This is a genomic window from Paenibacillus polymyxa (genome assembly GCF_018614975.1).
Classification (GTDB): domain Bacteria; phylum Bacillota; class Bacilli; order Paenibacillales; family Paenibacillaceae; genus Paenibacillus; species Paenibacillus polymyxa_E.
The window spans coordinates 115,343-173,013 of sequence record NZ_JAGGNR010000018.1 but is presented as its reverse complement, the minus strand read 5'-3'; the positions used below and the strand labels follow the sequence as shown (position 1 = coordinate 173,013).

Genomic DNA, 57,671 nt, shown 5'->3' with positions numbered 1-57,671 from the left:
CAATCGAGCGGGTTCCATGCTAAAAAGGGGATTTCAATATGGATTGGCTCCATTTCTGCCTTATATTAAGGAAAAAATGTACTACAAACTGTTATGGTCAGATACGGAATACGACTTGCCCGAATTTTTTACAAACGAGCATCTCCAGAGAGAACGGCAGATGAATGCGGAGGAGGTTCACCGATATCGCAAAAGCAGGCCACTAAACTATTGGGGAAAGCGTTATCATTACGACTTTCTGTGGCCTCGTGCAAGATACATGGACTCTGTAGGCATTACCTTGCCTGCGTATCATCCGTTTCTGGACCGGCGCATGATCGAGTTTTCGTTCTCGGTTCCGCCGGAGCAGCATTTTGATCTCTTGAAGGGGGAGCAAGACAGCTATGCCGGTTCCAAGCTGCTGCTTCGAAAAGCATTCACGGATATCTTGCCTTCGTATGTCTATAACAGGTCTTCCAAAACAACCTATGCCCATATGGCCAGGAAAAGCTTTTTGAATGACCGCCAGCATATTTTGCAATTGTTTGCGAGCGGAAAGCGTGTGCTTGTTACGGAACTGGGGATTATTGACCAGAGATCGTGGTGGAAACATCTAGTCGCTATGGCGATCCGTTCGGAGGACCCGAATAATGATTTGGGTATGGGTTACCAATATATGCGCTCTGTTATCGACTTGGAGATCTGGCTGCAGGAGATGAGTCGTGGCAAAGAACATGTGCTCAACCGCTCCAGACCTTCTCCGGCAAGGATGCTCGGAGACATCGAGGAGGTCAATATGAATGAGAAGAAACCCATGTATTTTCATGCCTGATTCAGGGCCATTTCAATCATAAAGGTGCAGACCAATGGAGAAACACATGCTTGATCATGAAGAACGGTGCAGCAGAGCACAACGAACACGGCAAACGACCCATTTGCTCGTGCGAATGTTATGGCAATCCGGTCCGGTGTTAACCTTGCTAATCATTTTGTTCATATTCATTGAGGGGGCTGTTCCAGCACTTCAGCTCTATGCCTCCAAACAAATCATTGATGGAATTGCGCCAAACGGATTAGAATCATACGCGGCACGGTGGTCTATTGTCTATGCTTGTAGCCTGGTCTTGCTTAGCATCGTGAACGCCGCGCAAACCTGGCTTAAAATGCTGCTATCGGAGCGATCCATTATTACTGTGAACAGCGTTTTGCTGGACGCCTTCGAACGTATTCCCGGCATGCGCTTTTTTGAAGAGGAGGAACACCGAAACCGACTGGAAGCGCTGCGAGATCGATCCAATTGGCTGCCAGCACAACTCCTGAACTTCAGCGCGAATTTGTGCACGTCTGTATTTTCGGCTATTGGTATTATTATGCTGATTGCCGTGCTCTCTCCGATGCTGTCCATCATTCTGGTGCTGTCAACAGCTCCTTTTGCGTTTATGCAAAACCGTTACAACGAGATGGAATGGCAGTATGCCAAAGAATATGCAGTTACAAGAAGAAGATTGGATTACACTCGAAGCCTAATGATTAACCGACGTGCCGCCAAGGAAATTCGCTTGTTTGGTCTGGGCAGCCATTTTCACAATATCTATCAACATACGTTTGCCCGGCTGTATGAACAGTTTCGAATGATCCAGGTCAAAAGCGCCAGAGGAACGGTTTTTACCGGTCTTTTTTCGGGTATGGTGGCAGGCGGAGGATATTTTTGGGTGGTTAGTCAATCCGGATCGGGCTCGATTTCGCTGGGGGATATTGCTCTGTATCTAGGGGCTGTGTTTCAATTGTCTGTTTCCTTAAGAGAGATTGCCAAGGAAGGGGCCGACACGATTGACATCTGGAGAATGGGAAATGATTTCGTCATATTTATAAATGCAGAGGAAGATATCCGAACGCCTTCACATCCCGTTCCAATGAATGCTGGCCCCCTATCTATAGAATTCAAGGGAGTAAGCTTCAAGTATCCCTACCAGGAACAGGAGAGTGCTGCTTCCGAGGAAGCAGCTGATGATTTCGATCTGGACCTGGACAGTGAGGAAGCCGATGACGAAAATGAGGACGAAGTCCTCGACCATGCTGAGGATTTTAATGAGAATGAAGACAGACGTTCCCCCTGGGTTCTTGACCAAATCAGTTTCAGCATATCGCCCGGGGAGCGCATCGCGATTGTTGGCGCCAATGGCTCAGGCAAAACGACACTTGTCAAGCTGCTGTGCCGCTTCTATGAGTTTTACGAAGGCGAGATTAAGATCAACGGTGTGGATATTCGCTCGTTTGATGTCAGGGAGCTGAGAGAGCATATCTCGGTTGTTTTTCAGGAATTCGGAAAATACGAGTTATCCTTGCGCGAGAACATTATGATAGGTAGCCTGAACACAAAACTGAGCGACAGGGAGATGAATCAGGCACTTCAAGGATCAAGGCTGGACCAGATCGTTTCGGCGCTGCCTCATGGAACCGAGACCCTCTTGGGTCCCGAATGGGGAGGTACTGATTTCTCGGGTGGACAATGGCAACGTGTGGCGTTAGCCAGAGCGATGGTTCGTGAGGCTGGTCTGGTGATTCTGGATGAACCGGCGGCGTCTCTTGACATTCGGGCTGAATATGAGATTTTCAATCAGTTTCAAAAAATGACAAAAGGTAAAACGGTGATCATGATCTCTCATCGATTCAGCACGGTTAAATTAGCGGATCGAATCCTTGTCCTGAAGAATGGCTGCATTGTGGAAGAAGGCAGCCACGAGGCCTTGATGCGCAAAAATGGGGAGTATGCCACCATGTTCCGGTTACAGGGAAAATCTTTTCAAGAGGAGGAGCATATCCAGTGATAGCATTGCAACGAATCACAGCCAGGCGGCGACAGATGGCTTCCTCCGTTTTGTTTGGACTGTCCTTGCTATGGACATGCTCGCCGGTAAAAGTGTGTACCGTTTTTGTAATCAAAGTGCTTGAGGCATTGCTTGGTCCGCTGCTTGTGTGGCTGAGTGCCCAGATCATTGACAGATTGGCAGAGCAGCCGTTTGTTCTTGCATCATGGGATGCGCTGGCTTGGATGGTGCTGTTGTATATTGGGCTAACATTAGCTGTGGATGCCCTCCAACCTGTATCCGAGATGCACAAACGTCTGTTGACTGCAAAACTTCAAGCGCATATTGATGAGTTGTTGATCACCAAAGCAATGTCGATTCCGGATATTGCTCCTTTTGAAAAGGCAGGCTTCCATACAAAAACTCGAGTTATTCAATATAACGAATACTTCGTTACAATGTGGTTAACGATTATTTCTCAGACCATCGGAGGACTGGTCGTGATTGCAGCCGGGAGTATAATGATCGGAACGATCGCTCCCTGGGCCCCGATCGTCTTGCTGGCGTTGGTCGTTCCCAAGCTGTATTGGGAAGCGAAGCTCAACAACGCCACCTTTGAAGGGCGTGAGGAGGTCCAGGAATTAAGGCGGCGGGCTGAATATTACGCTGGTACACCGCTCAGGCCTGAAACAGCAGGAGAGTTGAAGGTATTTGGTCTTGTTCCTTTTTTTAAGGAGAGATACCTGAGCACTTCACGAGAGCTTCTGCTTACACTTTCAGCTGACCAACGGAAACTGGCTCTCCATCAATTATTGTGGTCTGTGCTCCAGTCGTTGGCCGCCGGCCTCATCATTATTTATCTAGTTGGACAGGCATTTTCCGGTCATTTCACAGCAGGGGACATCTTTTTATTTATAGGTGCCACTATTCAGTTGAATGAGGGAATGAATGAATTGTTTGCAGCCTTTGCGATCGGTCCCAGGGAAGCCAGGCATCTGGAGAAGATTCGTTCTTTTCTCTATAGCGAGAATGAAATGAAATCAGGCTCATGTCCTGCGGCGGTATCCGTCAAAGAGGGCTTCCGGCTGGAAGGAGTCCGTTTCCGGTATGATGAAACCCAAGTTGTGCTGGATATCCCTGAGCTTATTATCCCTGCTGGAAAAGTGACCGTGCTGGTCGGTGAAAACGGGTCAGGCAAAAGTACGCTTGTCAAACTGCTCTTGCGCTTCTTTGATCCGAATGAAGGAGCGGTGTTTTACAACGGCATTCCGCTGGGAGAGTATGATATCGCTGCCTATCGGACACAGGCCACAGCGGTATTCCAGGATTTTGTGCGCTATGAAATGAATCTTCGGGACAACATTGGGCTAGGCAATCTTGCGGCTGTTAACGAGCAAAGGATAATTGAAAGAGCTGCCAAGCTGGGTGGAGTGGACGAATATCTCCACAAGCTGGGGCACAAATATGATACACAGCTAGGCAGGCTATTCGGAGGCAGAAGCCTTTCCGGAGGAGAATGGCAGCGGATTGCATTATCCCGTGCTTTTATGAGAGAAGATATTGCTGGATTACTGATCATGGACGAACCTTCTTCTGCGCTTGATGTGTTCATGGAGGAAGACGTGTTCCAGCGAATGCGGGATTTAATGAAAAACAAGACGGTGGTCATTGTCTCGCATCGGTTAAGCACTGCACGACACGCAGATTATGTAGTCTATATGGAACAGGGCAGAATCATGGAGACGGGAACCCACGACCAGTTGCAGGCGAATGGGGCAGGGTATGCCGAACTGTACAACATGCAGGCTGAAAAATACAGATAAGAGGTGAGATGAAATGAGCGTGGTATTGATTGACAACCTGCGTCCGTTTACTGAACGCGATCTGGCGATGCTGGAGGATTGGTTTAAGGATGCGGAGGTTCATCGGCGATTGGAGGGAATGCTTCCTTTAGGCGATTGGTACCGGCATGTCGAGCAGCATCCCGGTTATGACGTGTGGGTCGCGTTCTCGGAGGGTGAAGCCGTAGGTGTAATTATGATTGAGCGGGAGGGGCAGAATACGGGAAGTATCGCCATCGTTGTCAATCCGTCGATTCGGGGTAAGGGCTACGGCAGAGCAGTGGTTGGAAAAGCCATGCAACTGCCTGAGCTGGGAACGATCTATAAATGGTACGCCGGAATTGAAGCTGACAACGCTGCTTGTTTGAAGTGTTTTCAGTCTGCTGGTTTTGTACTGGAGAATGAAGCTCCAGATGAAGACGGTTATTTCTCGTTATGGCATATCGCTAATATCAATGTGTAGAGCGGAAATAAGGAGGGAAGGCAATGAAAAGAACAATATGGCTGCTTGTGTTCATTCTGCTTGTCTCGTTTCTTCCTGTAGCTGAACTAAAAGCATCCGCTCGGCAGGCCGATTACACCTTTCTCATCTATATGATTGGTTCAGATATGGAAAGTGATTTTCATATGGCAAGTGATGACTTGAAGGAAATGATGAGTATCGGCTCTTCCAGCAATGTAAATGTTGTCGTTCAGACAGGAGGGGCCCGAAGCTGGGACCATTCGCCCATCGAACCCGGTCTGAATCAACGATGGCGTGTTGAAAAGGAGAGGTTGGTCCTTCTGGATAACGCAGGCTCACAAAATATGGATACATCCGATTCCCTTACAGATTTCATTCGCTGGGGAACCCGCGAATATCCGGCCCGGAAGCATGTGCTTATGTTCTGGGGGCACGGTCTTGGACCGATCGATGGATACGGGGGCGACGAGCATTACGGAAACAAAAAAATGAGCTTGACCGAGCTTCAAAAAGGAATTGGGCATGCTTATAACGAAACGGGAATTAAATTTGAACTCATCGGCTTCGATAATTGCAAAATGGCAAGTGTGGAGGTGGCCTATGCACTTAGGGACTACAGTAAATATATGCTTGCATCTGTCGATTACACGAATCAGAATGGGTGGGATTATACGAAAATGCTGAAGGCAGTTCAAGACAAGCCCGGGATTTCCACCCTTGAGTTGGGCAGAACTATTGCTCAGGGATATCTGGAACAGTCGAAGGAAAACGGCGAAGAGGAGGACCTTCAGCAATCGATCATTCGACTGGATCGGATGGAGGAGGTTGTGATGGCAGTCGAGGCATTCAGCAAAAGGTTGTTAAAGCCCCAAGCTATGACAAAGGGAATGAGTCATTTGAGAAAAGCACGGGATCAAGCCGAGGATTATGCGGACGAAGCCGATTTGGTGGATCTTGCTGATTTGTTTACCTTGATCAGCAAAAGAATGAAAGCTGAGAACGAGGCGGACCGCGTCAAAAAAGCAATTCAAAAAGCGGTTGTTTATAACATGAAGTCTCCTGAGCATCCCAAGGGAGAAGGAATGAGCGTTTATTTTCCAAGTAAGGATGTCCATCGCTTTACTGAAAAGGCCAGTGTGTACCAAAAAACGGAATTTAGTTCAAGCTATAAGGCCTTTATTACTGAATACTCGGCATTGTTATCACGTCAAACTCAAAATACGTATCGGAGATATGGCCGAGGGTGTCATTGGTCTGCCAGGGCAGTTAAGGCAGTTATCCTCCATTATCAGCAAAGGCAAGCTGTGGGATATTCCGGTTGTTGAGATTGGCTTCCTGGTGGCGATTCTGATGGTGGCTTTCCTGCTCTATTCGATCTTTAAATCAGGAAGATTCTAGCATGACAACAAGACCCGCAAAGAAACCTTTTTAAAGGATCTTTGCGGGTTATTTTTTGTATATGAAAGGGGAGTTTGTTGATCCTCCGGTTACATATTCGAACTTCGTGGCTGATGTGTCCCATAATGTATAATAATTACGTCAATTGTGGATTATTAAGGTTACCAATTAGTTCTCCAGATAACGGTACAACGTCGTTTTGCTGATTCCCGTTTGATCCTTGATCTCGGCAAGACTATATTTTTTGCTCTCATACATCATGATCGCCTTTTTTATATTTTCGTCCGTTTTTCGTGGTCTCCCAGGATTATTCCCTTTTTGCTTGGCTTCAAAAAGTCCTCGTTTTGTTTTTTCACTTATAACATCACTTTGAAAATCAACTAAATGTCTCACGACGGAACTGAATAAATACCCTTCCGATTGGCTGGTATTAATACCTTCCATTATGGAATAAATCGCTGCCTTTTTTGCATCCACCATTTCCAAAAGTTCGACGAGGTGGCGTGTGGAATCTGCTAATGCAAACAGCTTGGATACAATAATGGTGTCTCCGGGTTTAAGATTTTCCATCATATGGGTAAGATTCGTTCTACGCTTGGCCAAAGCGTGATCTTCCACAATAATGGTGTCACACGGAATGGATTGGAGCAGACTCGTTTGTTGTTTATAGTCCAGGTCATCCTGATAAGGTCTCATATATCCTATACGCATACGGTACTCTCCTTATTTTACAATGCTTTCTTTATCATAACATATTTTTTTGTGTCGAAAAGGTTCCATTAAGGGAAGATAGATGATAAACTGTTTTTAGAAAAAATCGGCTGAATGTTCTGATTTGTGAATTGCCGAAAAAATACGAGGTGGACTAAAGTGGTGGAGAAGCTAAAACGAAACTGGTTGTTTAATGTGAAAGGAGATGTTCTTGCAGGGATAGTTGTGGCGCTGGCGCTTATTCCCGAGGCAATTGCTTTCTCGATCATTGCAGGAGTTGATCCCATGGTCGGTCTGTATGCTTCCTTTTGCGTTGCTGTAATTATTTCTTTTGTAGGTGGTCGCCCGGGTATGATTTCGGCTGCTACAGGTGCTATGGCTTTGCTGATGGTTCCGCTTGTCAAGGATCATGGACTTAATTACTTGCTTGCAGCAACGATACTGACAGGTGTAATACAGATCTTATTCGGTGTGTTCAAGATAGCAAAAGTGATGAAGTTCATACCGAGAGCCGTCATGATTGGTTTCGTTAATGCGTTGGCGATCCTGATTTTCATGGCTCAAGTTCCGCATTTTGTGGGAATCTCTACGATGACGTATGTGTTTGTTGCCATTACATTACTCATTGTATATGTAGTTCCTTTGTTCTTTAAAGCGATCCCGGCACCACTTATTGCTATTGTTGTATTAACGACAATTGCGATTTTTTCAGGGTTTCACTTAAATACTGTTGGCGATTTGGGGAATATTAAACAATCTTTGCCTTCATTCTTCATACCGGACGTTCCCTTTAATTTTGAAACGCTGCAGATTATATTCCCGTATTCTCTTGCGCTGGCGATCGTGGGACTGCTGGAATCATTGCTTACTGCATCGATTGTCGATGATATGACAGGTACAGATAGTAACAAGAACAAAGAAGCAAGAGGCCAGGGCATTGCCAATTTCATCACCGGCTTTTTTGGCGGGATGGCAAGTTGTGCCATGATCGGGCAATCTGTAATTAATGTGAAGTCCGGCGGTAAAGGCAGATTATCAGCTCTTGTAGCAGGTACTTTTCTGATGTTCCTGATTCTCGTGCTGGGTGACCTAGTTGTACAGATCCCTATGCCTGTTCTTGTGGGGATCATGATTATGGTGTCGATTGGTACATTTGACTGGTCTTCGTTTGCATATTTGCGGAAGGCACCCAAAACAGATGCTGCTGTGATGCTTGTGACGGTTATTATTGTCGTTGCTACACATGACTTGTCCAAGGGAGTTATCGCGGGGGTCATCCTTAGCGCAATCTTCTTTGTAGCCAAGATATCACATATCGAAGTTCGCAAGCGGCAAGATAAAGCTAAAACCGTATTCGAGGTGGAGGGTCAACTGTTTTTTGCGTCTGTGGATGGTTTTGTAGATGCTTTTGATTTCTCCGTTCGTGATACGGATATCGTTGTGGATTTCTCGAACGCCCATATATGGGATGATTCAGCGGTGGGTGCTATTGACAAGGTAGTTATTAAGTACCGTGAGAACGACAATAAAGTTATGATCAAGGGTTTGAATTCTTCCAGCAAAAAAATTGTAGACAAATTGGCAATTTACAACGATGTTAATGCAACATTGAGTGCACATTAAACTAAGGTTAGGAGTGAATAAATATGTATAATCGGATTCTGTTAGCTGTGGATGGATCAGAAAATTCATTGCGTGCTACGAGGGAAGCAGCCAAGCTTGTAGCCTTCTCCCCTGATTGTAACGTAGAAGTCATTAGTGTAGCTGACTTCTCTCGATCCAAAAGTGATATTTTGCACGCACAGGGCAAAGAGGAGCTTGAATTAAAAAGACGTCAAAAACTTGCGCCAGTGGAAGAAATACTGAAGACAAGTCAAGTCTCGTATAAGCTCAAAATTATGCATGGAGAACCTGGCCCGACCATCATTGAATATGCTAATCATGAAAAGGTTGATCTGGTTGTGATCGGCAGTCGTGGACTGAACGCTCTTCAAGAGATGGTACTTGGCAGCGTAAGCCATAAAGTTGTAAAACGGGTTCATTGCCCAGTCATGATTGTGAAGTAATCCAAACAACGACTGATGCATTGAACAAATAGAACAGTAGAAATACCCCTTTGTCATTGACGGTGAGAAGGAATTCATGTACGGAGTGAATTCAGCACCTGTCAAACGAAGGGGTTTTTTGCGTAGACTCAGCAGCTACCAAGAGTTCTCAAAAAAAGAACCGCTCCCTTTAGAGCACAGGGAAACGGTAGAGGGATCGATTTGCGGATGTATCAAATGATGATTCTACACAGAACGGACCGTTGGATTAACCAATTCCTTGGCAATCAGTTCCAGGACGATGGTCTCACGTTCCACAGAGAAACCCATGGAGGATTCCCGGTTGGCAATGACCTGTCGATTATGGCGAATCGCTTCATGAATATCAATCCAGACTGCGGTCATTCCATTCGAAATTTCATAGTCCTCAAGCCTGGATTCACCAAGAGATTCACCGATGGTGCACACATAGTAATACGACAACATATGGATCAGATCGTACTCCGGTTTATAATGGGGTCTGTACTCGTCAATATAGCCCAATTCACGAATAACCTGTACTTGTGTGGCTCCGGTTTCTTCAGCGAGTTCCCGGTGTAGTCCTGCAATTAAGTCCTCGTCCAGCTCAACCCCGCCACCTGGAAAGCTGTAGTCATTATACCTTTTAGTGTACAGGAGCAAAATTTCCGAACCTCTCATAATAATGCCTCTGGCAGCTTTTCGTTCATATATGGTACCTTCAAGGCTCTGTACATCCTGATGAATCATGTTTTGGATCAGTTTCATTGGTTTATTATCCTTTGCAATTAGATTAAATTTCATGAATGGAGGGCAGGATCAAGGGCACACGTCCCAACTCCTTGTAAAACAAGTCATTCAGCATTTTAACGGTATGATCCTTCCACACGGGAAGATCGAACTTGTTTTGTTCATTCATGTTTTGTAGTGAACTTTTCAATTTCATCTCAGCATTTTTAAGTAACGCTCTGGAATCGTTCATATAGACAAATCCGCGACTGATTAAATCGGGTCCACTTACAAGCTCGCGTGTTTTCTTCCGTATGGTCATCGCTGCCACGACAACTCCGTCCACGGCAAGTCGACTTCGCTCCTCCATCAGATATTTTTCATGGTAGCGCAACTCGTTGCGACCAACAAATATGGAGCCGGAGGGGATCTTCCTCCCATTATAGGCTTTCTGTGGAGTTATTTCGACGGTCTCACCGTTCTCCAGAAGGAAGATGTGATCGGAAGGAATACCGACCTGTTCCGCTAATCGTTGGTGACTCACCAGCATCCGGTATTCACCATGGATTGGAATGAGATATTGTGGACGGATCGTTCGTAACATGAGTTTCAAGTCCTCGCGCGAACCATGCCCGGAGCTGTGGATATCGAACCCTCGCCCGTAGATGACATCGGCGCCCGAGCGCATCAACATATCAATACTTCGATTGACATTTCGAACGTTACCTGGAATAGGAGATGAAGAGAAGATTACAGTGTCTCCTGGTTGAATCTGAACATTTCTGTGAGATCCAGAAGCAATTCGGGTCAAAGCCGCGTTGACTTCTCCCTGACTGCCTGTACAGATGATGAGGATTTCATGATCTGCCAGTGTATGAACTTTGCGGATATCAATCAATGTTCCCTCAGGCATGTCAATATAGCTCAACTCCTGAGCGATATTGAAAATTTTGTCCATACTGCGTCCAATGATTGCAATCTTGCGATTACACGCCAATGCTGCCTGCACGGCTTGTTGAAGACGATATACATTGGAAGCAAATGTGGCAAACAAAATGCGTCCGCTGCATTGTTGAAATGAATGTAGTATAGATTGTCCTACAGTCTCATCCGAAGTTGTTTGCTCCATACGTTCACTGTTCGTACTGTCAGAGAGGAGAGCAAGAGCCCCTTTCTCACCAATCTTCATCATCTTGTGAATGTCAGCAGGTGTGCCCTCTGGTGTGAAATCGAATTTAAAATCACCCGTGTGTACGACAGAGCCATGAGGAGTATTCACTACGATGCCAAATGAATCCGGGATGCTGTGCATGGTACGGAAAAAATCCACATGAAGATGATGGAATGAAATGGTCTCATCGCCTTGTATAACATGGAGTTCGGCTCTGTGTAATTGCTGATGTTCATCCAGTTTGGCTGTTAACAAACCGATCGTTAGAGCGCCGCCGTAAATGGGTACAGAAATTTGCTTTAGCAGATAAGGGATTGCTCCGATATGATCTTCATGTCCATGAGTCAAAAACAAACCCTTGATGTTGTTTGCTTTTTGCACCAGATAACGAATATCCGGAATGATGTAATCAACGCCAGCCATATCAGCATCGGGAAATTTAAGTCCGGCATCAATAAGCACAATTTCATTCTTGTACTCTATGCCGTACATGTTTTTACCTATCTCTCCAAGTCCCCCTAAAGAAAATATACGGACAGGCTCATTGCTCTTATGAGGAAGATCCCTGTTGTGTGTGTTGGATGATTCTATGGGTTTATTCATGTGTAGATGTTGTCCTCTCTGTATTAAAGTTTATGAGCTGCTTGGTCATTGCAGAGAGGGCAGACCAGTGAAACATTCTGAATATATATTTAAATTCGCTCCCCCTTCTTCAAACGTTCAATTAATTCAGAAAGATCACTTTTCTGTACTCTCCAGTGTCTACCAATTTTAAAAGCAGGAATAACGCCTTCATTAACAAGCTTATATGTGGTTATTTCACTTAACTGCAAATATTTAGCAACCTGAGCGATAGTCAAAATTTCATGCTGTTCTTCCAAATGGATTACTCCCCTTTGTAATTCTTCAATAGATTATACTTAATTATACTGGATATAACCCAATTATATCAAACCATTCTTAATTTTAATCTATTAATGTGTATTATAGTGTATATGAACGAAAAATACAGATATTTCGTCATGATAGCGTTTACTTATTGGATTATTTACTTTGTTTATTGATGTACAGAAAGCTATAATTTTGCAGTCAGGCTGGTAACGGACATGATTCAACAAGAGTGAGGGGAAAGGGAAATTGGAGTAATTAAACTGAAAAGTTCTGAATTGGAGGGATCACAGACATATGAGCAAAGCTGCACAGACAAAAATTCCGTTTACTCCTCCATTCTTTTACGGATGGATTATTGTAGTCATTTCTGGAATGGGGTTGTTTTTTTCCGGACCGGGACAGACCTATTCGATCTCCACTTTTATTAATGCTTACATTGAAGAGTTTGACTGGAGCAGGTCACTGATCTCCAGCTTGTATTCTGTAGCAACGTTTCTTGCCGGAATGTGCCTGTTTATCGTTGGACGTGCCGTGAACCGATGGGGGCAGCGTAAAGTCATGTTCATTGTGGCCGTCATCCTCGGTGCGTCATGTCTGTGGAACAGCATGGCAGTTACTCCCGTTATGCTGTTTATGGGATTTTTTATGACACGTCTCTTCGGTCAAGGGGCGATGACCTTGGTTCCTGTAACTTTGGTATCCCAATGGTTTGTAACTTATCGTGGACGGGCATTTAGCTTAATGACAGTTGGAACCTTTGCGGGCTCGGCCTTCATTCCGATGATCAATACCTGGCTTATTACGAACTGGGGAATACAGGAGGCATGGCTCTTCTGGGGTTTTCTGCTATGTTTGTTTTTTGCACCTTTGGCGTATTATATTACTCGGAACACACCGGAGAGTGTAAGCTTATTACCAGATAACCGTGTTAGACAGCCGCTCGCGACGGAGTCAACAGAAGTGTATGAGGAGAATTGGACGTTGAAAGAAGCAATGCGAACAAGGGCTTTTTGGCTGTTATTAATCTGTGCTAGCATTCCTGCAATGGTAAATACAGGCCTTGTATTCCACTTAATATCTATCTTCGGATCTAAAGGTATAGATGCAACCTTCTCCGCTTTTGTCCTAAGTTTAATGGCGTTAACTTCCTTTCCTGTAACGTTTATTTCCGGATTCATTAATGAGAGATATAAGACCAATCATATTCTTGCGGTTGTATTTATGGGGCAGGCGTTAACGATGCTAATCCTTGTTTTTACCGGAAATACGGGTGGGGCAATTGCATTTGGGATTATTCGCGGAATTGTAGCAGGATTTGAGTCCATCACCCTGAACACGATTTGGCCCAATTATTTTGGCAGGGCAAGTATTGCGAATATTCAGGGTGTAACCATGACATCAACGGTAATTGGCTCCGCTTTTGGTCCATTGCCCTTCGGTTTTGCATTTGATTTTTTTGGCGGCTATACAGAAATTATCTGGATCATGCTCTTGTTCCCGGTAATAGGTTGTTTTTTTGCTTTGATTAGCCCGAAGCCAGTAAAAAAAGCAATTCAAAATTAAAATTATATTCCCATAATGGTTCCATTTTGGGAAGGATCGTGATAAACTCATGTATAGTAATGGCGGATCAGTTGAACAGAATTGAATTCCAAATCTACAAGACATGAGAGGTGTAAGCAGAAATGATTGAAAAGTTAAAACAAAACTGGTTCTCCAACGTGAGGGGAGATGTCCTGGCGGGCATTGTGGTGGCCTTGGCGTTAATTCCGGAGGCAATTGCCTTCTCGATCATTGCCGGGGTAGACCCGATGGTGGGATTATATGCCTCCTTCTGTATTGCTGTAGTCACAGCATTTGTGGGTGGACGACCCGGAATGATATCAGGAGCGACAGGCGCTATGGCTCTTCTAATGGTTCCGCTGGTGAAGGACCATGGTCTTGACTATCTGTTAGCTGCAACGATACTGACAGGAGTTATACAGTTACTGTTTGGCGTCTTTAAGGTTGCACGATTGATGAAGTTTATCCCTAGAGCGGTAATGATCGGTTTTGTGAATGCATTGGCCATTTTGATCTTTATGGCTCAAGTTCCCCACTTTATTGGTATTTCCACTATGACATACATTTTTGTTGGTATAACTTTAGTTATCGTATATCTGTTACCAAGGTTTTTCAAAGCAATTCCTGCACCTTTAGTAGCTATTGTTGTGCTAACGGCGGTAGCCATCTTATCTGGCGTTAAGCTGGGTACCGTGGGCGATTTGGGTAACATTACGCAGTCCTTACCGTCCTTTTTGATTCCGAATGTTCCATTTAATCTGGAAACATTACAGATCATTTTCCCGTACTCCATCGCGCTGGCTATTGTGGGACTCCTTGAGTCTTTGCTGACGGCATCGATTGTTGATGATATGACGGCAACCGATAGTAACAAGAACAAGGAGGCCAGAGGTCAGGGCATTGCCAATGTGATTACCGGATGTTTTGGAGGTATGGCTGGCTGTGCGATGCTCGGGCAAGCAGTAATCAATGTGAAGTCAGGTGGCCGTGGCAGATTATCAACACTGGTTTCCGGGGTGTTCCTCATGTTCCTGATTATTGTTCTGGGTGGTCTGGTTGTACAGATTCCGATGGCCGTCCTGGTTGGAATTATGATTATGGTATCGATTGGTACATTTGATTGGTCATCATTCTCGTATCTTCGGAAAGCACCGAAAAGTGATGCGGTAGTTATGCTTGCGACGGTTATTCTTGTAGTAGCCACTCACGATTTATCTAAAGGTGTACTTATTGGCGTAATTCTGAGCGCAATCTTTTTTGTAGCTAAAATCTCAAAGGTCAACGTTCAATATCGTGAAATGAATAATCAAAGCCGGTTTCAAGTGGAGGGACAACTATTTTTCGCCTCAGTGGAGAGTTTTGTGGACTCATTCAATTTCTCTGTCCAACAGTCAGAGATTGTGATCGATTTCTCGAATGCTCATATCTGGGATGACTCTGCTGTTGGAGCGATTGATAAAGTGGTCATCAAATATCGTGAAAATGATAATCAGGTGATCGTTAAAGGGCTGAATTCAGCAAGTAAAAAAATCGTTGATAAGCTCGCCATTTATAATGATCCAAATGCAAAGTTAAGTGCACACTAAATGTTTTCAAATAGGAGCGATTGAGATGTATAAACGCATATTGTTGGCAGTCGACGGATCTGAACATTCGTTACGTGCTGCTGAAGAAGCGATGAAATTGGGCGGATCGACTACAAACTGCATCATAGACGCAGTTCATGTTGTGGAATTCTCCAAATCTAAAACAGAAATTTTACATGCACAGAGTCAAGAAGAACTTGAATTGAAAAGACGGGAGCAACTACAACCTGTAGAAAAATTGCTGACGCAAGGTAAAATTATGTGCAGACTTGAGATTATACATGGAGAAGCAGCTTCGGCAATTATTGAATATGCTGATAAAGAAAACGTGGATCTCATCATATTGGGGAGTCGAGGGCTGAACGTTGTTCAGGAAATGGTGCTTGGCAGTGTGAGTCATAAGGTTTTGAAGCTGGCTCCTTGCCCGGTAGTCATTGTAAAATAAAATAAATTATAAGAGAAGGGTGCCGGAAGTTGTCGGTACTCTTTTGTTTTGCTTGACTAACGTGTAAACTACAGGGTATGGAGAAGAAGAGCAACGAGTGGATTGCTTTTTAAAAAATTCATTTCATAATCATGGTTGAACTAAGGAAAACTAGTCTTGATTGCAGATACTGAGGTCATTATGAAATGGACTTATCTAAATGAATATACAGAGGTGTAACGATTGGCAAACTTTGAACAACTGGGCATTCGCCCGGAATGGTGCGAGATCCTGAAACATCAGGGTATCGCCGTGCCGACTCCGGTACAGGAGCGTTCGATTCCGGTACTGCTGGGTGGACGCGATATTATCGCCGAGGCACAGACAGGCACAGGGAAAACGCTGGCTTTTTTGCTGCCGATTATTCAGAAAATTAACGTATCCGACCGTTCGCCGCAAGCGCTGATTATCGCGCCTACGCGTGAGCTTGCGCTGCAAATTACGGAAGAAGCCAAGAAGCTCACGGCAAACGACGATAAACTGCATGTGCTTGCCGTATACGGTGGGCAGGATGTGGACAAGCAACTGCGTAAATTGCAGAACGGTACACAGATCGTTATTGGTACACCAGGCCGTCTTCTGGATCACCTGCGCCGTGGCACGCTCAAGCTGGATAATGTAAAAAAACTGGTGCTGGATGAAGCCGATCAAATGTTACACATGGGCTTCCTGGACGATGTGGAGACGATTCTTAGCGAGCTTCCACACAAACGTCAGACCATGCTGTTCTCAGCAACGATGCCAAAGGGTATTCGGAACCTGGCGAAGACCTACATGAAAGATCCGGAAGATGTGAAGGTATCTTCCCAATCTGTTATCCCGATCAAACAGATTCGCCAGCAAGTGCTGGAATGCACGGATCGCGGTAAATTAGAAGCGCTTCGCGGCATGATTGATACGTATCGACCATACTTGGCGATTATTTTCTGCCGGACCAAGCGTCGTGCATCCAAGCTGAACCAAGATCTGCGTGAAGCAGGTTATGCAAGTGATGAACTTCATGGAGATCTGTCCCAATCCAAGCGTGAGAACGTAATGAAAGCGTTCCGCGATGCCAAACTGCAAGTGCTGGTTGCTACAGATGTAGCTGCGCGTGGACTTGATGTTGAAGGTGTAACGCATGTATTTAACTACGATATGCCGCATGATGCGGAAAGTTATATCCACCGGATTGGTCGTACGGGCCGTGCAGGCGGTACAGGTCTTGCTGTAACGTTTGCAACAGAGCACGACAGACCGGAACTTGCACGTATTGAACAAGGTATCGACCAGAAGCTGTCCCGTATCCAGTGGACAAGCGAAGGTCCAATTGCTTCAACTGGAGCAGCTAGACGTTCCATCAACAGTCAGGGTGATGACGAACGTTCAGGGGGACGCTCTTCCGGAACTGGTAGTGCCCGTCGCGGTGCAGGCCGTAACGATCGCAGAGATGGCGGACGTGGGGGTCGTGGGTCCCGCGGCGGCGAAGGTGGACGCAGTGAAGGCGGCCGTAGCGGTGGCCGCAGTAGCGACAGCAGTCGCGGTGCAGCAGGTCAAGGTGGACGCGGTGCAGGTCGCAGTGGCGATGAGCGCAGCGCAGGTCGTGGTTCCGCGCGCAGCAGCGACAGCAGTCGCAGTGCAACGGGCCAAGGCGGACGCGGTGCAGCTAGCAGCGGCTGGGCTGGACGTAGCGCCGACAAGCGCAGCTCCAGGCGCAGCAGTGAAGGCTCTCGCCGTCCGGAATCCGCAGGACGCGGACCGGCGAAGGGCGACCGTCGCGATTCTCGTCGCGGACGGTAAAGCCTTGGCGCAAGCGGGCAATATAGCCGCATTTGCGCAGGCACCATGCCATGCCACAGCGTTTGGCATGGCACATATGAGAGGGTTCAGGTACAGATGTGCCGAACCCTCAGATCAAGGGTCGCGACGTTACCACGTCGCGGCCCTTTTTCACCAGGACAGAGATCATTTCCGCTTATTGTTTTTGTCATCTGCAAGTGCCTGTTTGCGCGCCTGCTTCATTCCATGGAAGATGCCATTTAGGTATTCCCCATCTAGTTTTTCTTTTCTTTTCGGTACTGCGCATAACACTTGGCAGACTGCCATAAAATTCAAAACACCTCATCCTAGACCTAAGGATGGGGTGTTTTTGGATTAATTCTTATATCATTAGAAGCATTAGCTTTGATTTGTGGTGCTGACGCGCATGCAGGGGTGGATGAAATTGTATTCGTCTATATACAGGAAGTGAGTTTGCACTAAACTACGTTTTTTTTCTCAATATATCATCCCTACAGCTGAACATCTGCGTATTGATCCCGATATTTCTCGTTATACACCCGACCTACCGACTCTGCCAGTCCTCCGCGTGCCTTGCTCGGATAGCGTTCAATCGTGTGATAAAGTCTCATGAATCGATCTTTGGGCATAAAGCGGGCGTAGCGGGTAATAAGACTAGGGAATAACTCAATATATTTGCTCTTGCGCACGGCAGCAGCAGCTACAGCTGTGAGAATTTGAATTCCATTGTGCAGCTGTAAAATGTTCACTTCATAGGTAGCGATATAACGAATCGCATCTTCACGGATCAAATCCGGCTTAAGTCGTGCGATCTCACCGATATATTCAGCGAGCAGCCGCTCGAAACTGCGTAGAAGCAAGGGCTTGAGCTGCAGATCCATATCACTGCGCAGGACAAAGGATTGTAATAGCGCAACCTGTTGCAGTCGAATCCGGTCATTGTAGACGAGTGAGCCGATCTCGCGGAGCATCTCATAGGCGAGTGCTTCATCCTGCTTTCGAGCTTCGGCGACCAGAGCCCAGTTGCGGTTAATGCCCTGGCGGATGAGTTCCTCATCCTGTTGCAACGTGCGCTTTAACTCGCGCTGCTGCTCTACCTCGAACGAACGTTTCTGCATGAAGATCAGTAAGGCCAGAAGCAGCAGGGAAACGCTGGCTGCCGCCATGGTCTGATCTATGGTTTCGCCAAAATAGGTGGCCGCTGCACCGACCAATATCGTAATGAACAGGTCGCGTGCAATGCGGCGTTTCACACGGGAAGTTGCCTTCGCCTGAACGGAATTCAGGGTACCTCGGCCACAGGCCGTGCACTCCTCTTCCCACAGGCAGGTATACTGTCCACAACGGGAGCAGACTTGCAACTTTTCATAGGCATAGGTCGTTCGTTGAAATGGTTTTATGGATACAACTCGTTTAGTACTCATGCTCAATCACGCTCACCATTCAGAATAGTGTAGAGGGTACGATCCGTGTCTTCGCGGGAGACCGGTTTCCGCCGATGAAGCTGGAGTGCAAAACCCTTTATGATGACAAAAAGAAACAATATGGCGAGGCATCCGTATGTAACCATAATCCGTTCCCTTCTATGGCTTGGTAAACAAGCACTGTTATATTGCAGTTTGCTGGCAATAACTATATCATATTTCCATAGTTGGTACTTTTGAGCCAGTTCAAGGTATGAAATCGTCGATTTTTGTCAGTCATTACAAAACTGTAACTCAAGATAGGGGTGCTTTTCAGAATTTATTAGCAGACTGTTAAGATTTCCTTAAGGCTTGACGCCTATAATAAACTATTCCCATTTTAATCTCAAACGTGAAGGAGTACACCCAATGCTGCGGACACGCAAAATACGCTGGCTCAGCGGAACGATGGTTCTGCTGGCCATTCTAACGCTTCTGCTACCTCAAGCGTTGCTGCCACAAGCTGCAGCGGCTCAGGCACAGACAAGCGGAATCGATGCGGTACTTGTAGCCGATGTAAGTAACTCAATGAATACAAGTGACCGTGACAAGATCAGTAATGAAGCCATGAAAATGTTTATTGATATGCTGCCAGTCCAGGGGGACAAGGTAGGGATTGTCGCTTATACCGATCAGGTGGAGCGGGAAAAGGCATTGCTTACGATTCAGTCCGATGCGGACAAGAGCAGCCTGAAGAATTTTATTGATCAGCTCGGTCGAGGCCCATATACCGATGTTTCAGTTGGTGTCGCCGAAGCGGTGAACATACTGAATCATGGTGCAGACCCATCTCACTCGCCAATGATCGTGCTGCTGGCGGATGGTAACAATGACTTCAACAAAACCAAAGGCCGTACACAGGCACAATCCGACGCTGATCTCGCGAAAGCCGTGAAGGAAGCACAGGATCAGGGTATCCCGGTATATACGATTGGACTGAACGCCGATGGCAAGCTGAACAAGAATGCACTCGCAGACCTGGCTCAGCAGACTGGAGGCAAGTCATTCATTACCGATACGCCGGATGATCTGCCACAGATTCTGAGTGAGATCTTCGCCGATCATGCCAAACTGAATGTGGTGAAGCTGCCCTCTGTAACGGGAAACGGCAGTTATCAGGAAGTTACCGTGAACGTACCGAACGATAGTGTATTGGAAGCAAACATCTCGATCATGTCCTCGAAGCCGGTGGAAGTGCAATTGACAGACCCTTCCGGACAAGCCGTGGACCTGAGCTCGGATGCAGCCAAGCTCTCGACATCAAAGAGTTATTCACTCGTGAAGCTGTTGAAACCCCAAGAGGGAGACTGGAAACTTCGGGTAAAAGGGGCTCCGAAAGACAGCATCGATATCAACCTGTTGTTCAACTATGATCTTCAACTCGTTGTGGACCCGATTAAGACCAAGTCCTATACCAAAGGAGACCAGGTTGATCTTGCTGCCAAACTGGAGAATGGCGGTCAGCCGCTTCAGGATAATGATCTGTATGCAGATATGAAGGCCACGCTGGTCGTGAAAGATGTAGATACAGGTAAGAGCGAAGAACAACCTTTGGAAAACACAGGTTCTGGTTTTGCCGGAACGTTTGAAGTACCGGACAATCATAATTATGAGTTGATCATCCGTGCGGAAGAAGACAGCTTCTACCGCGAAAGTTCGCCAATCACGATCAACGCGAGCGGAGCAGCTGGAAGTGGATCTCAACCGACAACCTCAGGCGGTGAACAGGACAAGCCGTTTCCTTGGTTACCTGTCATCCTGGGTGTTATAGCTCTGATTGTGGTTGGTGTTGGTTCCTGGTTCCTGATGGGCTGGCTGAAACGCAAAAACCGGGGATTTGTAGGCCAGATGGTCGTGGAGATTCGTGATGAGAACACGGGAGACAAGTCATATCCGCAATATAAAAAGCTGGTATCCTTCCGGGGCAGATTCCATCTGCATCAGTTGTTGCAACTGGACCCTGAGCTGAAGGAAACCGAAAAATATGTATTTACGCCCGGCAATGGGGATCGAATTATAATCCGTAACACCGCAGGCGGTACACTGGAGAAATCTGGTCGTGCAGTCGATGCAAGCTCAGGCGTTGAACTGAAGAACGGTGACCGACTGAGCATCCCGCTGCAACAGGCGGACAAGACCATTTTAATTGAGTATCTGGTGTAAGTTGATTATTTGGTTTAAAAGGAATGCAAATTTAAGTTGGATATAATTGTTTACACAAGAACGGAGAGGACAGAGAAAACCTGAAGAAGCGAAGCGTTCGCCTAAAAGCTTTCTGAAAGAAAGCTACATCGGAAGCATACGCTATCCTCAGATTTTTCCCTTTAGAAAAGGGAATCAAAAAAATCTGAGGATAACAGCGATCGAAAGGTTACTCTGTCATCGGAGTGGCAAGTGTAATGAGTTTGTAGCCCAACTGGTCTAACTAAAGGGAGGACATGGAATGAAACCGATTGTTAGAGAACATATTCAGCAACTGGATGTATCACTTGGCGGAGGGATCGTCAGTGAGAAAATTCGAGTTGATACGATTGATAACCCCATTCTGATTATTGGTCTGGGAGGAACGGGAATTGATGCGTTGCTGCGCCTCAAATATCAGATTAACCGTCGTTTCAAGCTGCCACAGGACCCGGTATCCAAGAAAAAAATGGACAAACCGGACAATGTGGAGTTTCTGGCTTTTGAGACGAACGAACAGGATCGTGCCAAAAAGTATAAAGGGATCGGACTCGATCCGATCAATGAATTTGTGTTGCTGTCCAATGCCGAGATTGGCGGACTCTTACAGAACCGCAGCGTGCTGGAGCCGTATATTACGGACTGGCTGTCTCCGGAACTGAGCATCACGGATGGCATGAACGGCGCAGCAGGCGTGCGTCAGGCTGGACGTCTACTGCTGTTCACGAAGATTAATCAGGTCGTGCAGGCCATCGACAAAAAGATCAAAACCTTATCCGTAGGCACCAACAAAAAACTGATGGTGTTTCTGCTGACAGGACTGTCCGGCGGTACAGGCAGCGGCTGTTTCCTCGATATATCCTATATCGTGCGCGGTATTATCGAACGTGATCACGGTTCTGCCGGGATTGACCGCGTCAATACGCTTGGATATCTGTTCACGCCGGACGTGAATCTGTCCAACAAAAGCTTGAGCGAACACACGCGTGAATACATTCGCAAGAACGGATATGCTGCGCTCAAAGAGCTGGATTACTGGATGAACGTGGATAGCCGCGGTGAGCGGTTCACACAGAAGTACGGTAATATTTTAACGGTTAACTCACCACTGCCACCATTTAACCTGTGTCATCTGATCTCAGCGACGAATACCGAAGGCAAACTGCTGGAGAACGCCTACGATTACTGCATGAACGTCACGGCCGAGAACATTACCAACTTCATGGCAAGTGAGGAGAAGCAGTCGGGTGAGGAGTTCGCAATCCATGACTATATCAGCAACATTCGCACCAACATCGCACAGATGAACAAGGTGTACCCGGCTAACTATGATTACAACATCATTGGTGCATCTTCGGCTGTACTGCCGATTGAAGAGATGACCACGTATCTGGCGTATCGCATGTTCGACAAAATGAACACCATGTTCTCCAAAGCGCCAAACCAGGAGGATACCGAGAAGTTTGCCCGCAAGCTGGGCATTGATCTCGAAAGTGTGGTCAAGTCCTTTGAAGCGCGCGTGCCAGAGCCGCTGCCTGGTTATCAGAACAGTGAGCGTCTATCCTATGGCAACGTGGTGAAATCACAGGTTGTGAATATGGACACCGAACTGGAGCAGAACTTCCTGGCGCGTGCCCGTGAAGAATATATCAAGGCGAAGAAACAACTGCCTGGTGAGATTGCGGGTCAGTTCACCGAACAGATCCGGCGTATGTTTTTGCATCCCGAACAAGGTCCGTTCTATGTCTCTCGTCTAATTTATACGGAAAAAGGCTTCTGTGTACTGAAGATGATTCAGTCGTACATCGAAACCCTGCGTGAGAATGCCTTCCGCATTCCGCGAGATATTGAAGCAGCTCAGGAGCAGTCCGAAGAGAAGCTGGGCGATGCGAAGAGTGCTTTTGTCTCCAAAGAGAAGAAAAAGAATGCTTATATTGAAGCAAAAATTCATGAGTACTGGCTGCACGCCGACGTGGAACGCAACGATCAGATGATCGAGTTCTATGAAGATCTGTATGAGTTGCTGAACCAGGAGAACAGCCGCATTTATAACGTATTTACCGAGACGCTGAACGCCCTTAGCTCGATATTCGCGAAGAACGGTGATCTGTTGACACGTGGCGAGGAACAAGCCGATCACAAAGGCAACAAGACTTATTACTGGAACGTCGTAAGTGTACCGGATATCGTCAGTGTGGTGGACGGGCTGCTGGACAAGCGAGATACGGATGATCTGATCCGCGACTTCTCCCGTGAATTGCTGGAGAACTCCAGCCAGTGGGTGAAAGAAAACGAGATTGATATCGTCAGCTCCATCTCTGACTTCCTGAGTGAGAAATTCGGTGATCTGATTACTCGTTCCATGGAAGATTTCCTGGTGATCAAATACGGTCAGGATGAGTCGGTCGAGAAATTCGTGGAACGTTTCATTGCTGGCAAGTTGGATGATGAGGCCGTTCCAGTGTTTAATCTGAGCAACAGTACAGGCAGCCTGCATTTCCCTTCATGGGGATTTGTATCGGTACCGGCACAGGCGCCAGGCATTCTGAAAGGGATTCGTAATTATCAGAACAATGCGGTGGGCAAATCTCATTTTACGGTCAAGGAAAGTGAAGTACGTAACCGGATTTTCTGGCTGAATACCCGCAACGGGGTACCGCTCTTTGTATATACACCGCTCAAAGTATATGAGGAAAGTTATGAACGTACCATTTTGGACAAAGAAGGCATTGGTCGACACTTGGTGCAAACGGAGAAAAACAACTGGACCTATCTGCCGTCTCCGATTCCGGAGAAATCATGGGGAGATGTGTACGAGAACGCCCGCGTGAAGCAGTATAACGCCCGTGTGCGTAACGAGTTCGAGCAGGCGCTCGGTTACAACATTGTGACGGCCAAATCCATTGATGAGAATACAAGCAACCGGTATGCGATTGTGACAACAGAAGCGTTTGATTTGTCTGCCAAACTGGGAGCCTACGACATGCGTCTGACGTCCACAACGCCGAACCTCGGCGAAGTGAAGCGGGCCGTGATCGAGCTGAAACGTCTGCAATCCGAAGGGTTGCCTCGTGTGGGAGTTAAGGATATTTTCGGCAGTATTAATGAAGATATGGCCAAAGAAAACCTGGTACGCTCCCCGCAGCTAATCGCGCGCGTACGTGAGGAACTGGCAAAGATGAATGCCATCTCGGCCAAAGTTGCCGAACTCGAAGGCATTCTTGCCCAGTACCAGGACGAAGAGCAGTGGTATGATCGCTTCATCGAAGCGCTATATACCGACACCATCGTCAAAAAAGGTGCGCTCTACGTCTATGACCGTGACCCGGAAGAAGACGCATGGGAGCCATTCGCTAACCTGATGAAGAGCCGTAACTTTGCCGAGTATGAAGTGTTTGGCAACTTCCGCGGTCTGGCGGAAAAAGACCGCAGTACACTGCTGCGTAAAGCCTCTCGTCGGGATAATGATCTGACGGCTTCAGAAGATATCACCCCACTGCTGACAAAGCTGGATGATCTGGCTGCGCTGTTCATGGAATCGCGCGATCGTCTGGAGTATGAGCGGGTGGAACTCGCGAACGGGGAAGACATCTATCAGTTCTATAGAACGATGTCGTCGAAGCTGAACGACATTCGCAGAAGGCTGAAGTAAGATGGCTGCCGGGATGGAGTTAGGCTCGAACAATACCCTGAAGCGCGATCTGGAGAAGTACGCGGTACAGTACGCAACAGAGCAGGAGCGCCAAGGCAGCCTGGGTGATGGACGCAGCAGCATCCATTACCCGGCCTTGTTTCTGTTCGTAGGTGATCTGGTTGCACCTGCCGTGTCTGCTGTGCGGGAGATCAATCGGCTGAAATGGGATAACGGAGACGGTGTGGTCTACGTTCAGATCGGGACGGAAGATCAGGAAACATCCCCGGGTGAAACGAAGAGTGATAGCTCATCCGGTGACGACGGTCAGGTAACTCTGCACCGCTTACCCCTGTCCACTGGGCAGAAGGAGCGACCGTCCAAAACACGGCGCAAGGATGTGCATCGCAGTTTCCATGAGTCGGATCAGGCGCTCTACGATCTGAATCGTACGCTGCGGCGGGTCAGTAACCGAATTGCCGAATATGGACGGCTGTACTCGTCATTTGATCGGATTTACGTTACGGTGGTAACCAGGGCGGATGATCCGCTGAATGTATTGTTGCCAGAGCTTACCAAGCTGACGGAGACCATTTTGTCCCAAGCCTTCAAGTCGGTGCAGACGGATCTGCATGTATTGGTCAGCGAGATGGAACAGGTGGATTCCTTCGGGTATGCCAGCGCAGCAGGTCTTGCTTTTCTAAGGGAGCTGGATTATATGCAGTCGCTGGACTACACGTTCAGCGGTAATCTGCTGGTGACGGAGGATGGGATCTCCATTCCTGTTACACATCCCGCGTCACCGTTATTTGATCTTGTATATCTGTTGTCCGACAAAAATGAGCGTGGAACTGGCGTTCCCGGTGGCTGGATCGAGAATGCCGAGATCATCTGCCGAATCTGCCTGCTGAAGAACCGGAAGCAGGATGCAGATCACTTGGGCAGCGTTTCAAGTACGGGAGCGAACACGTACAACAATACATCCTTTAAAAACAATATTCGCACCACCTCTGATCAGCATGGTTATGCAAGTGCGGGTTTTGCCGAGATCAGGCGGCCAAACAAGCCGATAGCACTAGCGGTGTTATATCATATGTATCGGTATCTACTCGCACGCATGCGGCAGGAGCCGGATTGGAGCATCAAGGACAAGCTTGCTTTCTTCGGATTGGACGCGGCCTCGGTGGAGCGCAAGGTCGAAGGTCTGCTGCCGAGTGAAGATCTGGTTAGTGGCATGAGCGGCATCATGACGCATAATGTCAGTTTCTCCGATCTGAAGCCGCTCTCGCTGCGTGAAGCGGAGAGAGCATTGTTCGGACAAGGCGCTGAAGCGTACTTCCGTGATAACGTCGTCCGTCTTGTTGAAGAGCGTGTGCGCGAGCGCAGTTCTGGCGGCTCTTTGCGGCGTCAGGCCGAACAATCCCGCGCGGAGCATCCAGAGGTCGGTTTCTTCCAGTGGGCAGCCTGGAGTGACAGTGAGCCTGGCAGTGTACGTGAAGCGCTGCTCGGACTGATTCGGGATAAATCGATGCAGCTTGAATCGGCACGTGCTCTGCTAGAGCAACGTCAGCAAGAGCGGGTGGAAGATCAGTCGTTCAAACGGGCTTTGTTCCGTGATAAACAGAATGTTCGCAATCTGATTGACTGCATGCTGGAGCGAGTGTATGTACCGAAGGTAGAATTATTGCGACTGGAAAATGAATTACATCTGCTGCGCATCTACGATACGGAGATGGAAGAGCTTCACCGTTTCAGTCGCCACGTCACAGCAGCACTTGAAGCTCTGGAACGCACACTGCGAGAGACAGCCGCCCAAAGTATCGCCGCTGCGGATGAATACATCGGCCAGAACGTGATGGAGTACTACGGCAAAGTGACGGAAGAGCTAATCATCGACCTGGAAGCCAAGCGCGGACGGGATGTATGGTTTGAGGACCGTTACATGGGAGACATGAACCGACTCGCAACGGAAGGCGATGACCGCCTGCTGAAACGTCTGATGGAGGTATGTCACTCGTTGCTGCTTACGGCCGAGCCGCTGCGATTGCCATTTGAAGAAGAACTGTTGCAGCGAGCCAATGTAACGATTGCCTACGGAGACAAAGACGTATTAACCCGGGATGATCTGTTCCGCAGGTTGTACCACACACTGGAGGATCAGGCGGTTGTTCGGGTACGGGTATTCGATTATACGCAGGAACATCGGTATGAAGAGAAGTATTTCTTTGGTGACCACCATAGTGCTTTCATGGACTACGCGGCGCACGCCGAAGAGACGTCACGCATCTACAAGTTGGGTGTGGTGTATGAAGAACGCAGCAGTGGTGTAGAGAAGCTGAATCTGATGGGCGGTTTCCATCTGGAGGATCTCATGGTGTATCGGAACGGCAAGGTATATTATGATTCGTATACGGAGAATGGGTACGAGCTTCACCCTGCAGGTCTGGCTGAGAAGCTCTCGCCAATGCGATAGAATTGTAGGCTGTGTTTAATGGTGTGCCTTATGGATGGAAGGGAGGTACAGAATGCACGTATCCTTGGAATGGGCACAGTGCAGTTCAATGTGAATGATTGTGCAGTTGCTGCGTGTCTCCAATGGATTTTAACGTTCATCTGTTCTCCGTCCAGAGCAGGATGCAATTAGAACATGTTTGTCACCCGATATCTTGTATTAACTCAGCCCACTTCCGGTGGGCATTGGAAAGGATGCATGTGGACATGCAGCGAAAAATTAATCTTCTCCTGGTCCTGTTCAGCCTGATTGGCGGGGCAGTGGGCTTTGCGGCAGGAGAAATCATGCTGCGTCAATGGCTTGGGGAGATGCCACGTCTGTTGCTGCTGGGATTATACTTTGGCGTACTTGCGCTGAGTGTTGGATTGTTCTGTTTGATCGCAGAGATGATCTCACCCAAGCTGAATGGCGCTTCATGGAAGCTCCGATATCTGGGACTGTCGTGGAAACTGCTTGTTCCGGCAACACTGGCTCTGTTGTTTGTTGTTGGACTCGCCCTGCAATTGTTGTATCAGATCAATCCGGGCGGTGTGAAGCAAGTGAAGGACATCGTACTGATGATTGACAACTCGGGCAGCATGAACGATACGGACCCGGATAATGGACGCTTCGAGGCGGCCAAGACACTGATCAGCCAAATGGAGAGCGACAAACAGGTGGCGGTCATTACGTTTGATGACCAACCGCAGTTGTTGCAACCGTTTATTGCGCTGGGTAGTGAAGTGGCCAAGAATGAGGTTTATAGCAAAATCGATGGCATTGTTACAACTTCGGGTGGGACCAATTTTGATGCCGTGCTGCGGGAAGGCATGGAGCAGATTCAGGGCAAACAGGACCCGAAACGCGGTACCGTCGTCATCTTGTTATCCGATGGATTCAGTGAAGCGGATACGACCGATATTTTGTCCCAATATAAAAACGAACAGATTTCCATTAATACAGTCGGCCTCAGTCTGGTGGACCCATCAGGAACGGATCTTCTGCGTAATATTGCCCAGCAAACGGGTGGCATGTACTATGATGTACCGGATTCCGGTGGTCTGAATCTGGCATTCCAGCAGATCTACGATACGATTGATGAACGGACACTGGTGACGGAGCGTACAGGAATGATGGAACACAGCACGTATCTGGCGATCTTCCGTGTAGGAGCCATGCTGCTAATTGGAGTTGCGCTGGGTGTATCACTCGGATTGGTGTTTGATAACCGTCATCTCGCGCTCAGCTTTGGTATTGGTGGTGCGGTGTCGGGTCTGCTGGCAGGGTTGCTGCTGGAATGGGGCCTCGACGGTTCGAACGTGGGGGATACATTCGTACGTCTTGGTGCGATGCTCATCTTGTCTGGCGTACTGACCCTGTTCTCCTGGATTGTCCCCATTAAGGAGAACACGCCGCGGAAGAGCAGGGGTCGCCGTGAAGCTGGCGGCGGAACTTCTTCTGCCGAAGGGTTTGGTCAGAGACCAAGAGATACACGCAGCAAAGGATTCTAACGTCGGGAGGTCAGTGGAAATGCGGTTTACGGATGCAGACCCTTCGACACCCTTGATTCGAAAACTGACACTTGCGGTGGACGAAGGACGTTATACACTTCGCTGGCTCTGGCCGGAACGGGTGGAGGCAGTGTATGTGGAGCGGTTAGAGCTGGATATGATGAGCGATGATCGTAACGGTGAAGAGCCTGCACAGGGCAAGCTGAAGCTGTACACGAGAGAGGAATATAAGGCGAGCAATGGTTACACGGATCGGGTCACAGGTTTTGGTGCCATCAAGTACACGGTGTATATATGTCAGATGGAGGAAGACGGACCTGTGCTGATCCGTCAACGAGACGAGGACAACATGGTGATCGCAAGCGCAGGGAAGGCGGACATCCGCTTTTCCATTCGCTACAAGAGCGGCTTTTTTCAGAAACGAAAAAGTGTATTGATCACCGTCACAGCGGAAGTACCTGTTCCAAAGGAAGCCCTCTGTTATGTTCGCAAGCAGGGCGGAGTTCCGCTGAATAAAGAAGATGGTACGGTGTATCCTTTTGTGAGTGATTTTGCTCCCGGAAGAAATGAGATGCCGCCCGTTGAAGTCGCCAAGAATGATTATGTGCGATTATTCTTCACCGACGGACCGAAATATGGAGCCGCCTATCGGCTTATATCAGACTAGATAGTTGGACTAGCGATTGGAAGGTTACTCTGTCATCGTAGTGCAAGTGTAATCACCTTAGTCTGACTGATCAGGGGAGGGGAGTGGTTATGAGCTTTTTTAGTCGGTTTTTGAAGAGACAACAGCCGGAGGAACGTCCGCTGTTTTACGATATTGTATGCCCTTATTGTTTCAGCAGGTTTTCACCGGAAGAGGTGGTGTTCCGCGCCGCCCATCACCGCGATGATGATGAGGACTACGCACTTGGGGAAGATGCAAAGTTGAATCGATACCGCGAACGATTTGGACTTGACACGGTATTTGATATGGAGGCTGTGCTGGCCCCGCATGATGTACCGGAGGAACATCGGATTTATTCGGATAACATCGTGATGGGTCTGAACGATCGGTATGGTGTCGTTACACGCCGCCGGCTGTGTCCGCAGTGTCATAACGAGCTACCTGTTACAGCAGGTAAAGCACCGAGCAATATCATTTCCATCATTGGTGCATCCCAAGTAGGTAAATCCGTCTACATGACTTCATTGATCCATACGTTGCAGCATTATACGGCCGATCATTTTGACGCGGCTTGCATGCCACTGAATGCGGAGATCAGCCGCCGGTTCCGTGCGGATTATGAAGAACCGCTGTTCGAACGGGGCGATCTGCTGGATTCCACGCAGAAGGAGAAACTCCAGGAGCCGTTTATCTTCCAGTTTGTGTTCAAGGATGAGGATAAAGCGCCGCTAACCCTGGTGTTCTTTGACGTCGCAGGTGAAGGTATGGTGGAGCAGGATTATCTTGGACTTCACGGGCAGCACATCAAGAACTCGGCAGGTATTCTGTTCATGGTGGACCCGCTTCAGATTCGTTCGATTCGGGACAAAATTCGCATTAACCTCGGCAACGAGCCGGGAGAGTGGACACCAAGATACGATGAGCCGCGCGATGTGGTGCTCACGATGTTCGGTGATTTTATCGCGTATCAGGACAAAGCCAAGACCAATATTCCAACGGCCGTTGTGCTCACGAAAAGCGACATGCTGCATTCCCTCAAGGATGAAGAGGGGGATTATATCAAATCCAACAGTAACGTATTCCGCAACATGGTTCACCGCGATTGGTTCGACCTAACTGAGTTCGAGAATATCGACGGGGAAATCCGGCGTTTTATCGAGAAGGTGGACCGTCCGTTCAAGGGCACGATGGATGTGTACTTCAAGGATACAGCCTATTTCGCAGTATCTGCGCTGGGCAGCAATCCGGTGGATATGAAATTGCAGGGTGTGGTTAGTCCGATCCGCGTGGATGAACCCTTCTTATGGCTATTGTACAAGCTGAAGTACATTGAGGGGAGAGTGGGATGATGCGTTCTTCCGTAACCCCGCCCATTGAACAACAGCTGTATACCCGAGAGCGGCGCGGGGTGTTTCGCACAACGGAGGGGTTCGATACGGTTGCGGCATCGCCGGGACTGGACCCTTCTTTTATCAAAAAAGTACTTCACCCCTACTGTGTCTATGACGCTCCAGCGGAGCTGACAGGCCGTAGCGAGAAGGATGGGACAAAGTTCCCGGCGTCCATTCACCTGCTTCATCTGGAGAGTGGAGAGACGATCCTTGGGCAAAATGTATACCAAGCTGCGGATTTTACCGGGCTACGCAGCGCCTTTTTCGCTCATAATTACGTCTTGTCTCCCGAACGCTCGGAAGAGCAGATGAAGCAAGGTGGCTGGCTGGATGCTGTGTTCGCTACGTCCTATGACATCGAACAAGGTACAGTTCTGCCAGCACTTGCTGAATTGCCTATATCACCGGGACGTGGTCCTGATTCATCACCAGGCCAGATGCTGAGCGCCTTGAAGATGAACGAAGTGCTGTTCAAGCGCCTGCTCTACGCAGTAATGCAGTCTGTAGCGACACGCAGAAAAGTATACATTGCGCTGGACCTTCCCGCAGAGGAAGTGACCCCAGGGGCCAAAGGATTGTTACGTTTGCTGTACACGGCTTTACCCTACGCATTCCGGCGGCAGCTGGGATTCATGACGTTTGCCAAGGAGCCACAGGCCAAGAAGGGCATTCACATCCAGTTTGTAGAGCGGGGGACGTTACGTCCGAAAGACCGAAATACGGAGAAGGATTTCACCTTTGATCTGGTATCCGGCAGAGTGACACATGCGGATGCATCTGTGGCGAAGTTACCTTATGCGGAATTCGCCTTGGCCTTATTGCAGGAACCGGGTGCAGCGCATGCGTTCTATACATTTGCGGATGAAATGTTGTCCGGCATGGAGCCTGGAAGGGAGCTTTCCATTGAAGCCTATGGCGAACTTGCGGTGTTCTATGGTCTTGAACAAGGCATGGAAGACCTGTATCTGGATAACAAAAGCCATGTCCTGAGTGGTTTGCTGACCTATCTGAAGCCGGAAGGTGGGGCAAAGCAGCGTTCGCGTCTGAACGAGCTGTTCCTGACCTTGCTCAGCCGGGAACTGGATAGCGTGAAGCGTGAGAACGTACCCGAAGAAGCGGTCGCTGCTCGCATTGGAGAATATTTCAGTGTTGCCTCGCCCGTGGTGCAATCCCGGATTGTGGACTATTTCATCTATGGTGTGAATAATGCCCGCGCCCAGAAGCGTATGCGTGCTGTGCAGGAATTGTATGCTGTGCTGGATCGGGATCCGCAGCTGAATCGAGCTTTCTTTGATAAAGTGCTGGCCAATGAATCGCTTACCAAGCTGTTGTTCGAGCCTTATCTGGACAATCAGCTGAAACGCACGGAATCGGCAGCGCACGTTGTGGAAGTGATCCGAAGATGGGTTACGTCCCATCCATCTGCGATCCACTACAGCTTCTTGCAGGAGCGGACAGCCAGTGAACTGCGTGAACGGTTATGTTCTGCACCTAATCCGGTACAATCTGCGAATGAAGCGCTCCAGCGGGTTAGTGTGCTCGACAGGGTATCCGTGGAAGATACTTATGATACAGGCATTAAGGCACGAATTGGGCAATCTGAATCTACAGCCCGCCCTAATCGCAAAGGGGGATCTCCGTCTGCCAGTCAAGATCCGGCATATCAGGAGGAGTTAACCCGCCTTGCAGACAAGCTCGCTTATGTCATTAACCTGTTTATGATTCAGGATCTCGATCTGGATCGGGTTAATCGTGAACAGCTATTAAGCATTGATATTTTGCAGCATGGTAATGAGGTTCGGGATTGGGCGGCACGTCAGGGTTCTGATGTATCTGCTCGAACGAACATGATGCTGGCTGCGAGAGCGTGGCTTAGTGGCGAGGGGAATGAAAAAGAGGCATTGGAGGCACTTTCCCTGGCAGAACGCAATGAACTTCAACGCTGGACACGTCGCTGGCTTGCCGGAGAGTTGCAGACTCATCCGGGGATCGCGGCATATGAAGCTTTGCCGATGGCTTTTTATCGGGGAGGAAGCGGTAGCAATCGGTTGGACTATTCTGGCCTGATTGAATTCATCCGCACCAATGCAAGTCGTGCTGAAGGGCTGTATCCATTCTTCGAATGGTCAGGAGATCATCGAATGTTTGTCCGAGGTTCCAATGCGCATAAAGGATATGCGGATGCCATCGTGGCGTATTTCGAAGCTCATGACCGTGAAGCTTTCAAGTCGAAGTCGGCTTTCAAACCGTATTATGCAAGAGCCAGCAAGACAATGAAGCCGGTCTATGACCGTGCGAAGACGGAATTGTCCTCTCCACTGGTGCGGATGCTAACGGGTAAAAGGAAAAATCTGTTCGGATTAATCCTCTTGATCCTGATTCTTGGTATTGCTGGCGGTACATATGCATGGATGAAAGATTCTGTAGAGCCGCCAGCGGCATCCCCTCCATCTACCCAGGAGCCTGTCATACCGGCTGAACCTGAGGTACAGCTCGCGGAGCAGATTGCTTATATGATTCCTGCGAGTGAACAGGAGGGTACGGAATCACCTGCTCAACTGGTGATCCGTTTCAGGAATGATACGGGAAGCACTGAGTTTGAGCAAGGCAAACTTCAATTGACGATGAAGGATGGCAGTACTCAGGAGTTGGATACCACAGGCAAGTGGGAGAGTTTTAATCGGAATGAAGAGCCGGATACCCAAGATCCTTCCGATGGTAGTTCAGGAAGCACTTCCGAAGGGAGCACGGATGGGGCGTCAGCCGGAGACGTGGGGAACACAGAGCAGACGGAGGATGGCGATCAGCAGGCAGATCCTTCAACATCGGGTGATTCCGCTTCAGATTCTGCTACCGATACAACAACGGATACAGGGACGAATGCATCGTCTAATGCTGCGAGTGGACACCCGGACCAAGGGACCGATTCAGATCAAGCTACAGGTTCAAGATCGCCTGACACATCAGTATCCAATGAAGAGGATGCGACCACTCCTGCACAGATGTCTATTGGAGAGGTAGATCGCCTCTATCCGTATGGATTGCAGATTGATCTTCCAGCAGATGTTGACGCCGAGAGTATTGCCAGTGTGCAGAGCACTCAGGGCGGGATGACCGTAATCCAATTGATGCCGAAGCCGAAGCTGTAAGTTATTTTATATGAGCATGTTGCATAGATTCATTAAGTGTCTTTTGGTCCAATAATGAAAAATGCTGACTTCACACTTATTAAACGAGCGTATGTGAGATGACCTTGGACTTTAGATTTCAAGGTCATCTTTTTTTGTTCCACTTCCTGGATATAGCAAACGCATGGAAAAAACTCACACATTCACAATTCGGACATAAAATTAACGATTCAAGAGTTCGGGAGATAAGCAGAATGGATGAAATGCGCGGGATGAGTGAGAAAAGCTCTCATATGTATTCGTAAAGAAGAACTCCAATTGGCTTAAAAAGGTCTGAATGGAGCTTGGAACAAGCAGAAGAATTTCATTTTCATGTTGACAAATGATAATGATTATCAGTATCTTTAATGTAGAAGATATTTGCGCCGGAAATACACTTAATTACAATTTCGTTTTTGTTGTCTATAGCCGGATTGACATAACCGGGATAAATGAGAGAGGGATGATCGCATGTTTCGTCTGGAGACGACCAAGCTGGATATCGCTTATGAGGAAAGACTAATTGTAGAGGATCTGAATATTCAGATTCCCCAAGGAAAAATTACAGCACTTGTTGGAGCCAATGGTTCAGGGAAGTCAACCATCCTGAAAACGATGGCACGTATTATGGCTCCAAAAGCAGGTAATGTATTGCTCGACGGGAAGTCCATCCATAAACAGTCCACGCGTGAAGTTGCCAAGCAGCTTGCGATTTTGCCACAGAATCCAACAGCCCCTGAAGGTCTTACCGTTACTGAACTGGTATCGTATGGTCGCTTTCCTTATCAAAAAGGATTTGGCTCCATGCGTGCGGAAGACAAACGAATGATTGAATGGGCTATCGAAGTGACAGCCATGACTGAATTCCATGATCGTCCGATTGATCAACTGTCCGGTGGACAGCGTCAACGTGCCTGGATTGCCATGTCACTTGCACAAGAAACAGATATCCTTTTCCTGGACGAGCCGACTACGTTCCTGGATATGGCTCACCAGCTTGAAGTACTGCAACTGTTAGAGCAGCTGAATGCCACAGCTAACCGTACCATTGTTATGGTTGTGCATGACTTGAATCATGCTTCCCGTTATGCACATCACATGATTGGTATCAAAAAAGGTAAAGCCATTGCTCATGGTTCACCTGTGGAAGTCATGAACTCGGATGTGCTTCGTGAAGTATTCAACATTGAAGCAGATATCGTGATTGATCCGCGTTCCGGTGTACCGCTCTGCTTGCCTTACGCTCTTGCAGGTGAACGTCAGCAATCAAAGACGCCAGAGCAGATGGTCATGAACAATGCGATGGTTCATGCTGGAGGACGGACGGAACCACGTGTTCAAGCGATAGGAAGTTAACGAAATGGGCCAAACATTATAGAATGAAGCCGCTGTGCGCTATTGCACGCGGCTCTTTTGCATTCATGGGGATTTGCAACGCATGGGAGCAATGGAATGTGGGGAGATCCGAGATTTGGTAATCGCATCGGATCAGGTCTATAATAATAGGACAGGCTGTGGGTTCATTGGTTATGCCAACGTGCTCGCAACAGCCCAAACCAACATATGTCATGGGAGGAATCAGTCATGTCCGTATATTCATATCAGGCGGTAACCACCGCTAACCAAGAAGTCTCACTGGATCTGTATCAAGGTAAGGTATTGGTCATTGCCAATACAGCCAGCAAGTGTGGGCTGACCCCGCAATACGGTGAATTGCAAAAGCTCTATGATCGTTATCGCGATCAAGGCTTGGTTGTACTGGGTTTCCCTTGTAACCAGTTTGGAGGGCAGGAGCCAGGTACAAGTGAGGAAGCGGAATCATTTTGCCAGATTAACTATGGTGTGAATTTCCCGGTGTTTGCCAAGGTAGATGTGAATGGTGAGGATACTCATCCCCTGTTCCAATACCTGAAGGAGCAACAACCTGGCGTAGGTGAAACAAGCGACATCCAATGGAACTTCACCAAGTTCCTTGTTAACCGTGAAGGTGAAGTGGTAGGTCGTGTTGAACCAAAAGAATCACCGGAGACAATGATTGCAGATATCGAGAAATTGCTCGGTTAAACCATGACCATTTGAGAAGCCTGTCCTTGCATAAGTGAGGACAGGCTTTTTTTGTTTAACTGGTCCGCGTAGAAAGGTACATCTTCATCCACGTTATAGAAACGGTACCAGATGACACTCCCTGCATCCGGTCTAAAATATACGGTCCTTGCCGGTTATACTTGGTTCCATTCTCTCGCGCCGTATCGAACCATCGCAGGGCCCCTTTGGCGGCTCGTTCAATCGCGGAAGCCATTGCATAGCATAAAACGACCGGAATCCGGGGACAATGAAATCAATAAAAATGAAGGGAAGAAAGGCTTAAATACAGCGAAAAGACCTCTTTCGACAATTTTTTTTGCTCTACCTATTGCAATGTGAAAAATATCACATTATAATGAGTATATAAAGTGAAATAAATCACATACACAGTATCGGATAAGAAGTGAAATATTTCACAACTATATAAACCTTATATTCAAACTCAGTTATATAATTTCGAGGAGGAACTTTTAATGAAAATCGCAGTTATCGGATGTACACACGCAGGGACCGCAGCCATCGTAAATACCGCCAAATTGTACCCGGATGCTACCATCACCGTGTATGAGCGCAATGACAATATCTCCTTCCTGTCTTGTGGCATTGCGCTCTATGTAGGTGGGGTTGTGAAAGACCCTGACGGCTTGTTCTATTCTTCGCCTAATCAACTGGCAGAGCTTGGTGTTGAGACCAAGATGCTTCATGAAGTAACAGCAGTAGATGCCAAGGGCCATACCCTTCAGGCTAAAAACCTGCAAACCGGGGAAGAATTTGAAGATACGTTTGACAAACTGATCGTGACAACGGGTTCATGGCCTGTTGTTCCGAAGCTTGAAGGCATCGAGATGGATAACATTTTACTTTGCAAAAACTACAATCATTCCAACACGATTATTGAAAAAGCCAAAGATGCCAAACGTGTTACTGTTGTAGGTGCAGGATATATCGGCGTAGAGCTGGTGGAAGCTTTTCAAATGAATGGCAAGGAAGTTACTCTGATCGACAGTGTGGACCGTATTTTGAACAAATACCTGGACCCTGAATTCACGGATGCGATTGAAGATACGTTGACTGGACGCGGCATCAAGCTGGCTCTTGGTCAAACGGTACAGAAGTTTAATGGAGAGAATGGCAAAGTGACCAAGGTGATCACGTCCAAAGGGGAGTTCGAAACCGATTTGGTTATTCTGTGTATCGGCTTCCGTCCGAATACAGAGTTGCTCAAAGGCCAAGTGGATATGCTGCCAAACGGCGCGATCATCGTGGATAAATATATGCAAACGAGTCAAAAGGACGTCTTCGCTGCGGGTGACAGCTGTGCCATTCATTACAACCCAACAGGCAAAGCATCTTACATTCCACTGGCGACCAACGCCGTGCGGATGGGGACACTTGTAGCCCGTAACCTGGTTCGTCCTACGACCCAATACATGGGTACACAAGGAACATCGGGTATCAAAATTTATGAGCAAAATATCGCGGGTACCGGGATGACAGAAACGTCTGCTGCTGACGAAGGTCTGATTGTTGAATCTGTCGTACTGGAAGACAGCTACCGTCCGGAGTTCATGCCAACGGCTGAGAAACTGTTGCTTAAAGTAGTATATGAGCAGGCTACTCGTCGGATCGTCGGAGCACAGGTGATGTCTCAGGTTGATCTGACCCAATCGATTAATACGATCTCGGTCTGCATCCAAAACAATATGACCGTAGATGAGCTGGCCTTCATCGACTTCTTCTTCCAGCCACATTACAACAAACCATGGAACTTCCTGAACACGGCCGGTCTGCAAGCACTGCCTCCAATAGAAGTAAAAGCACCAGCAATGGTGTAAGGAAGGTTTATAGATGGTTGAGCAGATTGCATGATAAATGCCATAAGAAGATAAGTCATGCTTGTCCGTAAATAAGAGGTGTACAATAACTGCCAAGATTACGAAACAAGGCGGACTTTTTATAAAGGAAAAAGAAGACTGGCGAGTATATCGTCAGTCTTTTTTGTAGTTTTTTTTAGCTTCAAAAGGCCTTACTATACTCTTGCTGTCATAACTATTCCAAGAGGTTCTTAAAGTATCTTTTTAAACAACATTGTGATAATTTGCACAAAGTTTTGCATAGGACCAAGATACAATTAGGATATGGCGTTCGATGCATAACTAAGGAATTTCAGATGGTTTTATTCAATGATGAATGAACAATGAAGGAGAGGATGAATGATATGGCAGCAAAAACACCTCTTGAGGTTGCACAATATACGGCGCAAACAGGCATGAAGAAGGCTCAATATCCCGTGTCTTCTGTACTGGTGCTTAGTTTTCTGGCAGGGGCTTTTATTGCGCTGGGTTTTCTATTGGATATTCGGGTGATTGCTTCTGCCCCGGCAGAGTGGGGAAGTCTGGTCAATCTGATTGGAGCAGCAGTGTTCCCGGTTGGATTAATCTTGGTACTCATAGGTGGTGGCGAGTTGCTGACGGGAAACATGATGGCAGTTCCACTTGCAACGATTGCACGAAAATTATCCGTGGGTAGCATGTTGAAAAATCTAACCTTAGTGACGATTGGTAATTTTGTTGGAGCTTTGTTTGTCGCGTACGCGTTTGGACATGTGCTTGGTCTGACCGGAGAGGGTGTATATCTGGCGAAAGTGGTGGATATGGCTGGACATAAGCTGCATGATGGCTTCCTGCAGGCTTTTATCTCCGGCATCGGCTGTAACTGGCTGGTCGCGCTGGCCGTGTGGTTATCATATGCTTCGGATACGATGAGTGGCAAGGTACTGGGCATCTGGTTTCCAACGATGGCGTTTGTAGCCATTGGATTTCAGCACGTTGTGGCCAATATGTTCCTAATTCCAGCGGCAATCTTCGAAGGACATTATTCGTGGGGGCAATATGTAATGAATTTCATTCCGGTATGGCTCGGCAATCTGACTGGAGGTGCTCTGTTTGTAGCTGCAGCCTATTGGGTGGTGTACCTGCGTAAGTTGGAGCCGAAAGTTAAGCCGGAGGTAGCAACGTCGATCGAACCTGTGGAGACGGAAGCCAGAGTGATGTTGAGCAAGCAGGCGTAGCGGGCACAGCGAGGCATGTATACACGTATATTAGAAGTGAAGACGATTCTGATCTTGCTCGGATCATGGCGAATATGCTGTGATGGAGCCGGGCGGGATCGTTTTTTTTGTATGGGGTCCTTGTTGGAATTCAACGCAAAATAAATTCGCCATGACAAGGTTCGGGGGAACGAAACCTGTTCATGGCGAATTTCGGGAGTGGTCCATGATATGGCATGAGGAGGAAGTGGGGAAACACTAACCTAATGCCTTGTTTTTAATTTACCCCTGAATTTTGAAGATGAATCAGACGACAAAACATTTTTTTGAAAATAATTTGAAGCTGCTATAGCGGCGAATATTAGGCGAAAATATACTGTTTTCTTTACGTGATAACCTCGAAGAAGATATGATATAAGGATAGCTTTTTAAAGAGGGGGAGCCTTACGATGATCGATCAGGAGAATGGTGTATTTGCAGCGGTATGCCCGCTCGATTGTCCGGACACTTGTGGTCTGTTGTTACATAAAGAGAACGGGAAAATTGTGAAGGTGGCAGGCAATCCAGATCATCCGATAACCAAGGGTGCCATCTGTAATAAAGTCAGAAATATGACCGAGCGGGTGTATCACCCCGAGCGTCTACAATATCCGATGAAACGTGTAGGAGCCAAAGGCGAAGGCAAGTTCGAACGAATGAGTTGGGATGAAGCGATTCGCGAGATTACGGCCAAATTCACTGCATTGTCCGAAACCTACGGACCTGAGAGCATCCTGCCCTATAGCTTCTACGGCAACATGGGCATTCTTGGCGTAGACGGCATGGATCGGCGTTTCTTCAATGCGCTAGGTGCAAGTGTGCTGGAGCAGACCATCTGTAATGCGGCCGGAAATACCGGCTGGAAATATACGATGGGCGCCAACCGGGGAACGGTGCCGGAAGATACGGAGCATGCGGATCTCATCCTGGTATGGGGCGGCAATATTGTCAGTACGAATATGCATCAGGTCGTTTTGGCGGAGAAAGCCCGCAAGAAAGGCGCCAAGATCGTTGTAATCGACGTTCATCGCAATCGTACAGCCCAATGGGGCGACTGGTTTATTCCGCTGTACCCGGGCACCGACAGCGCACTGGCGCTGGGATTGATGCATGTGCTGTTCGAACGGGGACTGACGGATGAAGCGTTTATGCAAAAGTATACGGTGGGTCATGAGGCACTGCGTGATCATGTCCACAGTTACACTCCTGACCGGGTTGCACGCATTACGGGCGTGCCGGAGGAGACGATTGTGGAGCTGGCGGAATTATATGGCAACGCACAAGCAGCCCATATTCACATCGGCAATGGCCTCCAGCACCATGATAATGGGGGGATGAATGTGCGTAGCGTTGCATGTCTGCCTGCCATTACAGGGCAATGGCTGAAGCAAGGCGGCGGTGCCGTGCGTACCAACAGCTACGCGAGCACGAATAGCGATGCGCTGGAACGTCCGGAACTGCGGCAGAATTCGGAGCCGCGAGTGGTGAACATGAACCGGATTGGTGAAGCGTTGCTGGAAGCAGAGCAGCCAATCCGGGCGATGATGGTTTACTGCAGCAATCCACTGGTGGTGGCACCGGATACCGAGCGGGTGGAGCGAGGTTTTGCACGTGAAGATCTGTTCACGGTTGTGCATGATCTGTTCATGACGGATACGGCGAAATATGCAGATATCGTATTGCCAGCCACATCTTCATTTGAAGCGACGGACCTGTACACCTCTTATTGGCATCAGTACGTTCATCTGCAAGAGCCGGTAATTGCACCGATTGGGGAGAGCAAGAGCAATGTGGAACTGTTCTCACTGCTTGGGCAGGCTATGGGGTACGATCCTGCAATCTTCGGAGAAACGCCGGAACAGATGATTAAGGACGCACTTCAGGACACAGGCAACCCCTACATGAATGGAGTCACGTTAGAGGGACTGAAGGAACACCGATTCGTGAAGCTGGATATGACGCCATATGCTGCATATCTGGATCAGCTGCCCACGCCTTCAGGCAAAATCGAATTGTATTCGGAGACGATGGAACAGAGAGGGCTTCCGCCGCTCCCTACCTATAGCGCTCTGATTGAAGGCTATGATGGGGAGAATCCGGCTGGACCTGCCGATACGTATCCATTGATGTTCCTGTCGCCGCCAAACCATAATTTCCTGAACTCCACCTTTGCGAATTCAGCCAAGCATCAACGTTTGGAGAAGATGCCTCTATTGCAAATGCACCCCGAGGACGCTGCCCGCAGAAACGTGGAGGATGGCGATGCCGTGATCGTATGGAATGATCGTGGGCGCATCGAACTTACCGCCAAGGTGAGTGAAGCCATGTTGCCCGGAACCGTCATCAGCCAAGGCTTATGGTGGGATGGTGACGGGAAGAAGCAGCGGGCGAACTCGCTCACGTCCAATCGGTTGTCGGACATGGGGAACGGGGCTACATTCTTCTCGGCCACTGTCGAAGTGAAGCGTCAATGAGTGTGCTTGCAGCGTGATTTTTTTGAGGTAAGATGAACAAAGGCTAGAATTTGAGCAGGATCTAAAGAGCAATACATGTGACACATCATAAAACCTTCGCTCTGGCTGGTTATGGTTATGCCGTCAGGGCAGAGGTCTATTTTTTATGGCTATTTTCTTGTGCAGAGGTGCTAAGGAGAATGAATTAACGATGATGAGATGGCTGGATAACTATCCCAAAGAAGTGAGAATATTTTTGCTGGCAAGTCTGGTTAACGCAACAGGCAGTGCACTGATGTGGCCGCTGACCACCATGTATGTGTTTGATGAACTTGGACGCTCGATGGCTAACGCGGGTTTTGTAATCCTCATTCAGTCCCTGGGTGGCATCTTTGGACAATTGCTTGGAGGTTCATTGTACCACCGGGTGGGCGTGAAGAAGCTGATCATTGGCTCACTGGCGCTTAATGCGTTAGGTTTGTTTGCGTTGCCCTGGATTAGCGCGTACTGGGTCGTATTTATATGTGCCATGGGCTGGATTGGTCTGTTCAGTTCATTGTCACTGCCAGCGATTCAAGCCTTTATAGGCTTCCGGTTTGCGGAGCGACGCGGTGAATTATTCAATATTATCTATGTGGCGAACAATATCGGGGTAGCGATTGGTACGGCGCTGAGTGGTTTTCTGGCTGACTTTTCCTATCATCTGAGCTTTGTACTAAATGGTGTGACCTCAGCCGGGTTTGCGATTTTCTTCTGGTATTATCTGTCGCGGGTTGAACCGGATCAGGGGGAAGTACATCTGACGAAACGCAAAACCGTTCCCGATGGGCCGGGCGTCTGGGCATTGCTGGGCAATACCCGGTTATATCTGTTTATGAGCTTGGGCGTGCTCTTCCTGTTATTCGGCAACTCTATCTGGAACACAGGTGTGTCCCCGTATATCATTTCTGAGGGTATGGAGAAAAGAATGTACGGTCTGCTCTGGACCCTGAACGGTGTGCTTATCTTTGTGGGCCAACCCTTTACCAGCTGGGTTAAACGGACCATGGCCCGTACCTCCACGGCCCAGATGACGGCGAGTGCGGTATTCTATGGCATGGCCTACATTGTCATGATTACCATGTACAGCTATCCAGGCATGGTGCTCGCCATGGTACTTGCCACGTTTGGGGAGATGTTGATCTCTCCTGCAACTCCTGCGTTTATCTCGGAGCATGCCGGTAGGGCAGCCCCTTTTTACATCGGGATATCGGGTGGAATCGGTGCGGTTGGACGGGTTATCGGGCCCTATGCGATGGGGGTTATGTATGACAAGCAGGGACTTATTCCTGTAGCGTGGCTTGCAACAGGTACAGCAGCTATTGCGGTACTTGGTTTTGTACTGCACGCGGTGTTGAACCGTAATCGTGAGGTGAAGGAGTATGGGATGGATACGTAACGCTGTAACGTAATTTCTTTTCCCGATGAGATGAGCCAGGAATGTTCAGAAATCAGACTTGTTAGAGTGCATTCCCATGTCATTCAACGTTCTCCCCTCTATTTCTGCATAATGCTCATATAATAGAATGGAACTGGTTAAAGGCAGGGGGATGCATACAATGTACAAGGTTTTGTTGGTTGATGATGAATTTATGATCTCGGACGGGATCTCCAGTGTGGTGAACTGGTCCCGATTAGGAACAGAACTGATCGGCATTGCTCAAGATGGATTGGAAGCGCTTGCTTCAATCGAGCGGCAACGCCCGGATATCATCATCTCGGACATTCGTATGCCGGGAATGGATGGCTTACAGCTGGTTGAAGCAGTGGCGGAGAAGTATCAGCATATCTCATTCATCATGCTCACGGGTTTTACGGAGTTCGAATATGCGAAGACCGCCATGCAATATGGGGTGAAGCACTACTTGCTCAAACCCTGCAGCGAGGAGCATCTTGTACAGGCTATCAGTGAATTGGTCAGTGAGAAGCGAGAGTTGACCGATCAGGAACATTTTGTGCAGTCGATCCAATATAATCTGGAGCGTGTACTGCCACATGCCAAGGAATATTTTCTGAAAGAGCTAGTCACGAACAGAACATACGGGGTCAAGGAATGGAAGTATTTCGAGGAATTATTCGATGTTCAGTTTCAGGATCAGCGTGTGCGGTTGCTGCTGGTAGAGATTGAGGGGGATCATGAGTATTTGCACTTGTTCGCGGTGAAGAACATTGCCGAAGATATTTTTCACAATCCCATCTTAAGTGCCACGGTTGGAAGGCATGTGCTATTAATCATGGAGGACAAGTTGTCTGAAACGCAGTTGTTCCATAATATCGATGAGATTCGCGCGACATTTACCCGATATTATCATGATGATCTCACGATTGCGCTGAGCGAGCCAGGAGACCTTTCGCAGGCACGGCATTTGTACATGCAGACGCTGGTCTATCTCAATTACCGCTTTTACCTCGGTGAGGGCAGTCTCATTATGGAGCGGGATGTCTACTCTCCCGGGGAGCGCACCCTTCCCGAATTCGAATACGATCCGGAGCGGATGGTTACTGCAATCAAGGCGGGACACTGGCAGGAAGTTGGATCAGAGCTGAACCGGATGTTTCAGCTGCTTGCCAGCTTGCGATACGATATATCCCAAACGAAGTCCTATCTTATTCAGATGTTTATGGAGATAATTCGACTCAGCGGCTCTGCCGAGATGAAAAGGTATATGGATCAGTTGCCAGGCATGATTGAATCCAGCACCTTGCATTCTTTTCAACAGTTTCTGCTTGCCGTTGCCAAGGAGATCACCCTGCGTCGCTATGAACAACACCGCTCCAGACAATCGCAGATGGTAGGCAGTGTGAAGCAGTTGGTAGAGAAACGCTACAGGGACGAAACACTGACACTCCAGTCCATCGCCGGGGAAATATATATGAATCCAGACTACATCGGCAAAATGTTCAAAAAAGAAACCGGTGAGAAATTTACGAACTATGTGTTAGGCTACCGCATCCGTAAAGCGTTGGAGCTTCTGGAGCAGGACGGGAACTGCACCGTATCCTCGCTTGCCGAACAGACGGGGTTTGGTGCCAACTGGCCGTATTTCAGCAAAATGTTCAAGAAATACACGGGATTCTCCCCTTCCGAGTATAAAAAAGCACCCTAGACAGCGCTGCTGTCGCTTCTACATAGCTAATCTTTATATCCGATCTACATCTTATCTGTGATCGTGCCCTGTATGCCATTCATCGGTAGCAGGGTCTTTTTTTGTCGGACGGAACTCGGTTTTGAACATCCATTTAACGGAAATGAGCATGGGAAGAAAAGGCGCTCGCTTCTATCATTAGAATTGTCATGTTAATCAATTAATACCGAGAGTGGAGGGCGAGTGGATGGAGCTGAATCGAAGCCGGGGGATTGAACCTGGGCGTTTGAAGCCAGCTGGCAAATGGAGTTCGGTGAAAAAGGAATTTGTCCGCAACAGATACGTCTATCTGATGCTCGTTCCTGTTGTAGCCTACTATCTGATTTTCAGCTATGGGCCAATGTACGGGCTACTGATGGCATTTCAGGAATCCTACAACCCGATCAAAGGAATCTTGGCAGGGGAATGGGTCGGATTTGACAACTTCACCATGTTTTTTGAAAGTTATTATTTCTGGCGACTGATTAAGAACACACTGATTTTGAGTTTTTACAGTATTGTGTTTGGTTTCCCGGCTCCGATTCTACTAGCACTGCTGCTGAATGAAGTCCGGAAGAAGTGGTTCAGAGGCGCAGTACAGACTATCAGTTATATGCCGCATTTCATTTCGGTTGTCGTCGTGGTCGGAATGTTGAAAACGTTCTCATCTCTGGATGGCGGGCTATTCAATGTCATTCGTGACTTTTTCGATCTGCAGCCAATTATGTTTCTGGCGGAAAAAGATATGTTCCGTCCGATGTACATCCTGTCCAACATATGGCAGGGAGCTGGCTGGGCCTCGATAATCTTTTTGGCAGCACTAAGTGGTATTGATCCACAGTTGTATGAGGCTTCCAAAATTGACGGTGCAGGTCGCTGGAGACAGCTGCTACATATTACACTGCCAGGCATTATGCCAACGATTGTGATTATGTTAATTCTGCGTATGGGGGCGGTCATGAACGCGGATTTTCAGAAAATATTGCTGATGCAAACGGCACCGACCTATGAGACATCGGATGTCATATCCACCTTTGTGTATCGATCGGGTATTTTGGAGGGGAACTATACGTATTCAACCGCCATCGGACTATTTAACGGCGTCATTAATTTTGCGCTGCTCATTATCGCAAATGCGATCAGCAGAAAGCTTAACTCAACCAGTCTCTGGTAATCGGAAGGTGAAGCGATGAAACAGTCTATAGGGGAACGACTTTTTGATGTATTTAATACACTGCTGCTCTTGTTGATCATGGTTTTATGCTTGTACCCGATGCTGTACGTGTTCAATTCTTCAATCAGCGACCCGGACCAGATGCTTCGTTCCCGGTCACTGATGCTCGTTCCTGAAGGTTTTCAGCTGGGAGCGTACAAGTCGGTATTTCAGGATACTCGCATCTATACGGGATATATGAACACCTTGTTCTATGTTGTGGTGGGTACCGCCATCAATCTGCTCATGACTTCGCTGGCCGCATATGGGCTGTCACGCGGTGATCTGATGGGCAGAAAAACGCTGATGAAATTAATTACGTTCACGATGTTCTTCGGCGGGGGGATGATTCCAACTTTTCTGCTGATTCAGAATCTGGGCATGGTGGATACCCGTTTCGCGCTTATTATTCCGGGTGCCATCAGTACGTTTTATTTCCTCATTATGAAAACAAACTTTGAAGGCATTCCGATCAGTCTGATCGAATCGGCGAAGCTTGATGGTGCCAATGACTTTCTGATTCTGTTCCGAATTGTACTGCCTTTGTCAAAGCCAATCCTGGCCGTCATGATGCTGTATTATGCGGTTGACCATTGGAATGATTATGTTGGACCGATGCTCTACCTGCGCAGTCAGGAGTTATATCCGATCCAGATTATTATGCGTGATATTCTGATCAGCAGCAGTACAGAGGCCATGGGCGCTGGCGCCGATACCGGCTTTGCCATTGGGGAGAACATCAAATATGCAACCATTATTATCTCTACCCTGCCGATTATGCTGGTATATCCGTTCATCCAACGTTATTTTGTTCAGGGCGCTCTAATCGGTGCTGTGAAACAATAAAAAATGTATCCTATGGAGGCGAATTACGTGAAAAAAAGAATGGGGTCCATCCTGTTGTCATCGCTACTTACCATGTCTTTACTTGCGGGCTGTACGGGTGATAATGAACCAGGTAACGCAGAGCCAGCAGAAGGAACAGAACCTGCGGTTCAGGCATTGACTGAGATACCGCTACCGATTACAAGTGAGCCTTTCACCATTGACTACTGGCGCGCCAATGATGCCAAATTGACGGCTTCCTTGAACAATTTTGGCGATATGGCGGCGTATAAGGAAAAGGAGAAGCTGACGGGTATCCAAGTGAAGTTCACACATCCTCCGCTTGGACAACAGCGAGACCAGTTCAATCTGCTGATCTCCACGAAGGAGCTGCCCGATGTCATTTATTACAACTGGGCAGATGCTGTTGGCGGACCGGAAAAAATGATCAAAGATGGCCGGATCATCCGGTTGAATGAATTGATCGACAGTTATGCACCGAACTTAAAGCGGATTATTGAATCCGATCCGGATGTGAAGAAGCAGATTGCACTCGACGATGGAACGATCTATATGTTCCCGCTGCTGAAGCTGGATGCATTAAAGCTGAATGCCACTTCCGGTTTAATTATGCGCCAGGATTGGCTTGATAAATTGAATCTCAAAGTACCTACCAACATCGATGAGTGGTATACGGTGCTTAAGGCATTCAAGGAACAGGACCCCAACGGCAACGGCAAGCCTGATGAGCTTCCTTTCACCGGAAACTGGGGGCCGGGCAACCTGACCAAGCTCCATGATTTTGCTGCGGCCTTTGGCGTAATTGGAGGCTTCCAGATGAATGGAGACAAGGTGGAATTTGGACCGATTCAGCCGGGCTACCGTGATTTCCTGGAGACCATGGCCAAGTGGTACAAGGAAGGGCTGATTGACCCCGAGATCATGACCAATGACGGCAAAGCGTTCGACTATAAGGTTACCAGCAATCTGGCAGGCGCATATCAGGGTGGTGTGTTCAGCGGCATGGGGAAATACTTCAATCTGATGAGAGATACCGATCCGAACTTTAACGTAACCGGCGTACCTTGGCCCGTATCTCCGGATGGAACTTCGTATGCGACATTTAATCTGGAGAATAAGGTACTAAGTTATGGTGAGGCCATTACGGCTTCCGCAGACGAAGACAAATTGAAATATATTGTTCAGTGGATGGACTATAACTATAGCGAAGAGGGCAGTGATCTGTTCAACTTTGGTATCGAAAATGACAGCTATGTCCGCGACGGCGAAGGTGTCAAATTCACAGATACCATCATTAATAATCCAAACGGTCTGACGTATGATCAGGCACTGGCTTCCTATGCCTTATCCATTATGGACGGTCCAATCAATCAGGATAGCCGTTACTTGGATGCATTATTATTTGACGATGGACAGCGTGCGGCAAATGCGGAATGGATGAAAGCAAGCTCTGCATTAACGCTTCCGCCAATTCGTTTGTCAACAGATGAGGTAACCACAAGTACGTCCATCATGAGCCAGGTGAATACGTATTTGAATGAAACGATGACTGCCATCATTAGCGGACAGAAACCAATCACTGAATTTGACACGATGGTCGAAACAATCAATAGCATGGGCATTGACCGGGCGATTGAAGTTCATCAGGCGGCCTATGACCGATATCAGTCCAAATAATACGTAAGAAATCGAGCGCTAAAACTTTGGGAAAACCTTCCTGCATGTGATATACCTAGTAGTATCACGTGGTTCAAAGGAGCGCTTTGGTCATGACAGCCTACCGCAAACTGAGCATCAAAATGAAAATGTTTCTGATGATGTTGTTCATGATGGCGTTTATCATCATCCTGGCGTTTGGGTCCTTGTATTATACGTACTCGGTGTATGACAAACAGCTGTTTGATAAGTCGTCCCGTCTCCTGAATCTTTCTTCGTCTACAGTGGATGTTGAACTTCAGAAGTTGGAAGCGTTATCAATGAGTATGATTTCCGATACGCAGATTCAAAGAGCCTTGAAGTCGTTGCTGGATGACGATAGCGCATATTCAAGCTTTATTGAACGAAAGAAGATCACGGATCGGTTATGGGAGCATATTAGTGGGGCTGCACGTTATGTGCAGTCCGTTCATCTGATTGATTCCAGAGGAAGAGTGAATAAATATGGGGAGACACTAACCGTATCCCAGGAAAAATATGATCGGATGATTGCGGCTGCGGAGCAGGCCAATGGTGCAGTACGCTGGTTATACCCGGATGACGATGACCCGATGCTGGTTATGGTCCGTCAGGTGCGAGCCTACGAACCAATGACCCTGGAACCGGTAGGCATACTGTTTCTGCGTATTAATATCGAGCGACTCGTTGAGGAGTATGCGGGCATGGATAGCCAGGACAGTGACATTATTTTAAAAGCAGGCAGTGAGGTGGTGTATCCTTATCGCCAGCTTCCAGAAGCGGTGTCCGCGGGGCTGAATCCACTTCCAGGCAGTGGGGGATATGAGATCAAAAATCTGGATGGGAGGGAGATATTTCTTTCCCAGAAGAAATCTACCTACACCGGCTGGGTTTACTATAATATGGCCTCTTATGATGAAATTTTCGAACGTATTATATGGTTGAAAAATAGTTTGATTGTCGTTTATCTTATCGCCATTCTGGTTGTTCTCGCGCTTGGTATGGTGTTCGCACGCAGTCTGACAAGGCCCATCAGGCAGCTCATCAGTCAGATGAAGGAGGTTCAGTATGGGGATCTGGAGAACATAGACGCCAACCTGTCCATTCCAACGCACCAGCACATGGATGAACTGGGATTGTTACAACGTACGTATCGACTGATGATTACACATATTAATACATTGATCAAAGAAAATTATGCAAGCCAGCTGGTCATTAAAGAAACGGAGTTTAAGGCGCTACAGGCGCAGATCAATCCCCACTTTCTGTATAATGCGCTGGATTCGATCCATTGGCTTGCCAAAAAGAACAGGCAGGAGCAAATCTCCAGTATGGTGTTGTCACTCGGATATTTGCTGCGTTCCTCCATCAGCTTCAAGCAAAATATCATTACCATTGCCGAAGAGCTGGAGATTGTCAGCCATTACATCACCATTCAGACTTACCGTTTCCGGCAGCGGCTGGATTTCCGCTTGGATGTGCCCGCTCCTTATCTGGAATGTGCCATTCCCAAGTTAACCCTGCAGCCATTACTGGAAAATGCCATTCAATACGGATTGGAACCACAGGTAGGATCATGTCTGATTCGAGTGTATGCCGAGATATCAGGTGGCAAGCTGGCCCTTATTGTAGAGGATCACGGTCCCGGCATGGAACCCGAATATGTGGAACAAGTGCTGCGCGGTGAAGTGAAGACCAGAGGAACAGGTATTGGTTTGCTGAATATCAGGGAGCGGGTACGTCTGGCTTTTGGCGAAGAATATGATGTTCTGCTGGAGAGCAAGCCGGGGCGTGGAACGAGAGTAACGGTGCTGCTGCCACCCCCATCACCAGGTAAGGAGGAGAAGCTATGGGAAGATGGATGCGAGTGATAGGCATGCTCTGCCTTATGCTGACTCTTCCTGGTTGCGTGAACCAGTTGGATCAAAGGCCAGGCATGATTGTGGAAGAAGAGCCGATAACGCTGCGAATCGCTTGGTGGGGTGGGGAGTTCCGCAACAATGCAACGATCGCCGTTATCGACCTGTATGAGAAGTTGAATCCACATGTAAACATTGAATACGAATATAGCAGTTTCAACGAATACTGGAGAAAACTTGCCCCGCATGCAGCAGGCAATGCGTTGCCCGACATTATCCAGATGGATATCTCCTATCTGTCCCAGTACAGTTCGCTGCAACTGTTGGAAGACATGACGCCGTACATGCAGAGCGGGCTGATTGACACGACAGATATTGAGAAGGAACAGCTGGAGAGTGGTAGCCTGAATGGAAAAACCTATGGTCTCAGTTTGGGGGTTAATGCCATGCTCAGCATCTATGATCCGGAAGTGTTAAAGGCCCATGATATTGAATTGCCAACGGATACGTGGACATGGGCGGATTTTGACCGGATGGGCGAGCAATTGCTCGGGGAAGGCATCTATCTGGGAACCTATTTCACGCCGGAACAGTTTTTCGCGTATTACTTGAGACAGTACGGTTCCAAGCTGTACGCCGAGGATGGCAAGAGGTTGGGTTATGAGGATGATGAGCTGTTTATTGAGTACTTTGGCAGGATGCAGCAGCTCGCAGAGAAGAAGCTTATTTTTGCACCGGATATCTGGACATCAGATATTGGCCAGCCTGATAACGACCCGTTTTATCTGGGAGAGGCTTTGTTTAGCTGGGGGTATTCCAACCAATTTATCAGCACCGCTCAGCGTTATGGCAAACCCTTAACCATCTCCCCAATGCCTGGGCCAAACAGCCAGGATGGGTTGTTCTTGAAGCCAGGCATGTTTTTCTCCATGGCGGGCAATTCCAGGCATAAGGAGGAGGCTGCCAAGTTTATCAGCTTTTTTGTAAACGATTTGGATGCCAATCTGCTGCTCAAAGGGGAGCGGGGGGTGCCCGTCTCATCTAGTGTCAAAGAGCGGATGAAGCTGGTGGTTGAACCGGAGCTGGCGCAGGTGTTTGACTACATTGATTGGGTTGCCGATAACAGCACTCAGATGGACCCCCCTGATCCTGTAGGTGCACCAGAGGTCACTGCGGTATTGCGTGAGTTGTATGATCTTCTGCTGTTTGGCAAAATTACGCCTGAGCAAGCGGCGGTTGAATTTCGTGAGCGAGCGAATACCATTCTGGGGGGGGAAGGTATATAAATTAAACTAAACGTTAGTTACACTTGCCACTCCGATGACAGAACAACCTTCCCTCTAGTACAGAGGGAAGGTTGATTTGCTGTTGCAGTGACTTATTTGTACAACTCATATATTGAACTAACTTATAGATTTTAAGTTTTACCTTAACCAAACTGGGCTTGATGCAGTCGGCTGTACGAGCCTTTGCGCGCAAGTAGTTCTTCATGACTTCCTTGTTCAGCGACGCTACCCAAAAGCCTGTACCACGCGGATGCCGCTCACATTGTTCTCAACCCGTGCATTATAATCGGCGATATCTAAACATGCGCTTGAACGCCTTGGACATTTTGTGACTGAAATACAGCTACAGGTAGATCATCAGCGGCACAATGATGAACGTCATCACAGCGAGCTGCCAGTTGATCCCCAGCATAATCCCGAAAGCTCCGGCGAGTGTCATGAAGGCAATGAATAAGTCCTCGGGTCCGTGATGCGCGATCTCACCAATATCCATCAGATCGTTGGTCATGCGGGAGACCAGATGCCCGGTCTTATTGTTATCGAAGAAGCGGAAGGACTGCTTCTGTACACGCTGGAACAGCTCACGCCTCATATCGGATTATATATTAATGCCGAGCTTGTGGCCCCAATGTTATTTACGGTTTTGCTCGGCACGCTCTACGATCATATCGGCGAATTCCTCAGCCTGACCTTGAATCGCAATCGGGTCGAAGTACCAGTAACGGTCTTCCAGCAACTCATACACCTGATTGTTTTTCACAGCCGGCAGGGATTGCCAGATGGAGTCACCTTGGTAATTTTTATTGTTCTCCCCTACGGTCAAGAAGATATGATCCCCTGCATAATCACCAACGACTTCACGCGAAATTTCTTTCCATTGGGTATCGCCCATCAGTTCTTTTTTGGTGATTTCGAGTGGGGCAAGTTGCAAAGCACTGTAGACCGCTTGTCCTCCTCGACCAAAATTGTCTCCATATCCATAATAACTCTTGTCGGATACTTCAAGGATGGAGAAGGTTTCCTCCGGTTTAATGACTGTTTTCACCTTAGCGCGAGCGGCTTCAATTCGTTCATCGTACGTTTTCAGCCAAGCTTCGGCTGCTTCGGATTTGTTCATCAGCTCTCCGAATCCCCGGATTTCGTCATGTACATTGGTGAATGTACCATACGGAATGACCACGGTAGGTGCGATCTTTTGATAACTCTCAATCTCTTCGGGTTGATCAGAGTAGGTAATGATCAGATCCGGGTTCAAGGCAACAACCTTCTCCATGGATACCGCCGCCCGATCACCAATACTCTCTATGCCCGCCACCTGATCCGCATAGAACGGGTTTTCCAAATAATATTGAACAGCACCAACGGGTTTCACACCCAGTGCAAGCAGATCACTTACGTACATATCGGTAACGATTCGTTTCGGTTCAGCCGGAATCTCAACATCCCCGCTTAATGACTTGTAGATTCGTGTAGCATTTGAATGATCCGAACCGGGCGACGCGTCTGTGTTAGTCTCGGAAGAGGCTGTTGTCGTTTCTGTTCCCGTTGCCGATGTCTGTTCAGTGGCAGTCGAGCCTGTTCCGCTGCTACAAGCAGCCAGGATCATAATAATGGCGAGCATAAGAAGCAAGCCGGAAAAGCGTTTTTTTGCAGCAAACATATTCTTGTTCCCCCTGTGTATAATCAATAATGATTATTATTCTCATTAATAACATAGAGGAAGATGTGAGTTTTGTACATGGACAACTATGATCACTACGGCATGGACAATTATGATGTCAGGTGATGCATGATATGCTGCAATTGCTCTATAACGGACAAGGGATCAAATCCATAGAACATGTCGGCATCAATCTCGTGTACACGTCCTTCAAGAACGGCGGAGAGGGTTCCCCAGGATTCCTGATTCAGCAGGTTATCCAGCATTTCGCGTTCGCTCATTTCCTCAGGATAGGCGACAAACATGTGATCTGCTGCATACAAGTGAATCTCAGACAACGGAACATGAACGTACCCCGTGAGTAACTGCCCATCCTGCTCCATACGTGATGGCGGAGTGAAGCCCAGCGATTGATACAGCACATGAGAAGCTCTGCCCCAGCCATGACCATAGATATAAGCGCCGTCCTCTCCAATCATAAACATGCAAACGGCAGACCCTCGTGTCCCTTCCATCCATTGATCCAATGTATGATTGGCCTCTTGCTCAAGTTGATGATATTGATCTAACAACGCTTGTGCATTGGACTCCAGCCCAGTAATTCGGCCGAGATGAAGAAGCTGCTCCTGCCAATCGAGTTCCTCAAAGGGCATCAGAATAGTCGGTGCGATCAGACGTAGTTCATCAGAAGCGGGATGTGGTGCATAACCGATAATGACATCAGGATGAGCATTCGCAATCAACTCCGGATGTTTAACCAGATCATTTTCGGAATGCTGCTCAAATTGTTCATGACCATTACGACGATGTTCATCCATTTTTTCTTCCATCCAGCTGGCTACGGCGCCGATGTGGGGAGTGTGGCCCAATGCCAGAAGTGAGGCCGTATAGTTGTAAGTCAGAGATACAATCTTTTTGGGCATTTTCCGGTAGTGTGTTGGTGCTGATCCAACCATCTGTTTGAATTTGCGGCTCAGATAAAAGGTGTCCCTGTAGCCTGTCAGTTGTGCAATTTCCTGTAGTGTAGGGTTCGCGAACAACAGATGTTCTTGAGCCATTCTGATTCTGAGACGAGTTACATATTCAACAAACGTAAGACCTGTATGTTTCTTGAACTCCCGTGAAAAATGCTCAGGACTCACATTTGCATCTCGTGCCAATTGTTCGCGGGTCAGCGGATGTGTATACATCTGATGGATATGTCTGAGCACGTTATCGAGCCAAGAGTGATCTTCATGAGCAGAATGGGCCACATGATCTTGCAAGATGTCCAGTAACTCATAGAAAAGCATATGTGGCCTGAAGGGGCTGGAATCATGGCTCTTCGAACTTGCTTGAACCAGCTCTAGTGCCCTATCGGTGAGAGTACGACTCGCAATGGGAGCCGGTATCCCGAACGGCCAGAACAGCTGTTCATTATCAGTGGAATCAAAAGCAATCGCAATGCCCTGTATTGGCGACAGGGTGCCGCGTTTATTCTCGTGCTGAAGCAGGTTTCCAAATTGTCGAACGACTGCACAGCCTGCATTTAATGTCAGTTTACCCTCTGCACTGATCAGCCTGGCCTGGCCAGCAGTAATGACGTATAGTACGTGAAGTGTGCTCCACATCTCATCTATGCGGGAGAATGCCTCACGGTCGTGAAGCTGCACCAGATGGCACAGCTTGAACAGGGCAACAGGTACGGACTGAATCTTCTGCAAGGAAATGGGACGGGATAGCGATTTTTTATGGTAAATGGGCTTGGAAATATTCATTAGATAACTGTCTCCTTACATAAGTCAGCTGGGGCATTATTCATCTCATGCCCTTTGTATACTGGCGTAATTCTCGGATCTCGACTATTATGCAGTATATACTATAAATGAAGTGACGTGGATGGACAGATTGGACAATTCAACTTTTTCTGTGAAAAATAGATAAAGTGGTTGAAATCGCTATCAACACCGACTATAATGAAAATGTCGAAACGTTTCAATCTAGCGTTTACTGCCAGTTTCATTGTGTTAGGCAATAACTGTTCATAGGGCGCCAGATTGAAAGAAGCGTCATTACCATTATTAATGGTATGGATTGGAATAAGGTACTTCAACAGCGGTACCGGAAGGATTGAGACAAGGATTTTTTTTGAAAAGACCTCGAAACGTTTCGATTGATAGCTATACCTTTGATATGTAAAATGATTAATGAACGATAATGAAGGATTTAGTGGTTGTTCTAACCATGTACCGTATAAAATGTAGATAACCTTAGAATTTGTTTTAGTTTAGAAGGAGCGAACGTGGAATGGCAACGATTAAGGATGTGGCAAAGCTGGCAGGTGTAGCACTCTCGACGGCATCCTATGCGCTGAGCGGGGATAGCAAGGTTAGTGCCAAGACCAAGGCTAAAGTGCTTGAGGCAGCACGAGAATTGAATTACCGCAAGAACGGCTTTGCCATGGACCTGAAGCGGAGCCGGACGAACACGATCGCTTTGATCCTGACCGATCTGTCGGGCCCGTATTACTCGGAGTTGATCCGTAGTGTACAGGATGTAGCACTTGCAAACGGGTATGACTTGATTGCTTGCAGCTCCATGGGTGGACGGGATTCAACGGCAGTGCGATTTTTGCGTGAAAAAAGAGTAGATGGAGCCATAATCCTGGCGCATAACATTCATGATGATATTCTGGTGGAATCTGCCGGTCCTCGTTTTCCGATCATTGTGATGGATCGCCAACTGTCGAGTGACCATCTGGTCAATGTGCTGGTGGATGGAGAGCAGGGCGGTTACCTTGCAACCCGCCACCTGATCCAGGCTGGGCATCAGAAGATTGCTTATATCAGTGGCCCATCCAACTCGTATGACAACGCGCTCCGTTACCAAGGGTATCTGCGAGCGATGCGGGAAGCGGGACTTGAAGAAAAGTCCAAATGGCGTCTGAACGGTAACTTTGTGCGTGAGGGCGGATACAGTGCAACCAAAATGATGATCATGCAGGGCGATCTTCCCTCAGCGGTATTTTACGGTAACGATGAGATGGCGATTGGCGGCCTGAAGGCATTGGAAGAGCGTGGTGTGTCGGTGCCGAATGATATTTCCGTGATCGGTTTTGATGATATTCAGTTGTCCGAATATGTGCATCCACCGCTGACAACGATACGCCAGCCGAAGCATGAAGCCGGGTCGCTCGCCGGACATCTGTTGTTCCAGATGCTTAATGGCGAAGCGGTGGACCCTTCATATACGTTAACGATTAATATGATCGAGCGCAGCTCCGTACGTTCGGTTTAGATTGAGTCTGAACAACAAAGAACTGCCTGCATGCTGAAGTAAAAGTTTAATGATGGGGTTATCGTCCGGACGGGCTGTAAAAAGCCGGTTTGAAGAGGCCCCTATTCTTTTTCAGATTTATCGAAACGTTTCGATTTTATACTAAATCAAGGAGTGAACCTTATGACAACGATGATTAATGAACCGATCCGGTTGAGTGCCGGGGAGTTATCCTTTACCTTTTTGAACAGTGGCGACCTGTACCAGGCTACATCCGGTACAACGATGTTGAACCAGTTGCTCAGCAACCAGATTGATGGATCATTGAACAACCTTTACCTGCGTGTACATGAGGGAGAGAATATCAGCTCGTTCCCGTTGCTCGGTGTACGTTCGAACAGCAAGGTGATTACAAGCAAGGCACAATCCAGCAACCAGTTGATCTGGGAGGGCACAGTCCAGGTGGATGGCAAAGAAAAAAGCATTGGCTACCAGGTTGTATTTACGGCTACACCGCAAGGTGTCTGGTTCTGGGATGTGAAGCTCACAGGACAACAACATAGCGTAGACGTGGTGTACGGACAGGATGTAGGTCTTGCTGATCCAGGTGCGGTACGCAGCAATGAAGCTTATCTGTCACAATACATTGACCATACGGTGTTTGAAGATGAAGCGAAAGGTTATGTGGTGTGTTCCCGTCAAAACCAGCCTCAGGGCGGTGCATTTCCATATATGCAACAAGGTTCCCTGACGAAAGCAGTCGGTTACTCCACAGATGGATTCCAATTCTTCGGTCTGTCGTACAAGGAAACGAATCAACCAGAGAGCTTGAATCGCCCAACGCTGGCAAATGAGACATATCAGTATGAATTTGCCTATACGGCATTGCAATCTGAACTGCTGAATCTGAACGGAGAAGCTCAGGTGGTCTTCTATGGACTGGCAAAGCCTAATCATGCCGAAGGAATCTCTGCACTGGAATTCGGAGATGAAGTTACAGCAGCATGGAATGAAGTACAGGCTCTGACTGTGGAAAACGGCGATACGTTGGAACAGGTGAAACTGTCCTCCTTCCTGGGTGAACCACTGGTAACACTTGATCTGACACAAGATGAGATTCA

Annotated in this window: 41 protein-coding genes and 1 pseudogene (2 of these 42 running past the window's edge); 32 read left to right on the top strand and 10 right to left on the bottom strand. The window is 47.8% G+C overall.

Annotated features, from left to right (window positions below):
• The 5 genes in view from J7E78_RS17360 to J7E78_RS17340 are tightly spaced (at most 34 nt apart) and all read left to right on the top strand, a layout consistent with a single transcriptional unit that may run on beyond the window.
• Positions 1-811 carry the 3' portion of an asparagine synthase-related protein gene (locus J7E78_RS17360; RefSeq protein WP_215077459.1) on the top strand. Its footprint begins 1,196 nt before the window's first position, so only the last 811 of its 2,007 coding nucleotides appear in the window; its start codon lies beyond the left edge, outside the window; it ends in the stop codon at positions 809-811.
• 34 nt (positions 812-845) lie between these two features.
• Positions 846-2,807, top strand: coding sequence for an ABC transporter ATP-binding protein (locus J7E78_RS17355; RefSeq protein ID WP_251035105.1), 1,962 nt, complete (start codon positions 846-848; stop codon positions 2,805-2,807).
• Positions 2,804-4,609, top strand: a complete 1,806-nt coding sequence (locus J7E78_RS17350; protein ID WP_311517647.1) for an ABC transporter ATP-binding protein — start codon at positions 2,804-2,806, stop codon at positions 4,607-4,609. The genes J7E78_RS17355 and J7E78_RS17350 overlap by 4 nt, the downstream gene beginning before the upstream one ends.
• A gap of 13 nt (positions 4,610-4,622) precedes the next feature.
• The gene (locus tag J7E78_RS17345; protein ID WP_251035104.1) at positions 4,623-5,090 is read left to right on the top strand and encodes a GNAT family N-acetyltransferase; all 468 of its coding nucleotides are present in this window, start codon (positions 4,623-4,625) and stop codon (positions 5,088-5,090) included.
• A 23-nt stretch (positions 5,091-5,113) separates the two neighbouring features.
• On the top strand, positions 5,114-6,415 hold the full coding sequence (locus J7E78_RS17340; protein ID WP_215077458.1) for a clostripain-related cysteine peptidase: 1,302 nt from the start codon (positions 5,114-5,116) through the stop codon (positions 6,413-6,415).
• A 241-nt stretch (positions 6,416-6,656) separates the two neighbouring features.
• Here the strand turns inward: J7E78_RS17340 and J7E78_RS17335 are convergent, their stop codons facing one another.
• Positions 6,657-7,199, bottom strand: a complete 543-nt coding sequence (locus tag J7E78_RS17335) for a recombinase family protein (RefSeq protein ID WP_215077457.1) — start codon at positions 7,197-7,199, stop codon at positions 6,657-6,659.
• A 159-nt stretch (positions 7,200-7,358) separates the two neighbouring features.
• On the opposite strand from J7E78_RS17335, the gene J7E78_RS17330 reads away from it, so the two are divergent.
• Together J7E78_RS17330 and J7E78_RS17325 are read left to right on the top strand one after the other, a co-directional pair.
• Complete coding sequence (locus J7E78_RS17330) at positions 7,359-8,822, top strand: SulP family inorganic anion transporter (protein ID WP_215077456.1); 1,464 nt, start codon at positions 7,359-7,361, stop codon at positions 8,820-8,822.
• Positions 8,823-8,845: 23 nt separating this feature from the next.
• The gene (locus tag J7E78_RS17325) at positions 8,846-9,265 is read left to right on the top strand and encodes a universal stress protein (RefSeq protein ID WP_215077455.1); all 420 of its coding nucleotides are present in this window, start codon (positions 8,846-8,848) and stop codon (positions 9,263-9,265) included.
• A 225-nt stretch (positions 9,266-9,490) separates the two neighbouring features.
• Here the strand turns inward: J7E78_RS17325 and J7E78_RS17320 are convergent, their stop codons facing one another.
• The 3 genes from J7E78_RS17320 to J7E78_RS17310 form a co-directional block, all read right to left on the bottom strand.
• The gene (locus tag J7E78_RS17320) at positions 9,491-10,030 is read right to left on the bottom strand and encodes an NUDIX domain-containing protein (protein ID WP_215077454.1); all 540 of its coding nucleotides are present in this window, start codon (positions 10,028-10,030) and stop codon (positions 9,491-9,493) included.
• Between the two features lie 25 nt (positions 10,031-10,055).
• A complete protein-coding gene (locus J7E78_RS17315) occupies positions 10,056-11,765 on the bottom strand; it encodes a ribonuclease J (RefSeq protein ID WP_215077453.1) in 1,710 nt (569 codons plus the stop codon).
• An 89-nt stretch (positions 11,766-11,854) separates the two neighbouring features.
• Complete coding sequence (locus tag J7E78_RS17310; protein ID WP_215077452.1) at positions 11,855-12,043, bottom strand: helix-turn-helix domain-containing protein; 189 nt, start codon at positions 12,041-12,043, stop codon at positions 11,855-11,857.
• A 304-nt stretch (positions 12,044-12,347) separates the two neighbouring features.
• Here J7E78_RS17310 and J7E78_RS17305 point away from each other — a divergent pair, with 304 nt between their 5' ends.
• The 4 genes from J7E78_RS17305 to J7E78_RS17290 all read left to right on the top strand — a co-directional run bounded on the left by J7E78_RS17305 (position 12,348) and on the right by J7E78_RS17290 (position 17,465).
• On the top strand, positions 12,348-13,616 hold the full coding sequence (locus tag J7E78_RS17305; RefSeq protein WP_215077451.1) for an MFS transporter: 1,269 nt from the start codon (positions 12,348-12,350) through the stop codon (positions 13,614-13,616).
• Between the two features lie 122 nt (positions 13,617-13,738).
• A complete protein-coding gene (locus tag J7E78_RS17300; RefSeq protein WP_215077450.1) occupies positions 13,739-15,202 on the top strand; it encodes a SulP family inorganic anion transporter in 1,464 nt (487 codons plus the stop codon).
• A gap of 25 nt (positions 15,203-15,227) precedes the next feature.
• Positions 15,228-15,647, top strand: a complete 420-nt coding sequence (locus J7E78_RS17295) for a universal stress protein (RefSeq protein ID WP_215077449.1) — start codon at positions 15,228-15,230, stop codon at positions 15,645-15,647.
• A gap of 222 nt (positions 15,648-15,869) precedes the next feature.
• Positions 15,870-17,465: a DEAD/DEAH box helicase gene (locus tag J7E78_RS17290; RefSeq protein WP_215077448.1), complete on the top strand. Its 1,596-nt coding sequence runs from the start codon at positions 15,870-15,872 to the stop codon at positions 17,463-17,465.
• 165 nt (positions 17,466-17,630) lie between these two features.
• Here J7E78_RS17290 and J7E78_RS17285 read toward each other — a convergent pair whose 3' ends face one another.
• The 3 genes from J7E78_RS17285 to J7E78_RS17275 form a co-directional block, all read right to left on the bottom strand.
• Complete coding sequence (locus J7E78_RS17285; RefSeq protein ID WP_215077447.1) at positions 17,631-17,780, bottom strand: hypothetical protein; 150 nt, start codon at positions 17,778-17,780, stop codon at positions 17,631-17,633.
• Between the two features lie 176 nt (positions 17,781-17,956).
• Positions 17,957-18,889 carry a hypothetical protein gene (locus tag J7E78_RS17280; RefSeq protein ID WP_215077446.1) on the bottom strand — a complete coding sequence of 311 codons (933 nt, stop codon included), beginning with the start codon at positions 18,887-18,889 and terminating at the stop codon, positions 17,957-17,959.
• A 2-nt stretch (positions 18,890-18,891) separates the two neighbouring features.
• Positions 18,892-19,035 carry a hypothetical protein gene (locus J7E78_RS17275; RefSeq protein WP_164783298.1) on the bottom strand — a complete coding sequence of 48 codons (144 nt, stop codon included), beginning with the start codon at positions 19,033-19,035 and terminating at the stop codon, positions 18,892-18,894.
• Between the two features lie 262 nt (positions 19,036-19,297).
• Here J7E78_RS17275 and J7E78_RS17270 point away from each other — a divergent pair, with 262 nt between their 5' ends.
• The 19 genes from J7E78_RS17270 (at position 19,298) to J7E78_RS17180 (ending at position 51,635) form a co-directional block, all read left to right on the top strand.
• Positions 19,298-21,091, top strand: coding sequence for a vWA domain-containing protein (locus J7E78_RS17270; RefSeq protein WP_215077445.1), 1,794 nt, complete (start codon positions 19,298-19,300; stop codon positions 21,089-21,091).
• Between the two features lie 280 nt (positions 21,092-21,371).
• Positions 21,372-24,761, top strand: coding sequence for a tubulin-like doman-containing protein (locus J7E78_RS17265; protein WP_091036105.1), 3,390 nt, complete (start codon positions 21,372-21,374; stop codon positions 24,759-24,761).
• Between the two features lies 1 nt (position 24,762).
• On the top strand, positions 24,763-27,213 hold the full coding sequence (locus J7E78_RS17260) for a transcription initiation factor TFIID (protein ID WP_251035103.1): 2,451 nt from the start codon (positions 24,763-24,765) through the stop codon (positions 27,211-27,213).
• A gap of 245 nt (positions 27,214-27,458) precedes the next feature.
• A complete protein-coding gene (locus J7E78_RS17255) occupies positions 27,459-28,742 on the top strand; it encodes a vWA domain-containing protein (protein ID WP_215077444.1) in 1,284 nt (427 codons plus the stop codon).
• 19 nt (positions 28,743-28,761) lie between these two features.
• Entirely contained in the window at positions 28,762-29,409 is a 648-nt protein-coding gene (locus J7E78_RS17250) for a beta-mannanase (protein WP_215077443.1), read from the top strand.
• Between the two features lie 89 nt (positions 29,410-29,498).
• Positions 29,499-30,758, top strand: coding sequence for a TRAFAC clade GTPase domain-containing protein (locus J7E78_RS17245; protein ID WP_215077442.1), 1,260 nt, complete (start codon positions 29,499-29,501; stop codon positions 30,756-30,758).
• On the top strand, positions 30,755-33,949 hold the full coding sequence (locus J7E78_RS17240; RefSeq protein WP_215077441.1) for a GAP1-N2 domain-containing protein: 3,195 nt from the start codon (positions 30,755-30,757) through the stop codon (positions 33,947-33,949). Before J7E78_RS17245 ends, J7E78_RS17240 begins: the two co-directional genes overlap by 4 nt.
• Positions 33,950-34,438: 489 nt before the next feature.
• The gene (locus tag J7E78_RS17235) at positions 34,439-35,323 is read left to right on the top strand and encodes an ABC transporter ATP-binding protein (RefSeq protein ID WP_215077440.1); all 885 of its coding nucleotides are present in this window, start codon (positions 34,439-34,441) and stop codon (positions 35,321-35,323) included.
• A gap of 228 nt (positions 35,324-35,551) precedes the next feature.
• Positions 35,552-36,031 carry a glutathione peroxidase gene (locus J7E78_RS17230; RefSeq protein ID WP_047840764.1) on the top strand — a complete coding sequence of 160 codons (480 nt, stop codon included), beginning with the start codon at positions 35,552-35,554 and terminating at the stop codon, positions 36,029-36,031.
• A gap of 494 nt (positions 36,032-36,525) precedes the next feature.
• On the top strand, positions 36,526-37,887 hold the full coding sequence (locus J7E78_RS17225; RefSeq protein WP_215077439.1) for an FAD-dependent oxidoreductase: 1,362 nt from the start codon (positions 36,526-36,528) through the stop codon (positions 37,885-37,887).
• 383 nt (positions 37,888-38,270) lie between these two features.
• Positions 38,271-39,122, top strand: coding sequence for a formate/nitrite transporter family protein (locus J7E78_RS17220; protein ID WP_215077438.1), 852 nt, complete (start codon positions 38,271-38,273; stop codon positions 39,120-39,122).
• A 428-nt stretch (positions 39,123-39,550) separates the two neighbouring features.
• Complete coding sequence (locus J7E78_RS17215; protein WP_215077437.1) at positions 39,551-41,614, top strand: molybdopterin-containing oxidoreductase family protein; 2,064 nt, start codon at positions 39,551-39,553, stop codon at positions 41,612-41,614.
• A gap of 193 nt (positions 41,615-41,807) precedes the next feature.
• Positions 41,808-43,031 (top strand): MFS transporter, encoded by a 1,224-nt coding sequence (locus J7E78_RS17210; protein WP_215077486.1) that lies wholly within the window; start codon positions 41,808-41,810, stop codon positions 43,029-43,031.
• Between the two features lie 160 nt (positions 43,032-43,191).
• Positions 43,192-44,739: a response regulator gene (locus J7E78_RS17205; RefSeq protein WP_215077436.1), complete on the top strand. Its 1,548-nt coding sequence runs from the start codon at positions 43,192-43,194 to the stop codon at positions 44,737-44,739.
• Between the two features lie 331 nt (positions 44,740-45,070).
• The gene (locus tag J7E78_RS17200; RefSeq protein ID WP_235193717.1) at positions 45,071-45,931 is read left to right on the top strand and encodes an ABC transporter permease; all 861 of its coding nucleotides are present in this window, start codon (positions 45,071-45,073) and stop codon (positions 45,929-45,931) included.
• A gap of 15 nt (positions 45,932-45,946) precedes the next feature.
• The gene (locus J7E78_RS17195; protein ID WP_215077434.1) at positions 45,947-46,816 is read left to right on the top strand and encodes a carbohydrate ABC transporter permease; all 870 of its coding nucleotides are present in this window, start codon (positions 45,947-45,949) and stop codon (positions 46,814-46,816) included.
• A gap of 27 nt (positions 46,817-46,843) precedes the next feature.
• On the top strand, positions 46,844-48,493 hold the full coding sequence (locus J7E78_RS17190; protein WP_215077433.1) for a type 2 periplasmic-binding domain-containing protein: 1,650 nt from the start codon (positions 46,844-46,846) through the stop codon (positions 48,491-48,493).
• A gap of 92 nt (positions 48,494-48,585) precedes the next feature.
• On the top strand, positions 48,586-50,361 hold the full coding sequence (locus J7E78_RS17185) for a sensor histidine kinase (protein ID WP_215077432.1): 1,776 nt from the start codon (positions 48,586-48,588) through the stop codon (positions 50,359-50,361).
• Positions 50,340-51,635, top strand: a complete 1,296-nt coding sequence (locus J7E78_RS17180; RefSeq protein ID WP_215077431.1) for an ABC transporter substrate-binding protein — start codon at positions 50,340-50,342, stop codon at positions 51,633-51,635. Before J7E78_RS17185 ends, J7E78_RS17180 begins: the two co-directional genes overlap by 22 nt.
• A 231-nt stretch (positions 51,636-51,866) precedes the next feature.
• On the opposite strand, the pseudogene J7E78_RS17175 reads toward J7E78_RS17180, so the two are convergent.
• The 3 genes and pseudogenes from J7E78_RS17175 to J7E78_RS17165 form a co-directional block, all read right to left on the bottom strand.
• A pseudogene (locus J7E78_RS17175) lies at positions 51,867-52,266 on the bottom strand (ABC transporter transmembrane domain-containing protein); the annotation flags it as partial.
• Entirely contained in the window at positions 52,267-53,295 is a 1,029-nt protein-coding gene (locus J7E78_RS17170) for an iron-hydroxamate ABC transporter substrate-binding protein (RefSeq protein WP_215077430.1), read from the bottom strand.
• Between the two features lie 110 nt (positions 53,296-53,405).
• The gene (locus J7E78_RS17165; protein WP_215077429.1) at positions 53,406-55,052 is read right to left on the bottom strand and encodes an ABC transporter substrate-binding protein; all 1,647 of its coding nucleotides are present in this window, start codon (positions 55,050-55,052) and stop codon (positions 53,406-53,408) included.
• Positions 55,053-55,581: 529 nt separating this feature from the next.
• Between J7E78_RS17165 and J7E78_RS17160 the strand changes: the two genes are divergently transcribed.
• Positions 55,582-56,571, top strand: coding sequence for a LacI family DNA-binding transcriptional regulator (locus J7E78_RS17160; RefSeq protein ID WP_215077428.1), 990 nt, complete (start codon positions 55,582-55,584; stop codon positions 56,569-56,571).
• Positions 56,572-56,733: 162 nt separating this feature from the next.
• Positions 56,734-57,671: the start of a GH36-type glycosyl hydrolase domain-containing protein gene (locus J7E78_RS17155; protein ID WP_215077427.1), read on the top strand. It continues 2,455 nt past the right edge of the window; 938 of the gene's 3,393 nt are visible here — the first part of the coding sequence; the start codon lies at positions 56,734-56,736; its stop codon lies beyond the right edge, outside the window.

Bases quoted from the DNA above. Each gene is read 5' to 3' on its own strand.
- J7E78_RS17355 (WP_251035105.1), top strand. From the start codon at position 846: ATGGAGAAACACATGCTTGATCATGAAGAACGGTGCAGCAGAGCACAA.
- J7E78_RS17345 (WP_251035104.1), top strand. From the start codon at position 4,623: ATGAGCGTGGTATTGATTGACAACCTGCGTCCGTTTACTGAACGCGAT.
- J7E78_RS17340 (WP_215077458.1), top strand. From the start codon at position 5,114: ATGAAAAGAACAATATGGCTGCTTGTGTTCATTCTGCTTGTCTCGTTT.
- J7E78_RS17335 (WP_215077457.1), bottom strand. From the start codon at position 7,199: ATGCGTATAGGATATATGAGACCTTATCAGGATGACCTGGACTATAAA.
- J7E78_RS17325 (WP_215077455.1), top strand. From the start codon at position 8,846: ATGTATAATCGGATTCTGTTAGCTGTGGATGGATCAGAAAATTCATTG.
- J7E78_RS17320 (WP_215077454.1), bottom strand. From the start codon at position 10,030: ATGAAACTGATCCAAAACATGATTCATCAGGATGTACAGAGCCTTGAA.
- J7E78_RS17315 (WP_215077453.1), bottom strand. From the start codon at position 11,765: ATGAATAAACCCATAGAATCATCCAACACACACAACAGGGATCTTCCT.
- J7E78_RS17305 (WP_215077451.1), top strand. From the start codon at position 12,348: ATGAGCAAAGCTGCACAGACAAAAATTCCGTTTACTCCTCCATTCTTT.
- J7E78_RS17300 (WP_215077450.1), top strand. From the start codon at position 13,739: ATGATTGAAAAGTTAAAACAAAACTGGTTCTCCAACGTGAGGGGAGAT.
- J7E78_RS17295 (WP_215077449.1), top strand. From the start codon at position 15,228: ATGTATAAACGCATATTGTTGGCAGTCGACGGATCTGAACATTCGTTA.
- J7E78_RS17280 (WP_215077446.1), bottom strand. From the start codon at position 18,889: ATGAGTACTAAACGAGTTGTATCCATAAAACCATTTCAACGAACGACC.
- J7E78_RS17275 (WP_164783298.1), bottom strand. From the start codon at position 19,035: ATGGTTACATACGGATGCCTCGCCATATTGTTTCTTTTTGTCATCATA.
- J7E78_RS17270 (WP_215077445.1), top strand. From the start codon at position 19,298: ATGCTGCGGACACGCAAAATACGCTGGCTCAGCGGAACGATGGTTCTG.
- J7E78_RS17265 (WP_091036105.1), top strand. From the start codon at position 21,372: ATGAAACCGATTGTTAGAGAACATATTCAGCAACTGGATGTATCACTT.
- J7E78_RS17260 (WP_251035103.1), top strand. From the start codon at position 24,763: ATGGCTGCCGGGATGGAGTTAGGCTCGAACAATACCCTGAAGCGCGAT.
- J7E78_RS17255 (WP_215077444.1), top strand. From the start codon at position 27,459: ATGCAGCGAAAAATTAATCTTCTCCTGGTCCTGTTCAGCCTGATTGGC.
- J7E78_RS17250 (WP_215077443.1), top strand. From the start codon at position 28,762: ATGCGGTTTACGGATGCAGACCCTTCGACACCCTTGATTCGAAAACTG.
- J7E78_RS17245 (WP_215077442.1), top strand. From the start codon at position 29,499: ATGAGCTTTTTTAGTCGGTTTTTGAAGAGACAACAGCCGGAGGAACGT.
- J7E78_RS17240 (WP_215077441.1), top strand. From the start codon at position 30,755: ATGATGCGTTCTTCCGTAACCCCGCCCATTGAACAACAGCTGTATACC.
- J7E78_RS17235 (WP_215077440.1), top strand. From the start codon at position 34,439: ATGTTTCGTCTGGAGACGACCAAGCTGGATATCGCTTATGAGGAAAGA.
- J7E78_RS17230 (WP_047840764.1), top strand. From the start codon at position 35,552: ATGTCCGTATATTCATATCAGGCGGTAACCACCGCTAACCAAGAAGTC.
- J7E78_RS17225 (WP_215077439.1), top strand. From the start codon at position 36,526: ATGAAAATCGCAGTTATCGGATGTACACACGCAGGGACCGCAGCCATC.
- J7E78_RS17220 (WP_215077438.1), top strand. From the start codon at position 38,271: ATGGCAGCAAAAACACCTCTTGAGGTTGCACAATATACGGCGCAAACA.
- J7E78_RS17215 (WP_215077437.1), top strand. From the start codon at position 39,551: ATGATCGATCAGGAGAATGGTGTATTTGCAGCGGTATGCCCGCTCGAT.
- J7E78_RS17210 (WP_215077486.1), top strand. From the start codon at position 41,808: ATGAGATGGCTGGATAACTATCCCAAAGAAGTGAGAATATTTTTGCTG.
- J7E78_RS17205 (WP_215077436.1), top strand. From the start codon at position 43,192: ATGTACAAGGTTTTGTTGGTTGATGATGAATTTATGATCTCGGACGGG.
- J7E78_RS17200 (WP_235193717.1), top strand. From the start codon at position 45,071: ATGCTCGTTCCTGTTGTAGCCTACTATCTGATTTTCAGCTATGGGCCA.
- J7E78_RS17195 (WP_215077434.1), top strand. From the start codon at position 45,947: ATGAAACAGTCTATAGGGGAACGACTTTTTGATGTATTTAATACACTG.
- J7E78_RS17185 (WP_215077432.1), top strand. From the start codon at position 48,586: ATGACAGCCTACCGCAAACTGAGCATCAAAATGAAAATGTTTCTGATG.
- J7E78_RS17180 (WP_215077431.1), top strand. From the start codon at position 50,340: ATGGGAAGATGGATGCGAGTGATAGGCATGCTCTGCCTTATGCTGACT.
- J7E78_RS17170 (WP_215077430.1), bottom strand. From the start codon at position 53,295: ATGTTTGCTGCAAAAAAACGCTTTTCCGGCTTGCTTCTTATGCTCGCC.
- J7E78_RS17165 (WP_215077429.1), bottom strand. From the start codon at position 55,052: ATGAATATTTCCAAGCCCATTTACCATAAAAAATCGCTATCCCGTCCC.
- J7E78_RS17160 (WP_215077428.1), top strand. From the start codon at position 55,582: ATGGCAACGATTAAGGATGTGGCAAAGCTGGCAGGTGTAGCACTCTCG.